The following is a 57,671-nucleotide window of genomic DNA, read 5'->3' as shown; positions in this document are numbered from 1 at the left end:
GTCACCGACGTCGAGCCGTTCTTGCGCGCCCTGGTGCGGGAGCTGGCTGATATCGAGGGGGAGACCACCTCATGATCAAGCCGCACGTTTTGATGTGCCAGCCCGATTTCTACGGCATCGAATATGAAATCAATGCCTGGATGCATCGCGAACGCCCGGCGGATCTGGCCGTTGCGCGTGAGCAGTGGTTGCATCTGAAACGCTTGATCGAAGAATCTGACGCCGTCGTAGAAACAATGCCGGCCGTCGCTGGCCTGCCGGATTTAGTCTTCACCGCCAACGCGGCCATCGTTCATCGCGACTTGGCGATCGTGTCGCACTTCCGCCATCGCGAGCGACAAGGCGAGGAGGCACAGGACGAGCGGTGGCTGGCGGCGCGTGGCTTCCGAGTCGAGCACCTGCCCAACGATTTTTACTTCGAGGGAGCGGGGGACGCGCTGTTTTGCGGCGATACGTTATTTGCCGGCTATCGGCTGCGTAGCGAGCATCGCGCGCTCGAATGGGTCGGCCAGCGGTTGGGCTGCCGCGTCATCCCTATGGAACTGGTCGATCCCTATTACTATCACCTCGATACGTGTTTCTGCCCGCTCGCCTCGGGGGTCGCCGTCTATTATCCGGCTGCTTTCGACCAGTATGCCGCGGCGGTGCTGCGTGAACTTGTTCCGGAGCTGATTCCGGTCAGCCGGGGCGAGGCGCAACGTTTCGCCTGCAACGCCGTCGTCGTGGGGCGCACGGTGATCACGAACACGGGCTGCCCGGAAATGCACCACGCATTATCCGAGCGCGGATTCACCCCGCGCGAAACGCCGCTCGACGAATTCGTGAAGGCCGGCGGCAGCGCGAAATGCCTGACGTTACGGCTCGACGGCGAAGATGCCGCCAGTTGGCGCAGCATCTCGACGCCGACCGCGGCATGAGGCGATTCGTTGCGCCCTGCGGCGGAGGGCGAAGTGACAATTAGCTTTACTCGCGGCTGCTCCCGCAATGCAAAGGCGGCCGGGACGGCCGCCCCCCGTCGAACCCCTCTTCAAGAGTGAGAGGGGTGGGCGCCGGTTCGCCGACGTTCGCTCTGCCTTAACTAGACGTCGGTATCGAAGACTCGCACTTGGCGCCAGGTGGGCTTGTTGGCTTCGATGAACTTAATGTGCCGCTCGTGAACCTGATAGGCATCGTGAGCCGCACGATCGGCGAAAATGACGTGCAAACCGACGTCGAACATCCGGTCATTCACGGGCCTGTCGAGATCGGCCACCGTCCCACAGCCGAAATACGTGACGCCCTTGTGGTCGGTCAGGTATTTGCGGCACTCTGCCAGCAAATGTTCGATATTGGCGGGCGTGGGATCCTTGAGCATGAAATAGACGTTGTGTACGAGCAAAGCAGTGTTCTCCTGCCGAGGGGTTTAAGTGATTGAATTCGTTCTGCTGTTTATTTCGCGGTTTGCGAAGGAAGGTCCTTGAGGCCAATCGGATGCCCATCCAGTTGCCAGGCAGGATCGATTGTCACGCCCAAATGCGTTAGCGCCGTGACCGGAACATCGACGAGATAAGTGTCTTGGTTGAGCGGCCCTCGCTTCGCATCGGGTCCGCTGACGATGACGAAGCTGTTGCGAATCTCGGGGACATTATGTCCGCCGCCGTGGCCGGTTCCTTTGCCGCCGTGATCGGCCGTGACCAGGACGAGCCAATCCTCTTTGTCGAAGGTCTTCCGTCCCTTCATCGCATCGACGACCTGACCGACATACTTGTCAGCATTCTCGATCGCTTGGATGTACTGCGGAACCGTAGGATGAAACCCGTACTGATGACCGGTCTCGTCGACCTGACCAATGTACAAGAACAGCACTGTGGGATCGGCTTCGGAGAGAATCTTGACGGCCGATTTGGTGGCCATCTCGTCGGCGCGGATATAGTCCTTGCCGACCGGCGGATAAAGCTGACGAATGTCCGCCGCACTGACGATATGCGTCTGAATCGGAATCCAACTGACGATCGATACCGTGTACGCGTCGGGCTGCTTTTCTTTAAGATGCGCGAAGAAGTGCGGGTACTGTTCGTAATGCTTAACCTTGAAGTCGTTATCCATCACGCCATGCTTGTCGGCCCACACTCCGGTCAGAATGCTCGACCAGCCAGGGCCGCTGATCGTATCGTTGCCGGTGAAGCGGTCGCCCAGAATCTGGCAATCGGGATCGTAGCATCCTTCGGCCATCAGGCGGTCCAGGTTGGGCGCGTTGGCAGCCTCGATCGAATCGAATCGGCAACCATCGATGCCGATGAACAGCAGTTTTTTAACCTTTGCCTCGTCAGCCGCGGCGAAGCTCGCGAGCGCCATCACGACGACGAAACAGGCGAACACGCTGGATCGAAGTGGTGACGGACGCATTTCAGACGTTCCTTGAGGGCAGGCGGGCGGGAGAGAGGTCTGGCCGAAATCGGCCGGTCGAAACCAGCGATTCGTGACCCTCCGCACGATAAATGGGGCCGAGAGCGAAATCAAGGTGCGCAGTTGCTGACGCGCACGGATGCCGAAACTGTCGCCTCTACCGGCTGAACAGCGGTTACGCGCCCGGGCCCGTTGAGTCTTCCATTCCCTCGATATACCGCCGCAGCCGTTCGACCTCGTCTTCGACGTGCCGGAGCCGGAGCATGATTTCGACGCGCTTGAGCAACTCGAGCTTATTGACCGGCTTGCTGAGAAAATCGTCGGTCCCGGCGTTGACGGCCCGTTCGATATCGCCGAGTTCGTTCAGCGCGGTCACCATGAGGATCATGATTCCCTTGGTTTCTGGATTCCCCTTGAGCTGCTTGCATACCTCGAAGCCACTCAGCTTGGGCATCATAATGTCGAGCAAGATCAGATCCGGCTTGAACGAGGCCACTTTCTCCAGCGTATCGCGGCCGTCGACCGCGATGGCCAGGTCGCAGTTCAGGCCGGCCAGATAGACCTCGAGCAGCTCGACGTTCGTGGCGTTATCGTCGGCGACCAGGATGCGGCTTTTTCGCGGTGCGGACATCGGACTGGGTTTCCCTTTCCCTGCGGAGCGAATGCGGCCAACGAGAGAACGTCTGCCACGACGATGCGATTATAGCGATGCGGGGCGGACCGCGAGAATGGCCCCGATGCGCACACCGGTGAAGAAGCTGAAGCGGCACCACGTGAAGGGCACCGTCAACGGCCCATGATCGTATTCGAATTCAACGAATACGCATCATACCTTGGCGCGATTTCGACAATCGCGCTGACCTGGTATGCGTGCAGCGCATGTCGCATTGTCCGCAGCAATACGGGACCCTAGGCCAGCAGGCCGGGGACCACTTCGGCTTTGACCAGTTCCCGCGGCTGATTGAGATGGTTGTAGACGATCGTCGCCGGATCGATGCCGACCGAGTGATAGATCGTCGCCAACAGCTCGCCCGGATGAACGGGGTTTTCCAAGGGGCCGCTGCCGGTACCGTCGCTCTTGCCGTGGACGTAACCGCGCTTGATGCCGGCTCCGGCCATGCAGGCCGTGTAGCAGTACGGCCAGTGGTCGCGGCCGTCGTCGCTATTGGTATTGCCCGAAGTGCTGACGCCGCGTTTGGGGCTGCGGCCGAACTCGCCGATGGCCAGCACCAGCGTGTCGTTCAGCATGCCGCGTTCATCCAGATCGGCGATCAGCGCCGACAGGCCACCATCGAGCATGGGGGCGCACTGGTTCTTCATTCGGCCCGAGAGTCCGACGTGTACGTCAAACGAATGGTTGTCGCTGTTGGCCACCTTCGGCCAGTTGACCTCGACGACACGCGTGCCGGCCTCGACCAGGCGGCGGGCCAGGAGCAGGCTCTGGCCGAACGTGTTGTTGCCGTATTGCTCGCGGGTCGCCGCGGTTTCACGGCTCAGATCGAAGGCATCTCGCGCACGACCCGAGATCACCAGGCTCAGCGCCTTGTCGTAATATTCGTCCAGATCGTAACGAGCCGTGGCCCGCTCGATGGCCGGCATGCCGCCAGCGATCACGTCGCGCAGCTTAGCACGTCGCTCTAAACGAGCCGACGAGACTTCCGGCCGCAATTGCAGATCGTCGACCTTAATGCGCGACATCTTGGCCATGTCCATGTCGTCGCCGGTCGGATACAGATAATACGGATCGTAGGCGCGGCCCAGGAATCCTGCGGTGCCGGCCTTGCCCACGACGTTGCTCTCCTGCAGCGGTCGCGGCATCATCACGAACGGCAGCATCGGCACCGTGGTCGGCTTGAGCCGGACGATGTTCGAGCCGAAGTTCGGAAAATCTTTCGGGCTCGGCGGCTCTAACTGCCCCGAAGCACTGACGCGATCGGTCGTATAGCCGGTCAGCATCTGATAGATCGCGGCCGTGTGATTGAACAACCCGTTCGGCGTGTAACTCACCGAGCGGATCAATGTCAGCTTGTCCGTGATCTGCGCCAGCTTGGGCATCAGCTCCGTAACTTGCAGCCCGGGCGTCTTGGTATCGATGGGGTTGAAAACGCTTCTGACGTTATCGGGAACGTTCGGCTTGGGATCCCACAGGTCGAGATGGCTTGGCCCACCCTGCAAGAAGATCATGATGACGCTTTTGGCTTTGCCCCAACCCAGTCCACCAGCAGTGGCCGATGCTTCAGCGGCTGTGGCGCTCTGACGGCGGAACACGTCGGCCAGCGAAAGGCCAAGCATGGCCGATCCGCCAACGCGCAGCAGCTCGCGACGATTAACTCCGTCGCAGGTATCCTTGCCAGCCATTCCGGGGATTACGAGCATCGCCGACTCCTCCCGATCGAATAGTTCAGGTGTGCGGGCACGAGACGCGCTTGGGGTGGGCGGTGGCCCGCAGGCCAACCGCGCGCGAGGTCACAGGCATGAACAGGCAGTATAGCGCCCCGCGAAATGCAGTGTCAACTACGAGAAACCAGGAAACCTAGGCGGCCACAAGACTTACGCCGTATTTACCAGGATTCGATCGGCAGCGCGTGCTCGGTTACGAAAGCCTCGAGCTCCGGGCGGGTAAAAACACTCTCGGTGGCGCTGATCGAGCGGACGCAACTGGCTCCCAACGCACTGGCCCAGGCCAGGCAGCCACGCACATCGCAGCCGGCCAATAGCGCCGCGATGTAACCGGCGTCGAAGGCGTCGCCGGCGCCGGTCCCGCCGACGTAAGTGACCGGATAGGTTCCGGCATGCAGCCGTTCGGACTCCGAAACCAAAACGGTCCCTTCGCCGCCGCAGGTGATTACGACCGTACGGGCGCCGGCTTCCTGAAAACGTTGCGCCTGGGCGCGCGGATCCTTCAGACCCGTGATCGCGGCGGCTTCGTCGGTATTAGGAAGGAAAACGTCGGTCTCCTTCAGTACCGGCGCCAGTTGCGCCCAATGGTCCCCCGGCCCGGGAAGCACGATATCGAGAACCGTCGTCACGCCCCACCGCCTGGCCTGTCGGAAGACTTCGGCCAGTTCCTCGGGCAGGAGCGCCGGCATCAGCAGGTAACCACCGACGTAAAGGATTTTCGAAGCCCGCACCTTTTCGAGAGGGATATCCGCGGCGGTGAATCGCGCATTGGCCCCCAGGGTATGAACGAAGCGTCGGTCTTGCCCCTGTACGTTAACGATCAACGTTCCGGACGTCCCTACCCCGGTGAGCTGGCGAAGACAGTTCGTCTCGACGCCGGCAGCCGTCAGGGTTTCGCTGATGAATTGACCGAACACGTCATGGCCGACCGAGCCAACGACGGCCACTTTGACGCCGACGCGGGCCAGATCGACGGCCGCGTTCGACGCACAACCGCCGATCGAAAGAGTCAGCCCATCGGTCAGCACCAGTTCGCCCGCCGCGGGGGCATGATCGATCGGTGCGCAGCCGTGATCGGCCACTAAGATGCCTACGCTCAAGCAATCAATGCTCATCTCGAATCCGCAAATGGCAAGAGACAGAATTCGGCTTTCGGCTGCCCGCTCTCGATTCGAAAGCGGTGGCGCCGATCTTAAAGAAGAGCCCGCCGGCTGTCGATTGGCCGGCCGTGGTGAACAAAAAAACCTTGGCCCGGATGATGTGAATCACCCGAGCCAAGGCCGTCCTTCTGGCTTGGCGATAGCCAGAATTTGCATAGGAACTGCCGGATTGGGGCCAAGGGTGCCCCACCAAGCCGGCAGCTATCAAATGAAGATGTAGCCTTCTTCGTTGTGCTGCGTGATGTCGAGCCCTTGTTGCTCTTCATCGCGCGAGACACGCAGACCCATGGTCAGGTCGAGAACCTTCAAGAGCACGACGGTCACGACAATGGCCAAGGCCCAGGTTCCCAGGACCGAGATGACCTGGGCTTTTAGGATCGGACCACCTTCGAGCAGGCCCAGCGGCTTGTGGGTGCCGGCGACGTCCTGCGCGGCCCGGGTGGCAAAGACACCGGTCAGGATGGCGCCCAAAGTTCCGCCGACACCGTGGACGCCGAAAACGTCCAAGGAATCGTCATAGCCGATCTTTTGCTTGAGCACAGTGCTCGCATAGGAACAGACCACGCCGGCAATCGCGCCCATAGTCAAGGCCGCCATGGGCGTCACATAGCCCGAGGCCGGCGTAATGCAGACGAGGCCAGCGACGGCACCCGAGGCGGCGCCCAATAGCGTCGGTTTGCCGTGTCGCAACCAGTCCATGAAGGTCCAGGCCAGGCATGCAGCCGCGGCCGAGAAATGGGTGGTGCAGAAGGCGCTGGCGGCAATGCCGTCGGCAGCCAACGCACTACCGGCGTTGAATCCAAACCACCCTACCCACAGCAGGGCTGCGCCGATCAACGTGTAGGTCAGGTTGTGCGGCGGCATCGGTTCGGTCGGATACCCTACGCGCTTGCCGAGGACGATACAGGCCGCGAGCGCCGAAATACCCGAGCTGATGTGCACGACCGTGCCACCGGCAAAGTCCAGTGCACCGCCGGCAATGGCATGCTCGGAATTGTACGCAAAATATCCACCGCCCCAGACCCAATGACAGAGCGGGCAATAGACCAGGAAATCCCACAATACGACGAAGACCACGAGCGTGCTGAATTTCATACGCTCGGCAATGGCACCCACGATCAGGCCCGGGGTGATGATGAAGAACATCCCCTGGAACAGCATGTGCGTCAGGTAGGGAATCGTCAGCATCGGGAACATGGGGGTCGACTGCCCCGTGCTGTCGTTCCATACGCCGCTAACCCCGTTCATGAAGAACATTTTGGTGTCGCCGATCAGTGGGTTCGTTCCGCTGAAGCAGAGCGAATAACAGAACAGCGCCCACAGCACCGTGTTCATCCCCATCAGGAAGAAGCATTGCATGAACACGTTGACAACGTTCTTTTTGCGGACCAAACCGCCGTAGAACATCGCCAGGCCCGGCGCGGTCATCATCAGCACCAGGGCCGACGAGACGAGAATCCAGGCATTGTCCGCTTTGTCGAGCGCAGGCTGCACGGGAGTTTCCCCGGCGGCTTCGGCCTCGACCTCTTTCTCCTTGGCGATCTCGGCCGCCTCCTGGGCCGACGCATACTTCGTGAACTCGCCAAGCAGTAGCGCTGCCAACACGGCAGCACAGCCAAAAACCAACAGTCGTTTCATAATCCAGCCTCGCTAGAAGGACGTTTTGCCCGGAACAGCAAAGCGAATCGATCGGGTGTCCAGGCTGCACCACGCGATCGCTATTTCCAAACGCACTCGAACCCTGCCGTCGCCATCCGTGCGACGCTCTGCGCCATCAGATCGCCGCACGATCGGCAGTTTGCGGACTATCCCCTTGGTGGGATGCCCGCGAAGCTCAGAAACTGAGCAATAGGAAACACACGTCGGGCGCGGACGAGGCGCTACCGCTCGTGAAAGTTCCCGTGAATCCGCCTTCGATTCGCGGTCTCCTGCCCGAACCGTGAATCTTCGACGTCGCCGAAAAGCACACGCCATGCCAAAGGTATTTTGGGTAATCTGCCGTGTTCAGAAGGTGTTAGGGCATTGCGGGTTACGAAGCATCCATGCTGGCACGTCCTACTTCGGCTGCCCTCGAGGATGCGAGTGCTCGCAGCAGTTCGTGCCCAGACCTGAGGCAACAGGCGCCGCGCCGTGCATCACCATTAGGCCGTCCGGCGAAAGACGGTGTTTGGCGGTCGAATCCGCAGCCGGAACTGGCGTTGACCCGGTTGTGATCGTTCGCTACCGTCTCGCCCCTGGGGGCGTCCGCCTTTCCGGCAGGACGCATCGGGCGAAGGGACTCGTGTAGCCCGGAGGGACCCGACATGAGCAGGATGCTCTGGTCCGTATTTGGCGTCGCCGCCGTGGCGACGTTTCTTGCCGCTCCCCAGCTTTCGGCCGAGCCACCGGCAACTTCTGCCGGCGCATCTTCGGCATCTGCCACGACCGATACGCCTCGCGTCGCGCGGCTGGTGCGCGAGCTGGGGGCCGATGCCTTTGCCGTGCGAACCCAGGCCAGCGAAGAACTCGCCAAGCTCGGCGCCACAGCTCGGGCCGAGATCGTGGCCGCGACTCACAGTGACGATCCCGAGGTCCGCCTGCGTGCCAAGGACCTGTTGCGGGCGATCACGGTTAGCGACCTGTGGTCCGCCGGGCGCTTCAACTGCCCCGAGCCCCCGACCGCGGCCGCCGACATCCTGAAACTGCTTTCCGACCAAACCGGCAATCACGTGCTGATTGGCGATCAGTTCGGCACATTCACTGACGGCGTCGTTCGGCTCGATTTTGCCGCGGCCGATTACTGGCAAGTCCTCGACGAAGTTTGCCGCCAGACCTCGAACCACTGCCGCGCGCATTACGACAGTCGCCGGCCAGGGGTCGTTGTCGTGGCCGGCGCGCCGGGTCGCCAGCCGCTGGCCTACGCCGGTCCGGTGCGCGGCCGGATCACCAGCGCCCGTCGCGCCTTCACCGAAGAGGTGAGCTACGAGGACATTCGCTCGGAGAAGACGCACACCTTCCAACTGAATCTGGAAATGACCTGGGAAGATCGCTTCAAGCTTGTCGCGTATCGGGCCCAGGCCGACGTGTGCGAAGCCACGACCGAGGCCGGACTGCGCCTGACCGCGGCGCAACCGAGCAGCAGCGGCTGGAACGTCGCCGGCGCCGGCACGCGGCAACTGACGATGAACCTGCGACTGAATCCGCCGCCGGCCACGGCCCACGAGCTCGACACGCTGCGGCTGACCTGGGGTTTGATCGCCGTCGGCGACATGGTGAACCTGGACGTCGATAACCTGTCCTCGCGCGAGCCGCGCTTTCAGGACGACGTCGAGCTGGTCGTCGACAGTTATCAGCCAGCCACGGGCGGCCGCTTCGACCTGGTCGTCACGGTGCGCCGCGATCTGAACCTGCCCGAGCCGCAGGAGATTCTTTTCCAAGAGCACGAACTGGAACTATTGGACGCGGCCGGCCAGCCGTTGCGCAAGCTCGGTCAGACCGGCACACTGGCCGACCACGGCGCGATGTTGAAAGCGTCATTCCAGGCCGATGCGGAGAATCAGACGCCGCAAAAACTGCGCTTCACCTATCCACGTCTGCGCAGCCAGCGCGACCTGGAAATCGTCTTCCGCCACGTGCCACTACCGACCGGCCGGCCGGAGTGAGCGCCGGCTTCTGCACTTCCCCACGATTCTCCTGTGCTTCGGTGTGGTCGGTGGCTAAGCCTCTTCGTTTCGTAGCCAGCCCCGAGAGCGCCGCGTTCACCTCAGGGGGCGTAGGAATTTCGAGTTTTTCGAGCGCGCTTTCGTGAACGGATTTCACCCGGCGGACGGCCTATAACACCAGCCGATGTAAGACTTTGCGCGGCGGCGATTTTTTCAATTAGTGGAATTAATCAACCTGAAAAAAGGGGGGTTGCGCGCACATCATATTGGGCAATATGCAAGTGCGGGAATGGGCCTTTGCGCGAGACGAGATGCAAGCCCGAGCGAATCAACGAATGAGCGCCGCCGCGAGATTACGCGTCGAGAGAGCGGCGGAGCTTTAGCGCGGCCAGACGCAGCAGCGCAATCTGCAACCGATGTTCGAACTTCCGGCGCTCGGGTCCGACCTTGAGACGACCGCGGAAGATGTCGCGCAGCCGCTCGACGTGGCGGCGATGCCTACGCGGCGCGAGAATGTGCATCTTCTTCAGCCGCATCCCCTCGGCGATGCGCTCGGTGCGACGCACTCGTTTGCGAAACGCTGCATCCCGTTCGAGCGCCTTCGAGATGGCGCTGGGGACGCAACCAATCATCTTGGCCGCGCGACTGCGCGTCAGCCCGGCGTCGATCAGGTCGCAAAACACTTCCTGCTTATATGCGGTCAGCTTCAGCGGTCGCCCTCGACCACGCCGCGCCGCTGTCGGTTTTCCCGTCGCAGGCGTTTGCTTCGTGAGTGACGGCGCGGCAGTGTCACGTTGCTGGTCAGGCAGGGCCTGATCGTGCATTTTCGACCGAGGCCCACCCAGATCCAAGGAGGAAGCGTCTTGCTCGTCGTCCTGCGTCGCGTCAGCAGCAGGCGGTTCGTCGATGCTGCAGCCACTCGCGCGGGTTTTGCCACTGCGAGAATCACCGCCGTGCGATTCTTTGGCACGCGCTTGTTCAGCCTCGGCTTCTTGCCGCTTGAGGATCACAACAAACTGTTTGAGTTGAGCGATGACCGCCCGTTTCTGCGCCGGAGTTCCTGAGCGGGCTTTTTTGCCGAGTTTGCGCAGCAGAGCATTGAATCGCTTTTCGCCGAGCGAGATAGCCTGTGCTGTGACGCGGCGCGGACTGGCGAGCGCCGTGCTGCTCGTTCGCGTGCGACCGAGCGGCACTAGTTTCTGTCGCGCGCCAGAGGACAGCACGACTTTTTTAGGCTTGCGACGCGGCGGCGCTGCTGTTGTTGACGGGCGGCGAACTGCCGCGGCCTTCTTTGGCGTGCCGCGCTGCACGGAGCCCTTCTGCGTATCGCGCCGAACCGTGCTCTTTGGGTTCTTCGGCGCGCGGCTACGTTCGACGGCGTTCTCTTTCGTGCGGACCTGCCGCGTCCCTGCTTGTTTCGCGGCGCCGCGCGGCGTAACGCTGCGTGCCTTCTTACTTTGCCCTGCTGCGACGTTGTTCTGCGCTGCCGAGGCCTTCTTTGTGCGACTTGGCGGCGCGGTTTTCTTCGTCGTGCCGGCCGGCGGCGCCGCTTTCTTTCGCGTGCTCGGCGGTGCCGTACGTTTTTTGGCGCCGTGCGGCGGGGGGTTCTTTGTGTGTTTTTTTGTGCCGAACGGCACAGTGTTCTTTTTCGTGCCCGGCGGCACGGTGTCTTTTTTCGTGCCGAACCGCACGGCGCCTTTCTTCGTGCCCGCCGGCATGGCGCTTTCCTTCTTGCTAGGCCGCCGGGGTTTTATTGTGGGACGTGTTCGCACGGCCCCCTTTTTCGTGCCGGCTTCCTGCGCCGCGCGCGGCGAACTGTTGCCGAGGCGCCCCATGCTCCCTCGCACCGTCGAGCTAGTGACCAAAATGCGCAGCGGCAGCGACCAAATGCACGTCGAACGAGCCAAAACACGTCCGACAGCCCCGCACCAGCGGCCGAAGCGCAAACGGCCAGAACCTACGATTCCCTATTCCCGGCGCGCATTCTACCGAACCGAGTGGCCTGATTTCGAGGCAAATTCTCTCACGTCGTTGGGATAGTCGAGGCGGGGAAGCGTTTTCCATGTGGGGGGTGCCTGATGAGCATGATTTCGTCTAACGAACTAAAAAGGATTGCATTGTGTTCTTAAATTTGGAATATTTATGTCAATGGATTTAATGTCGTAGCCGGGGACGACGCGGACTAGCCAATCCTCTGGAGGGCACATCGATGTCAGAACTGTTCCCGTTTGCTGTCGAGCATCTACTTTCTGAGGCGGAAGCAAAAAAGGTAACTGAACCACATTGGGGAGACCTATCGAGCGTTTGGGTTTCTGCGATTACCGAATGGCACTCGTTCTCTGAGGAACATCGGGCACGGTTGTCCTCGACCCCGTTCGTACCGCCGATCGTCGTTTTTGGGTTCGCGCAATCATTCGCGCGAGAGAAGTTCTCGAATCGTGATGACGATGGAATCATCCTTTGCGAAGGGCTCGGCGTCTTCGCGTTCTACATCGAACGCAAAGTTTTGATACGCTTCAACGCGCTCGCGCGCGATCACATAGTGCGCCAAGGTTATCAGTCAAGCGACCGAAAGGAGTTGTACTTTCGGCAGGAGCCGATCGACGGCCTGAATAACGACGCAACACGCTTGACTGCTGGGTATTTGATGAATGAAGCGAAGACGGACCTTGCCTCAGTTGCAATTTCTTGCCAAGTTGGCGAAAACCTCGTCTATACGTTTCCGATCGACGGTAGCAATGATTCTTTGTTACCGCTTCCAACACCACAGACATCACCCTCACCAGCAAGTGCAGCGAAGCCGCTTCGCAAACGAAAGCCACGATAAATGCCAAGCCGCTTCAACCCAGAAATGCTCGTCATAGCGCGTGGAGCACGAGGGTTGTCGCAATCGGACGTTGCCTCGGGCATGAAATGGTCCCAAGGAAAGGCGTCGAAGGTCGAGCATGGGTTGATTGATCTTTCGCAAGGCGAGGTGACCCGACTTTCTGACTTGTTACGTTTTCCAGCGGACCTGTTTTACCAGTACGACGCCATTCGTGGTTTTGGGACTTGCTGCCTCTATCACCGCAAGCGAACGACGACACCGATCCGCGCGTTGAATCAGTTGCATGACTCAATCAACGTTTGGCGAATTCAGATTCGTCGGCTTCTTGCAGGTGTGAGTTTGCCGAATGAGGTGAACTTCCCGTGCATGGACATCGACGAATTTAAGGAACCAGAGGTCGTAGCGCAAATGCTACGTGCGGCGTGGGCGCTTCCGCGAGGACCGATAAAAAACCTTGCCAATATTGTCGAGGCGGCGGGCGGAATTATTTTCGACGTGAACTTGAATACGCCGAAAATTGACGCCGTAAGTCAACGTGCCGTAGGAATGCCGCCAATCTTCTTTCTCGACCCGACAAAGCCGGCTGACCGCTGTCGGTTCACCCTTGCGCACGAGATTGGACACATTGTGATGCATCGGACTCCCAGCCCCAACGCTGAGGCCGAAGCAGACAGATTTGCCGCGGAATTCCTGATGCCTGCGCGCGATATTGAACGCGATCTCAGGAACCTAACCATTCCAAAGGCTGCGACATTGAAGCTTCAATGGCGAGTCGCGATGCAAGCGGTCATCCGGCGAGCACGTGACCTTGGAGCGATTTCGAACAGCGCGTACCAGTCGCTGTGCGTCCGCATTAGTCAGCTCGGTTACCGCAAAAACGAGCCGAACCCCATCCAGCCAGAATTTCCCACGGCACTTCGCCAACTCATCAATGTGTATCTCGATTCCCGAGGCTACTCCGTCGCCGAATTAAGCGAGACCATGCTTTGCCGCGAGGATGAATTTCGAGAGTTGTATTTGCACGATGGCCCAATCAATCAGCTCCGGGTCATTAAGTAAGAGGTTCGCAGTGTCGAAGTCCGCCGCTGTAAACGTTCGCCACCCGTCGGGCATTCCAGATTTTTACGGCTCCGACGTGGTGGAGGTTCTTCGAAAGCCATGTCGACATGAACGATGTGGGTTCGACTACTCGGCGATTCCTCGACGGCGTCGCAAGCTTTAAGACCGTCGAACGCGTGTATCTGCTTGAACCTAGTTGAAGGTGAAATTCCCTGCACGTTACTGCTCTATCGCGAATAGAAGACACCAAAGGTTATTGCCTCTCTTACTTAATCTGACGTGCCTGCTGAACTACATTTAGCTATCCTCCGGGAGGTACGAACCACAACTTCGCGAGAACTTCGAACGTGGCAAAGCGCAATCCAGAAACGACTGCGAGAAATCGCATTATTGAATCAATGAAACTGGAACTGCGCGCTCTGCTGCCAAAAGTCCTGAAAGACACTGGCTATAAGGACGAGGCGTCCCTCAACGCAACGATCGGCAGCAAGCACGATGATTTCTTTGATCTAAAGCACGATGTGATCCCCAGTAGCGAGCAATTTGTGACGCACTGGCTTAAAGGTTTTAACGTACGTGCTAGATTCCGTTCCAGTTGCAGTGTAATGAATACGCACCTCAAGAAGTCGATCGCATTCAAGAAGTATCTTCTGATATTCCTAAGACGCTCGTATCTCAAGCACTATGGCGAACTGGCAAGGCTTCGGCCTCACGTTAGCGAAGCTATTCTGTGGATTGGCCAAGAAAACGCAAGCTATGGCATAGCGATTACTCCCCGATTCACCGATGGGGAGTGGGAAAACGACAAAAGTGAAATCCGTGCATTCAAGTACGGCTACTGGACGATCGGACACGTCATGTCCACCGGGTTAGTAATTCCAGGCAAGGACAAGACGCTGCACTTCGCCGACATCGACCAATACCTGATCTTCTTCACCGATACGCTCGTACGAAATTCGGGCTCCGGGCATGAGTACGAAATCGCTGAACTTTACGCACAATTCGTTAAACGACAGGTTGACCCGTATGCCGTTCCGCTCCTGATTCCAGAATACCGATACGGTGGCCTGAAGAAAAAGCATCGGTACCGGCTGGACTTCCTCATCATCAATCCCTACACACTCGACAAGTTCGGCTTTGAGCTTTCCCCGTGGTCAACGCACGGGTACTTGCGTAAGACCAAGAGTTTGACTCAGGCGCAGATTAACGATATGGCGAAGAATAATTTTGAGAACGAGATGGAGAGACATCGTGAATTCTTTCAAAAGAAACATATCTATACCGTCATTTATACGGATCGAAATCTGAGGAATAAGAAAAGGCTTTTCGAGACGGCGTTCGTCCCCCTACTGCAACCCGAGAGGCCAAAAGACTATCTTTCCTTTAAGGCGATGGAGGAGTACTTCCACTAAAGACATCGCACGCCTGAGCGTTCTACGCCATGTCGCCACTTGCGTGGCTACGGCGGTACATTCGCGCGCTATTGTGTCCGTGGGCTCGCGCCGCACGGCTACATTCTTTCGCCCCTGCCGGGGCTTGTTGCTTGATGGACCACGTCTCGAGCACTTTTTGCTTTGCTTGCGTTATTCTCGCGCGGATTGCTGAGTGCTTGGCCCCCTCATCCTGACCTCTCCCCCGCGGGGGAGAGGGGTATTCGATGCGGCTTGCTCGTGCGGCGGAGAGGGTTTAAGCGGGACCGTTCTTTCTCCTGACCGGGCGTTGTTCGGTACGGCTTTCATCTCTGTGGCGGCGAAGGCTCTGCTGCGCTTGTTCTTTTGCGGTGGCCACGGAGCGGCTTTGCTTTAAGAGGTCGCCGCGGCCCTTGGGTTATCGCCGGGTGAGTCGTTCGCGCAGTTCTTTGTCGTGGGTGTAGTCGGCGGGTTGTAGGCCGCGGTGGTTTTTGATCGTCGGGTCGGCGCCGTGGCGCAGCAGGATGTCGACGATCTGTTGGGCTGCGGTTTGCTTGCCGGCGGTGCTGGGGGCGCCGCTGGTGGTTACGGCGCGATGCAAGGGCGTTGAGCCTGTGCGGCGGCAGGCCTGGTTCACCGCGGCGCCGTGCGCGAGCAGCGTCTCGACCGCGGCAGCGTTGCGGAACCGTACCGCGTGATGCAAGGCCGTGACGCCGTTTTTGTCGGTGGCATTGACGTCGGCGCCCGCCTTCAGCAGTGCTTCGATCTCATGACATTGAACGACCGCATCGGGATCGCGTCGCGAGCAAACGGCCGAGAGCGGTGTGATGGTCATGGCATGCCCACAATGGTCGGAGTTCATTTAAGTCGTCGACGAGAACAAGGCGGACGATTATTCCAGAATTGTAAGCATTTTCGATTCTTGCATCCTAAAGTGGTCGGCAGTTGCCCGCGTTTGACCCTCTTGCAATTCCGGTTTATCGTGAATTGTTCGATGGCGACGTATCGCCCACGCGATGTACTCCCCATTTCTCAGAGCACGCTACTGAAAGCTGATTCTTCACCGGTTGCGAAGCAAGATCCTCTCGGGGGATTCGTGGTTTTCGCAAACCGTCTCGTGACAGCCCGACGCCGATCCCGCTGATGTCGGAATCGCGCCATCGGCGGCGACGTTACCCGCGATCCAGATTCCAGCCGGCACGCAGTCGCTGCTATTCGTGCCGGTCGTCCCTGACGGCCGGATTTCTGGATTGCGGCTGCTGCGGCACACCTCGATATCGATCCTTGCTAACACTCTCAAGACGAAGCTAATGAATACCTGTAAAGCGATCCGTTTCGTGCTCTTAACGCTCCTTTCGTTCGGTATGTGCCCTGCTGTTCGCGCCGCTAATTTCTATACGATCGGCAATGCGACGGGACCGGAATTCAGTGTGAGCGGCGTCTCGCTGGACGGATCAACCGTCATCGGAGACCAACTCTTTACCGGGCAGGCTTATCGCTGGACCGCGGCGGGCGGGGCCACGCTGATCGGCGCGGGTTCCGCTGACGGTGTCTCGGGCGATGGCTCGGTGATCGTCGGTAAGGCAAACAATCTTCCCGTCCTGTGGACCCAGGCCACGGGATTTCAACCTCTGAGCAACACGCCAGGGGGCGCCTGGGATATTTCGGCGGACGGCAAGACGGTCGTCGGATATTTTGATCTCGCGCCGCAGAACCCGGACCACGACTACGAACCCTTTCGCTGGACATCTACCGGCGGCTTTACAAGTCTCGTCCCGCCCGACCCCAACAGCAACCTGATGGCTACGCACGTGTCGGGGGATGGTTCGGTGATTTTGGGTTCGCCGCTGTATGCGGGCGTACCGAGCTTCCGCTGGACGGAAAGCACAGGCGCCGTCAACCTGGGATCATTCGCTGGTGGACCAATGACGCCGACGAACGTCAGCGCCGACGGCAACGTGATCGTCGGCAGCATCGACACGCAATACGGGCAGGCATTTCGCCTCACTTCGAGCGGTCCAAGTCTGCTGGGCAAAATGCCCGGACAGACTGGCGGTAGCGTCGCGTATGCGACTTCGGCCGACGGGTCAGTCATTGTTGGTTCTGCGGGCGGACCGACCGGCGGCGCCGACGCATTCATCTGGAACGCCGCCGACGGAACGCGCGAGCTACGCAGCGTTCTGATCAACGACTACGGATTGGGCGCGCAACTGGCCAACGTCTATCTTATTGACGCTGTCGGGATTTCGGGCAATGGCGAGGTGATTGCCGGGAACGCATTCATCGGAGGACAGCGGGTGGGCTACGTCGTTGTCCTGCCTGAACCGGCCACGTGGACTATGGCCGCGGCCGCGCTGGTTGTGATCATGTTGTTGGCCCACAAGCGTCGCACGCTTTTTCTGGGGCGGCCGATCGAGAGCACAGAAACGCCGGAGCGGTAAAGTAAAGTCGCGAGTGGAACGGCATCGGTAATAGGCCGACGACGCTCGTGAATCGGTGATGAGTGCGCTTGCCGTGTCGGTCATGTTGGCCCCCTGACGCTGCCCTCTCCTCCGCGGGGAGAGAGGCGTTATTCGAGGCAGCTCATTCTCGCGACCAACGTACGCGTTCCCTGAGCAGACGAAGCCGTTAGGGAACGTGCGCCGTGCGCGACAACTGCTCGGCCGATTATTGCCGCGTCGACGCGCCGTCGCCGGCGGCCTGATCCTCGGGCTGGGGTAAACGGATCAGCGACATCTGATGAGGCTCGCCTGTGGCGTTTTGCACGAGGATCGGCGTGATGTCTTTGGTGAGATTCGAAAGCCCCGCTTCATACACGGGAGTCTGATCGTCGCCGATCGTCCAAGCGGTCCGTTGCGTTTTCTTGTCGACCGAGCCCGTGATGGTTTCCATCTGGTCCGTGCGCACGTTGTGGTAGTTGCCCCGGACGATGCCCTGCGGATTGACGGCCAGCTGGAAAATATCGTCCGATGTCGTCGCGTCCCCTTCGACCACGGCGAACACACCCAGTGGCAACCACTTGCTGTCCGCGGCGGGTTGGGCCGACTGTCCGGCACCAGCGATCTCGCTTGACTGTTGCTCGTATTCCTGGGGTGTAGCCACGGCATCGCCGTTGACATAAATGGCATTCGGCTGGGCGACAACGTTGCCACCGTAGTCATAGGCGACCGGCATCGCGGCGAGCCCGAGTCCGCGGGCTAGTCCGGTGTAGCCCGGGTGTGTGTACAGTGACGCCGATACGACATTCGTCGGCTGCCAGGCATTGGCATATCCGGCGAAACCGGCGGCGGTGTACGGCGCGTATCCAACGGCGCCGGCGCGGAAAGCCTCGCCTTGCGCATCGAATGCTCCGGCCCGTTCGTAATAGGTGCCGGTTCTTCCTGCCGCATAGCCACCGGCGGCGCCGACCCCACCAGCGCCCACACCTGGACGCAAGCCAACTCCCGCGGCTCCCGCGCCGGCACCGGGGCGAAGCCCGATTCCACTTGCAGGTCCGCCCGCGCCTCCCGCGATGCCGCCGGCTCCCGCGCCGGGACGAACCCCGACACCGCCCGCTCCGGCTCCTGGCCTTCCCGCGCCAGCGAAGCCTGCGCTACCGGGCCGATCCGCTCCACTTGCCCCTGCGCCGGGCCGCGCAGCGCCCGCATCTGCTGCGGCGCCGGTCCGTCCGGATCCGCCGCCCGCGCCGGGACGTCCACTGCCCGCGCCTGCTCCCGCGCCGGGCCGTCCGGCGCCTCCACCTTCTGCACCGGGGCGACCAGCGCCACCCGCTCCGCCGCGGCCGCCCGCTCCAGCACCACCGCCGAATCCACCTCCCCCTGCGCCGCCACCAGCTTTTCCCGATGACAGGCCGCCACCGAATCCGCCCCCTCCGTGCTGTGCGCCCCCTGCATGTCCGCCACCGCCACCGCCGCCGCCGCGTTGACCACCGCCACCACCCATTCCGCCGGCGCCGCCACGTCCTCCGCCACCAGCACCGCCTCGTCCGCCGCCTCCGCCACCGCCGCGGGCCATCGCCGGCGTGTCATTCACCGTGAACGAGAGGGCGATCAACCATAGGACGACATACTTTCGATACATGGTGACCCTTCCCGAGTGAGTTTACGAACGTGAACGAAGCGCGGCGGCAGAAACAATTCTCTTGCTACGGTTTGACGCGTGTGACTTTCACCGGCGCTAGATCCGGCACCTCAAGATCATCGAGCGTGCGATCCACGGATTGCCAGGTGAATGTATCGTCGTTGATGCGACGCAAGACATTCGTCTCGGTTAGTGTCCTGCCATCGGGCAAGGTTCCAACGACGTCGAGTACCCAATTGTCGCCGTCGTGCTCCCAGTCGGCTTCGCCCACACCACCGTTGGCCTCGAAGGTCCAGGAATGCACTTCGGCGATTTCGGGATCGACACCGATCATCTGAATGCCAGCGAAGGCGAGCGTCTTTTCCTGAATGGAAAATCGTCCTTGGATGAACTTCTTGTTTCCTTCCCAGGTGTACGTCGTGCGAATCTCGGCTCCTTCGCCGTTCAGCGATTTCCATTCGGCGACGAGCCAGCCTAGATCGTCGATCGTCGCACCAACGAGGTTTGTTTCGCGCAGTTGGGCAATGTGCCATGCTCCTCCCTCGCGCACAAAAAGGGCGCTGTACTGGGCGCTCTTGGCTGGCTCGGCGGGACCACGACGAACGGCAACCTTGCCCTCGGCAACCGCCACATCGGCGGAGAGAAATCGCATTGACTCTCGATGCACTTCCGCTTTGGCATCCGGGGCCTTGGCAAAGAATTCGGCAAAGCTGGCCTCGATCGCCTCGCGGCCATGAACGTTGACGCCGGCATCGTTTTCGTACTCGCCGTCCGCTGTCCAGTTCGCAGCAAACGCTTTGGCGTCACCCGCTTCAAACGCTTTGGTAAACGACTCGAACAACGATTGCAGGGCCCTAAGGTCCTCACTCCGCGGTTCCGGCGCGGCAGGCGTAGGCTTCGCGGGAGCACCGGGCTTTGCTTTGACTTGCGCGTGGGCTGTCGACAGCAATGGCCCGCGTTGGGTCGAGGCGAAGGTTATCGCAACGATCAACAACGTAAACAGCGCGATCCCGTACGCATTCGCTGACCGCATGATATTTCAACCCTGCAGGTGAGATGATTTGATTTGTTCGCGACTTTCATCGAGCGAATGCTGCAACTCTAGTGGTCGGGATACGCGAATGCAATCGTCCTGATCGTGCAAAGCGTCCAATTCGACGACACTTGCACCGCGGACTATAGTTGACCCGCGGCTGAACGGGTTGCGGCGTGTGGTCCGCGCGGGCGTTTGTAGCATCGAGGGATGATGGAGAAAACGCGATGAAACTGCATTGGGCTGATAAATTCGCGGTTGCATTGTCATTAGTTCTCAGCTTGAGTTTTGTCTGCCCATCGGCAGCTGCGCAGGACGGCAAAAAGCCCGAGATCATCCACGACGCCGAGTATTACATCCTTGATGCACAACACGCAGAGAGATGGAGCGCGGAGGACAAGGAACTCGATGCCAAGCTGGCGGCGCTGCGAAAGAAGTTCGGTAGACCGCCCAATATCATTCACGTTATGTGGGACGATACAGCGGTGGGCGAGGTTGGCATTCCCGCCATTCAGAAAGTGCGTGGCTGGGAGACGCCGAACATCAATCGCCTCGCTGCCGAGGGCGCCAACTTCATGAGGATGTACACCGAGCCGTCGTGTACGCCCAGCCGCGCGGCGTGCATGACCGGCCGTCACCCGGTGCGCAATGGCAAATACAACGTGGGTTTTCCCTACGAATACGGAGGCTTGGCCGCCTCGGAGGTCACAACAGCGGAGGTACTCTCGAAAGCGGGGTACGCCACGGCATTCTACGGCAAGTGGCACCTTGGAGACATCGAACAGAGTTACTGCACGAAGCAAGGTTTCGATGAGGCGCTCTGGATGCCTTACAACCAGGCGACGAGTGTGTTTAGCCCGGAGGGGCAGGCAGCAGCGCTATCGCCGGCTGTTATGTTTCCCGAGATGTACCCCAAAGACCCGTACGATCTAGATTCGGGATGGCGCCCGACCGGATATGTCTTTGCCCTAGAGGGAGCGAAGGGGGGACCTGTTCGCGAGTTTGGAAAAGCGCCGCATCACGATGACTATTTAAAGCTTGAAGGCGAGTTTGAAAAACGAACATTGGCGTTTATCCAGAAGAATGCAGCTGCGAAGAAGCCATTTTTTGTCGCTTGGTGGCCTGCCCTAGGTTCGTTCCTGCCCTCGCCCAAGAAGATGACGGCTAACGGCGGAGCGGTGGCGGAGTTACTTGCCCCGCTCGACGTGCGGATTGGCACGTTGATGAGTGAACTGAAAAAACTCGGCATCGCCGAAAACACTCTAATTGTTTTAATGGCCGACAACGGCCCGATGACTCACAACGGTCCCTCTGGAATGATTGAGACCCTCTATCGTGGCGGCAAAGGAGATTTCCTCGAAGGGGGCGTGCGCGTGCCGGCGATGGCCTGGTGGCCGGGCGTGATCGCGCCTGGACAGATCGTCGGCGACATTATTCACGAGACGGACCTGTTCACCACCTTCGCTCATCTCGGAGGCGCGACCGAGAATATTCCCACAGACCGGATCATCGACGGCGTGGACCAGACCGCGCTTCTGCTGAAAGGTGACACATTCAGCCGGCGCGACTATGTCTATATCTACGCCGGCCCTACGCTGGCGGCGACCGTGAAGGGCCGGTACAAGCGCCACTGGATCAGTGACCATCCCGGCTTGACCGGGGCTCCTTTCTACGACCTGTATACCGACCCGCGCGAGATGACCGGCAAGTTGGTGCCGATGCTCCCCGCCTTGGGAATGTTCAACATGATGAAGGCGCGTCACGAGCTGTGGATGGAGAAGTATCCGAATACCGAGGAAGCTCGCGATTGGCCGCTGACCAACGTCGAAAATGCTCGCCCAGAAACCAAGGTCGCCGGCCGGTCCCGAGTGGACGCCGCAAAGCTTCCACTTGATCCGCGGGAGTTTATCAAGGCCCTGAAAGGATGGGAGGGCGCCGAGTTCGATCAAGCTGAGTGAAACTGCCGACGTTCGTGGACTGGGACCCAATAAATCCGACGCCAGGTCGACGATTCGGTCTTTGTGGAGTTCACGTGCGCGACCCGCTATGATGCTGCGGTGTTGAATTCCCTAACCCTCCGTAAGGATTCGAAGATGACAGTGGCGATTCGGCAGTGCATCTTGACGCTGATTCTCATGGCATGCTGCTGCGTAGCGCGGGCAGCCGACACCTATACGGTCGATCCCGTGCATTCCTCGATCTCGTTCATGATCTTGCACGCTGGCATCAGCAATATTCACGGGCGGTTCAACGATTTCTCGGGAAAGATCACGATCGACAAAGCCGATCCGGCCAAGTCATCGTTTGCGCTGTCGATTCCGATCGACAGCATTGATACCAACAACGAGAAACGTGACGAGCACTTGCGGGCCCCCGACTATTTCAATGCCAAACAGTTTCCGACCATGTCGTTTCAGAGCACGAAGGTCAAAGCGGTCGAAGGAGGCTATGAAGTCTCGGGAGATTTGACCATGCATGGCGTGACCAAGCCCCTCTCGTTCAAGCTCAAGGGAGCCGACAAGGTCGTCGAATTTCCTAAGGGGACGCAGCGGATCGGTATGGTCTCGTCGTTCTCGGTCTTGCGCAGCGACTTTGGTATGCCTGTCGATCCGAAGGCACTGGGCGATGAGGTTACGATCATCCTCGGCATCGAAGCCGCGAAATAAGGTGCTGTGTCGTGGGCTTCCCGCGGCGCGACTTGGTACGTGCGCCTTAACGGCTCTCCATTGTTGCAGACGCGGCCCATGTTTGACGTCACGGTGCTGGCAAAGGCGGTCCTCGTCGGCGCAGTAGTCGCGGCCACGGTCATGCGTTTAGTCGCCTGGCTGTTGCGGCGCGGCAGTGTATACATGCCGCAGCGCGACGGTATATACATGTCGCGTAGCGATAGTGCTCGCTGGAGCTGGGCGATTGGCGCGGGGGTCTTGGCCGCCAGCGGGGCAACCGACCAGTGGCCCCATTGGCCGGCCCTCGAAGACCGTGCGCGGTTTCTCACGCTGCTGGTGCCACTGACAATCCTGGTCGAGACGTTGGCCGTGGTTGTCAGTTCGACGCGCATGGCGTGGCTCATGCGCATTGCTCTGGCAGCGATCGTGGCGCCGATCCTATTGCACAACACGGTCTACCTGGCCGTTTTGCAGGGTCGCACTTCTGCGGAATGGACTCCGTTGGAAGCGACCATGATTTTGTGCGGGCTGGCGGCGATGCTGATCCTGATATGGGTGGCTCTTAGCATGCTCGAAGCGCGAACGTCGACGCTGACCGTTTATGGCGTGTTGATTCTCGATGCGTTCGCGACGGCGATCACCGTCATGCTGTCCGGATACTTCTTAGGGGGACTCTTGGGACTGGGCCTGGCCGGAGCGATGACAGGTGCGGCACTTTCCGCGTATGTCAACGCACCGCGATCGCTGACTCGCGGCAGCTTGGGAATCGCTGTGATCGGAAACTTTTCGATAGTGCTGATCGGGCGTTTTTTCGGCACACTGTCGACCGCGCTGGCCGTATGTCTGCTGGTCGCTCCGCTTTTCGCATGGATGGTTGAATTGCCTCGGCTGAACGCCTTTGCGCCGGGCTGGCGTGCCGTGCAGCGACTCGCCTGTGTCGGCATTCCGTTGATCGTGGCGGTCGTTATCGCAGGTCGGCAATTTGTCGTGGCTTCCGCGGCTCATTCCAGACCGTCCAAGCCCAATGCCGTGCGCGACGTCGCGAAGTAACGGCCGTCGCCAGGGTGCCGTGACGCGCGGCGTGGTGGATGTCGTCGATCGGGGGTGGTCCACGCCACGACGAGGGCATTTTATCCTGGTCCGCCGGCGATTCGCGGCATTTCGCGGTAATCCGCGTGGCGTCTGCCGCGATTAGTTGTATAGAGCAGACGGTCGGCTGACTCACAGCGAAGGGGACGGATGGAAAAGCGGCCCAACTGGCGAGAGATTGTCGAGAAGCACCAGGAGCAGGTGCTGCGGATCGCGGTGCGCATTTTGGGCTCGCTGCACGATGCCGAAGACGTAGCGCAGGACGTGTTCGTCGAGGCGTACCAGTTGCATCGCCGCGGCGGCGTCGATGGTTGGACCGGCTTGTTGGTGCGGATGGCGACGTTGCGAGCCATCGATCGGCTGCGGCGGGCGCGTAGCGCGCGAGCCCTATGTGACGACGATCGGGCGACAGACGAGGGGCCATTCGAAGAGGCCGTGGCCCGCGAGCTGGCCGAGCGACTGCGCGGCGCAGTGACACAGTTGCCCGACCAGCAGGCGGCGGTGTTCACGCTGGCGGCGTTCGAGCAACTGTCGCGCGGCGAAATTGCCGCCAGCCTGCAGATCTCGCCGCAGGCCGTGTCAACGGCGTTGTACAAAGCGCGGCAGCAATTGATGAGCGAATTGAACGTCTTGGACCAGGGAGAGCGATCATGAACACAACGTACCAGCCAGCCGAATTCGAACCGTTCGAATCGCCGCTTGCCGAAGCGGTCGAGCGTATCCGCTACACGCTGCCCCCCAGCGAGGCTGTGCAGCGCGTGGGGCGCCGGGCGATTGGCTTAGAGATCGCAGCGCCGGCGCGCGCGCCGCAGCGGTATCGACGTTTGTCCGCGTACCTGGCGGGCGGGTTGGCTGCCGCGGCGGTTGCCGCGCTCGTACTGACGATGAACTCGCATGACGCCTGGGCTCAAACGGCGAAAAAACTGCGCGGCAAGGCGTGGGTCCACATCACGCTCAAGCTACCCGACGGCGTGCCGACGCCCGACGAGGGACTGCCGCAGATGTGGTTCTCGGCCCAAGCACGCCGCGCGGCGAACAAATTCGGCAAGCGCGCGCGCTGGATTGATCTGGCGCAGCAGGAAAGCTGGAGCTACGATCCGCAGGAAGACGCTCTGCAGGTGGCCAACACGCGCGACTCGCAGACCAGCGAGCTGGGATTCATTGAGCTGCTTTTAACGCTGGTCATGGCCGGCGAGACGGACGAGGCACCGCCGACGACGAAGCACGAGATCCTGGATCGCGAGCGCCGCGCAGTGAACGAAGGAGGACGACGGTGGCACGAGTTTTCCTTTAAGTGCCGCGACCCGCAACGTAACGGGGAATGGCATGTTACGTTTCGCGTTAATCCGCAGACCGGGCTCCCTTTCGAAATGGTGAGCACGGAGAAAATGGCCGCCAACGATCCGGCGCCCGAGCGAACGTTCACGCTCGATTATCCCGAGAGTGGGCCGACGGACATTTTCGCACTGGGCGTGCCGCGGAGCGCGAAGCTCGTGGACAAGCGCCGCAAACCGGCCGGCAACGAAGGGATGCTCAAGGAATTGCTGGCGACCTACGCGCGAGCCCGGGCGCTGCCCATCGAACCTTATACGTGCATGACGCTGCACACCACGGCCGATGACCGGGACGTGCACTTCGCCTTTCGCGTGGAAATGAGCCACGAAGGTCCGCAGGTCAGGACGTACGATCTCGACCAGTTGATCGCGCTGCGCCAGCGGGTGTGGTCGAAAGAATTGAAAGTGCCGGCGGATGCCGAAATGTGGTGGCAGGAACAGATTCTGAAAATGCCGTTGACCGAAGGGGCCCACGCCCACGCGGTGCCGCACCAGGTCGGCTTTCCGACGATAACCGGCCATGCGTGGGAAGGAGTCGTGCCTGAGTTTGATAATCCCGACGTGGTGGTGACGCTGGAAGACGAGCCCAAGATGGGTCCCGCCGGGACAAAGCTGGTGCGCGTGCGACTGGAAACGGCCGTCGGATTCAACGACGCCGCGTATTGGATCGCGCCGGATCGAGGACACATGATCCTGCGCCAGGACCTGCGCTTCAAAAAGGAACGCGAACCATTTGACGTGCAAGTGTGGACCATCGACGAAACGGCCCAATCACCGCGCGGGCGCTGGTATGCAACGCGGGCGCGTGTCGGGCGGGTGACGGAAATTGGGGACGAGCTAGCGGAAAAAGGGGGCGAGATTACGACAAGCCGGTATCGGTACCTGGTCGATTTCGAGTGACTGCTCAGTGGGCGAGCTGCAAAAGTGATTGAATTAATCGTGCGGCGCGCTTGGCTAAACGTGACCGGGGCGATCTGCGGAGCAACTTTTGGGAGTGTGTCGACTCTCGCTCGCTTGCGAGGTTTATGTATCGATACCGTCGTGGCGGCTGCGCACGTGTGGCTTATCGAGGGGAAATGTTTGGGCCAACGACGCGCGGCTTCAACACCGAAAGTCTGGCCACATCGTGTAGAGACGCACCACTTCATCATCCCGCACCAGCATCACGATCGAGCCAGATGGAAGAAGATGATCCCAGCCTCGTAGAGTTTTGAGCTTTACCTTGCCTGCGGATTCGTGAAAGCGCCAGTACACGCCCCCTTGGCTGGTGAATTCATCCACGGTGGGGTCAGCCCGGAAAATCCGCACGCAGTGCGAACGGGCACCTACTATGGTTCGATTCCCTTCTTCGTCTAGCGCCGACGTGATGACCAGGTCGCGACTGAACTCGTCGGGCGAGGGATGTAGGCCGTGGCCGCTCGGCGCTTCGCGTTTTATCAATCCTGAACAGCGCTGCGAACTTTTGTCCGTCGCTGTCCGAAGTGGGCCAGTACGCCAAGTAGCCCGATGATGCACAGGGCCAGGGTCGTCGGTTCAGGAACGGGGGTCAGTAGCAGGGCGTGTTCCTGGCCTGTCGCGTCGGGGCCGTAGCCGACGATTTGTCCGAGGTTGTTGATGCCGAGCGCGGCCTCGATCCAAAAACTCGGAGCCGGACCGACCAAAGTATTCAAGTCGAACATCTGGCCGGTGGTGTAAATGAACGCATGCCATACGAGATCGGCATCGCGAGAATTGCCCACGATGTCGCCGTTGTCGTTGATCGCGTACGCGTGGCCAAACGATTCGCCGGGAAGAATGCCCAGATCTTGTATGGGGCCATTGCCGCTATAGAGAAACGCATGGTTGTCATTGCCGTTGATGGCGGCGAAGCCCACGACTTGCCCGTGATTGTTGATGTCTTCGGCGCCGCTATAGGGTCCCCCGAGCGTGCCGAGATCCTGCAGCGGGCCGCTGCCGTTGTAAAGAAAGGCGTGGCGTTCGCCATCGCTCAAGTAGGACATGCCGACGATTTGCCCACTGTTATTGATACCGGTGGCATTGCTGTAGGTGCCGCCGAGTGTGCCGAGAAGTTGTGCCGGGCCGGCGCCGGAATAACTGTAGGCTTGGACGTCCAGGACACTCGAGTTCGTGAAGACAGCGCCCACGATTTCGCCGCTGTCGTTAATGGCTTCGGCGGAACTCTGGAACTGCGGGTTTAGTCCATTGAGGGGGATGGGCGTTCCGTCCGCCGCGAAGGCCGCGGCCCGATCGTTGAAGTCGCCAACAGCCTGTCCGCTGTTATTGATTGCGTAACCTCGAGAGGCCGTCGGCGTGGAGAGCTTTTGCATGGGGCCCTGACCTTCGTAGAGAAAGGCCTGCGTGGCGCCTGAACTGAGATACGTTGTGCCCACGATTTGCCCGTTATCGTTGATAGCATCGGCGTCAGCCGAGGTGGTGCCAGGGAGCAAGCCCAAGTCCGTAACGCTGTACGATGTGTCGGCCGACGCGATCGCGGTAGGGAGCATTGCATAACCACCCAGGCAACAGACGATAACCGCCATTCTGAACTTCATGAGCAAGTCCCTTGAGGTGCGCGACGGTATGCCCGGTCGCGATGTCGTTCTAATGAGCTAGTAAACGGATTTCACAATGCTTAGCACATTGAGTCAGCATTATGGTTACCGTCTGTGGGGGTGGCAATCCGCAAACGACAGGTAGCAAACAAAAGGAAGCTGACGGATTATCGAGATTCTGCTGTAGCGCGGCGCTCGCCCCCTCACCCTGACCTCTCCCCCGCGGGGGGAGAGGGGTATTCAGGCGGCACTTCGTGTGGGGGCGAGGGCTTATTCGAGACAGCATTCTCTTCCGGAGCACTTAGTTGTTGGTGTCTTGGTACGGCCGTTAAAATCCGCCGACTGTGATGGCGAGGTTGCTTGGGTTGCGTAACAATATGTGCGTTCCGTGTCGGATGCGTGCGGTGCGACGCTTCGAGGCCCTTTGGCCGTTTACGCCGCTGCGCTTCGGCCGTTGCCGGCCGCATGCTTTTCGTCTCATCTGAAGTTAATCCGTCCTCACGCGATCGGTATTCTTACGCCATGCGACCCCTTCGCTATTCCATCAACGTTACGCTCGACGGGTGTTGCGATCATCGGACCATCGTGCCGGACGAGGAATTGCATCGTCATGCGACGGAAAACCTGCGGCGTGCCGATGCGCTGGTGTTCGGCCGTGTGATCTATGAAATGATGGAGACCGCGTTCCGGCCGCCGGTGCAAAGCGATGCATGGCCTGATTCGATAAAGCCCTTCGCCCAGGCGATCGACGCGGCACAGAAGTATGTCGTGTCGAGTACACTGGACCGGGTTGATTGGAACGCGGAACTCGTGCGTGGGGATCTGGCACAGGCGATTGAGCAACTCAAACGTCAGCCGGGCAAGGGATTGTTCACCGGCGGCGTAAAGCTTCCGCGGACGCTCGCCGAATTAGGATTGATCGACGAGTACGAGTTCGTCGTGCATCCGGTCGTGGTGGGGCACGGCCCAACGTTGTTCGCTGGGATATCGCGGCGCGTCGACCTGAAGCTTATCGGCCGGCACGAGTTTGCCTCGGGGGCGGTGGCGATGCGGTACGAGCCGAGACGTTAGCTGTTTTCGATGTCGGCCCGCGGCTCGTCGCTAGATCGGATTGCCTGGCAGGGCCTTGAATAGTTCCGGCACTTCGCGCTCGTAGTTTTTCCAGCGGGCCAACGATCGCTTATAGATCGGTTGCCGAACCTGGGTGCTGCTGGCCGTGCGGACCTGCCGTTGCGTGCGATAGAACTCCAGGCAGGCTGGTTCCCAATCGAGACCGCAGGCCGCGACCAGCCTGCGCGAGACGTGCTCCTGGTTTGATACCATTTCTTCGTAGTCGACCTCGTGAATCGACACCGGCAACACGGCTTGCCAATGATCCATCATGCGGAGGTATTGCCGAAAGCGCCCGGCAATGTGTCCAAAATCATTGGACCAGCGAATATCGAAGAAATTAGTCATCCAGCATGATAGGGCCACGTCCGCGAGAGTGCGGCGGCAATGGATGAACGTAGCCCGAGGAAACATCGCGGCCAGTAAACCAAGGTGCAAATAATTGTCGGGCATCTTATCGACGATTCGCTGCGCGTGGTCACCGGCGATCGCCTGCAACCTTTCTAAATGCTGGCTCGCGAGAAGTTGCAGGGTGGGAGCATCGAGCCGAGTTGTGTTGTTCTGAGCTAGGCCGTTCAGAGTTGTGCCTTGCTGCGGCGTGTTGCGGCGAGCGAGCGCGGCCGGGATGCCCGCGAATGTTTGATGGGCCAGCTGCAGCTCGCCGGCGCCGTACACTTGCGAATGGCTGGCCAGCACTTGCTCGACCAAGGTCGTGCCCGAGCGCGGCAGGCCGAAGATGAACACCGGCTGTCGGCTGTCGAGCCCCGCGCCTGCGATGCGTTCGAAGAACTCGCGATCGAACGTCTGGATCAAGAAGTCGACCAATTGTTCGTGCGTCTTCGGATCGTAAGCACGATAACCGGGCTGGCTTTGTAACTGCAGGGTGTTGGCCTGTCGCAAGAATCCCGCCGCGCGGGCGTATTCACCCTGCGCGTCCAGAACCTGCGCGAGGGCGAAAGATAATTCCGCCCGCGGGTCGGGACTTAACTCCGGCTCTGCGATTCGTTCTTCGAGTGCCACGCGATCCGACTCGGACAGCTTGCCGCGAAGCAGATTCGCCAAACAGCCGTGGGGCTGGGCGAGAGACGGTTGAATTTGTAGCGCTGTGCGGAACGCTGCTTCTGCCTCGGCGAATTCCCCCAGTTGCTCGTGCAAGCTGCCGAGACCGAGCTGCGCTTCGGCGAAGTCGGGCCGAAGTTGCAAGATCTGCCGAAAGCAGTCCGCGGCTTCCCGGTGCTTGCCCTGATCACGGAGAACACAACCCAGATTATTTCGTACCTCGACAAAATCGGGATTGAGCTCGATCACGCGGCGGAAGCATGCGACCGCTCCGTCGAGTTCGCGCTGTTCCTGCAAGGCATTGCCGAGGTTATTGAGCGCGTCGAGAAAGTCGGCGTTGATTTCGAGCGCTCGTCGATAACAGGCGATGGCGTCGCTGATCTTCCCCTGTTCTTTCCAGGTATTGCCGAGGTTGTTGTACGCCGCGATAAAGTCCGGCCGGAGCGCGATTGCCGTGCGGTAGCAGGCGACAGCCAGGTCGTGCTTGCCCTGGCTGTTGAGGGCAATGCCCAGGTTGTAGTACGCTTCGACGTAGTTGGTTTTCGCGGCGATCGCGCGGCGGTAGCTGGCCACGGCTTCGTCCGGTTCCTGCCGAGCCAGCAGAGCGGTGCCCAGGTTATTGTGTGCCTCGGCGTAGTCGTGTCTTGCCTCGAGTGCGCGGCGATAGCAAGCGATCGCTTCGTCGAGCCGGCCTTGAAGCTGCCAGGCGTTGCCAAGATTGTTGTGGGCCTCGGCATAGTTGCGGTGTATCGCGAGTGCCCGATGGTATGACTCCACGGCTTCGGCGATCTTTCCCTGGTCCCTGAGGGCGTTCCCCAGGTTGCAGTGGGCCTCGGGGAAATCGGGGTTCAGCGTGAGTGCTCGTCGGAAGCAGGCGACTGCTTCATCACGCCTGGCTTGGGCCTGGTACGCGTTTCCGAGATTGACGTGAAAGACGCTGGCCGTTTCGCGCAATTCGATGGCGCGGCGGATGTAGTCGATCGCTACGTCGTGCTGCCCCGCCTCGTGCGCCATCACTCCCAAGAGATGCAGCGCGTCGGGTTGCTGGGGATCGACTGCCAGAATCTGGCGGTACATTTGCTCGGCAGCCTGGCGTCGGCCCGCCTGATGGTGCTGCAAAGCAATCGTCAGTTGTTCGAAAATCGTGGCCATGAGGTTCGGGCGACTGCTGGGGTGCAGTTACGAAAGCGATCGCGGAGCACGTCGCATCACCCCCACCTGGCCCGAACCAGTTGTTGCGGCAGGAGTGACTTGGAAAACGCGGCGTGCGGATCTTCCGGATCGCGATACGAACCAATTGTACGCCACGATTCGCAGAAGGCGATCCCCGGCAAATTTCCGGTTTTGCGAGCTGGCCTAAGCTCAAGTCCCACGTCGAGGCTTTGCAACACTTGGAATAGCCGGCAGATTATTATTTCTCGGCGAAATTCATGAACCGCGCAACGGGCTCGCGACACTCTAATTTAGAAACCATGACAGATCGAGCGTGCCAGGTATTGACTGAGTTGCTCGTCCTCCGCGCCCAGGGAGGCCAAGGCGATGCAATGCCCCAGTTGGTTCGCATCTGGCATGTCCGGCTCGTTCGGCACGCGAAGAGGCTGACTGGCAGGGACGATGTGGCGAACGACGTAATGCAAGAAGCTTGGCTAAGCATTTCTCGTGGGCTGAACGGCTTAGATGATCCGGCTCGTTTTGGCCCGTGGGCCTATCGAATCGTGACTCGCTGTAGTGGCCTCTGGATTCGAAAACAGCAACGCCGACGACAAGTCGAAGCGAATTGGGCCCACTCGCAGCCAACGGAATCCCCCGCATTAGAATCCTCGGGCAAGGCTGACGTGGTTGATACCGTGCGCACCGCGCTTCGACAACTGCCCGCCGAACAACTGGCCATCTTGGAACTGCGCTACGTTGAAGGCTTCGGCATCGATCAGATTGCCGTTGCGCTGGGCATTGCGCCGGGCACGGTGAAATCTCGGTTGTTTCATGCGCGACAAGTATTACGCGAGCACATTTTAAAGGTGTCCCAATGAACACACATGAGGACCAGATCATCGCGGCATTGAGCAAACTCGACGCCGAGTGCGATCGGTCGGAAACGTTGAGCAGCGTGCTAGCTGACATGACCCGCGCTCAATCATTCTATTTGCGGGTGTTCCCAGCAATAATTATTGTGGCGTTCTTGACGCTGGCCATCGTCGCGGTCGTGCGGTTCTTCTCCGTTGATGATGTGCGGTCGTGGATCGCCTACGCTACGCTATTTATCGCGTCGCTGATGGTGGTCGCTCTCATTAAGTTGTGGCTTTACCTGGTTTGGGTTCGCAATTCCGTGATGCGAGAGATCAAAAGGGCTGAGTTGCGGAACCTTGTTGCCGCATCTGCCCAAAAGTAAAACCTCTATCGCACCGTCGGTTGCTAGCGGGAGAGCAACTGGTCGACGACCCGGCTTTGACGTTGATTGGTACAGAAGGTATTCCCACACAAAATTTTTGACGCGGCTTAAGTACTCACGCAAAGTCATCGGTGGATGATCAATTGACGTGCAATGCACGTCGAAAGCCCCAATAACCGATTGGCCCGTTGCATGAACCGGTTATCAAGCATGTGGTACTGGCACGCGATCGTGTTTCTGGCCGTCGGTTGTGTCAGCACCGAAGGCCGTGCTGTCGAGGTCATTGATTTTGTCGATGTCTATGGCCTGCGCACGCTTTCGCGCGAGGCGGTGCTGGCTGCGGCCGGTGTTAAGCCGGGGGACAATGTTCCCGTGGCGAGCGAGGAGATCGTTCGTAAACTCGAGGCGCTGCCCGGCGTCGCGCGTGCGGCGGTGGCGGTCATCCACGCGCCGGCTATGCCCTCCAGTGGCAAAACGATCGTGGTCGTTTATCTCGGGGTGGACGAATCGCCGGAGCCACGCGCGACGTACAAGCCAGCCCCCCGGGGCGAATTCGTGCTTCCCGATGCGTTGGTCGCAACCTACGAGGATTTCGAGCGTTCGTTGGCAGCGTCCATGAATCGGGGCGACTATGGGGAAGACGACTCCAACGGTTACGCACTGGTGGGGGACGAGGCGTCTCGCACCATTCAAAAGCAGTTCGTACCGCTCGCCGAACAGCATTTCGACCAGTTGATAAAAGTGTTGCAAAACGCCGAGAGCGAACGTCAGCGGGCGATCGCCGCGTGGGTAATCGGATATGCCAGTGACAAGCGTCGAGTGGCCGCTGAACTGACGGGCGCCGTCCGCGATTCTGAGAAAACGGTGCGCAACAACGCCATGCGTGGCCTGGCAATCATCATCGGATTTGCTCAGCATCATCCCGAACTCAAACTCGATGTGTCCTGCGACACCTTTATCGACATGCTCGATTCGGTGAAATGGACCGATCGAAATAAGGCCATGGCGGTGCTCAACGCGCTGATCGAAACGGATATGAACACGCTTGCCGAACTGCGCGAACGAGCGTTGCCTGGGCTTGCCGAGATGGCCCGCTGGCATTACGAGGGGCATGCGACGCAAGCATTCTTTATTCTTGCCAAAGTTGCCGGCTTGAACGAGGAACAGATGGTCGAGGCGTGGCGCGCCGGGAAGAGGGACGAGGTAATCGCCCGCGCCCTCGCTCGAACGGATGTACAGCGATAGCCGCAGCATGAATTTGCTGTGACGCGGCGGTCTACTAAATCGCGCGACCTACGGCGCAACGAGAAAGCCCCGAGGGGCGGATGCGAGTCCAGCCCTCGGGGCATTTTCGTTCATTCTTTGTTTAGTGTCGTGCAGCCTGCGGCCCTTGCTAGATCGTGTCGAGCACGGCCGTGTTGTTCGATTCGTCCATCTCGGCCACCGCGTCGAGCGGGTCGATCATCACGACCAGCTTGTTGAACGATTGTCCGGCCGCGTTCGGCTTCGTGGCGGCCGCCGGCAGACGCAGGATGACTTCTTGAGATTCGCCAGGACCGAGCGCCGGAATTTCGATCGCACCGTGCGGAGCGTCGTGGGCCAGGCTGCCATCGACCGATGCGGCGACCATCACCGCAAAGCTGCCGGCTGGCCGGGTTCCCTGGTTGCGGAAGCGGACCGCGTAGGCAGGACCCGCAACTGGTGTTGCCTCGGCAGTCATTTTCAGATCCTCCAGCACCAGGTCGACGCTGCCTGAATTCGCGCTGACCGAGTTCGGCAAAACCACGGTCGGTGGGACTAGCTGATCGGTCGATTTCGGATTCATAACCGGCGCGGGCGTCGGCGTGTACGAAGCCAGCGTCGCCTGTGGATTGTAGTTGTTGCTCGAATAGCCGCCGCCCGACGATTTGCGGCTGCGGCGGCCACCCCGGTCGCGGGCTGACGCGGTCTCGGCCACGCACACGCCCACCAGCAGGGCCATCAAAGCGAAACGCAGGCTCTTCGTTAGTAATGACATGGCAGGCCGATTCTTTCTCGTGATTGGGTTGGGTGCTGTTGCCAGCGGAGGAAGCCGCTCGGGCTCTACCAGCAATAGGCGTAAGCGGGCCGGAATTGTTACGGGCCTTTTTCGAACTTCTCGAAAAGGCCCGCCTGCCCCGTGAAAACGCGGCCCGATTGGCTGCCGGCGCGACGGCTTGACGAGGTCTAGACCGCTCGACGCCGTCGCATCAGGACGGCGATAGGCAATCCCAGGCAGCCGAGAAAGAGCAGCATGGCTGTAGAAGGCTCGGGAATGGTATAGGCGAACAACGTTGACGGACCGCTGCCGCCGTAGTTCGGGTCGCCGGTCGAGTTCTCGGTCGCGCCGTACAATGTCGAACCGACCACGGTCAACTGGGTCGACGGGTAGACGCCACCTGTCCCGGTGAAGGAGTGCAGCACCTGGTAGTTAGACCCGTCAGGTTGGATCGAAAATAGCGCTCCCAAGCCGTTGCTCCCGCCTGTGCTTTGGACTCCATAAAACGTAGATCCAACGAGGGTCAGTCCTGCTGCCAGAGGACCGCCGTCGCTCAGAACCGAGGGGGGGCCAGAGGCGAAAGTATGAAGCACACGAAAGTTCGCACCGTTCAGATCGATGGCGAACATTTCGCTGTTCGAGGTCAGAGTGGTAACTCCATACAGCGATGATCCGATCACGGTCAGATGCGGATCGGGTATCTCGTCGAACAGGCTGCCACCGGTTCCGTTGAATGTGTGCAACGTTTGAAAGTTGGATCCATCCAAGTTCATGGAGAACAAGTTTGATGCTGTACCACCAAAGCCTAAGGCTCCCCGGGTGACGCCGTAGAGCGTGGATCCGACTTGGGTGAAGATGCCCGAGGGTTGATATCCGTCGCCGTTGAAACCAGTAAAGATGTGAAGGTTCTGGAGATCGGAGCCGTCCAGGTTCATCGAGAATATCGCGCTATAATCGCCGCCACCGAGATCTCCCATCGACCCACCACCATATAGTTTCGATCCTATCAGGCTTAGTCCGTCCACGTCTGGAAGTTGGACGGGAAGGTTTTGCGCGTTGGTGCCATCCTTGTTGATGGAGTAAGCCGCCGGGGCATAGCTGGTCCCGTAGAGCGTTTGCCCTGCCTGGACGAGGGGCGAAAAAGGCCACTCCCCACCGGGAGTAAGTGATTGGAAGTTATGCAAGACCTGAAAGTGTGAGCCATCCAGGTTCATGGAATACAACGTGCCTTCGTTGTAGGTTCCCCCTTGACCGGTCGTACCGTAGAGCGTTGATCCATCGACCAACAACTCGTTGGGATTGATATTTCCAGGCTCAGCGAAGGTGTGTAGCAGGGCGAAGCTGTCCGCCGTCGCCGAGCGTGCGACGATCAAGAAAAGCAACGCACAAAGAGTTGCACTATGTTGCTGTGTTGCCCGGCTCATTAGCGGCTCCTGCAATCATCGGGATCTTTTGAAAACGACCACGGTCGGTGCCGTCCCCCGTTTGCGTACGTGGTAGGGCATCTCGACCATCTTCTATTCGCTTGAACCCAATGCCTCCTGACAACCGTCAGATGGTCGAGCCCTTTTGGGCGCGATTCAGCATTGCGGTACTGCGCTACCAATTTGGTCAACGTAAAAGCGCAAAAAAAACCGCTGGGCACAACCGTTTTGTGCCCAGCGGTGAGATTGCAACGTCGAACTTTACGCTTCGGTTAGGCGACCCGGCGCCGACGCAGAGCCATCAGCAAGCCGAAAGCGCCCATCAAGGCCAGGGCCACGGTCGACGGTTCCGGAACCACATACAACGCCTGACCATCGCTCGACAGAGCGACGCCAGACGCCGAGAAGCTGCCGAGTTGAATAGTCGGCAGCAATGTCGACGAGGTGGGAATCAGCGTAGCGTACACCGTACCACCGGCAATCGAGCCGAGGCTTACAGCGCCACCGCCCCCGAAGGCCGGATTGTTGGTGAACCCGCGCTGCAAAAGCTGTTGCAGCGCACCGTCGATGCCCATCTCCGGATTGGCGAACGAATTGCCAGTCAGGTTGATGTACAACAACGCATCGTAGCCGGCGAACGCCGTTCCCAGGACCGAAGCACTGGTACGGAACAGAGCGCCCGCGGCGCTGGACAGCGCCATGCCGTTGACGTCAGTCGTCGGCAGGCTGCCGTACAAGCCCGCGGCGGTGAGGTTCGTCACGCCGTAGATTTCCGCACCAATCGTGGGCAGGTTCGGAATGAACGGCGTCGCTGGCGTACCACCAACAAATGGGTTGGCATCGGTCGAGCCGGCTTGCGTGAGAGTGCTCGCAGCGCCAGTGACTGTGCCACTGGAGATCGCCGCATTCGTGCCGAGCAGGTAACGTCCACCGCCACCAGCATTGCCGCCAGTGCCGCCTGAGACGTCCAAGGCCGAACCAGCGAGGTCGGTGGTCGTGCCTTGAATGAGCACGGTGCCGCCGGCGCCACCGCCGCCAGTTCCACCGGTGCCGCCCGTCGCACCCGACGCTCCAGCGCCGCCGGTACCGCCAGCGCCGCCAGCGCCGCCGGTGCCGCCACCCTGCGCGTTACCGGTTCCGCCGGTGCCGCCGCCACTGCCGCCGGCGCCTGCCGCACCTGCCGTGCCACCAGCGCCCGAGGCGCCATTTGCACCTGTTGCACTGACCGAGCCGCCGATCGTGACGACACCGTTCGCGATGATGCCTACGGCGCCGCCGCCGGATCCTCCGGCGCCGCCATTGCCGCCGGTTCCCCCGGTGCCGCCCGTGCCGCCGGTACCGCCTTCACCACCACCGCCGCCACCACCACCGGAGTGTCCGAATAAGGTGCCGTTGTGCCCGGCGCCACCACCGCCGCCGCCACCGCTGGCGCCGCCGCCACCGCCACCGCCGCCACTACCACCGGCGCCCGATCCGCCAGCGCTGCCGCCGGCGAGCACGAATCCAGTTCCGGTGTTTGATCCACCACCACCAGCGCCACCCGAGGGGCCCGTGGCTGGGGTATTTCCCCCACTGCCCGTTCCACCGGGGCCAGAGGTACCGCCGTTATTCGATCCCGCAGTTCCCGCCGTACCGCCGGTACCACCGGTGCCGCCAGTTCCCGCGCCACCTACTGCACCCGCGGCGCCTGCGCCGCTGGCATTGTTCAGGCCGAGCGTACCGTTGGTTCCCGCAGACCCGCTGATTCCTGCTCCGCCGGTGCCGCCTACGTTTCCTACGGCTCCGGTCGATGCTTTGCCAGCCGTGGTCGATGTCGTATTGCCGCCACCACCACCGCCACCACCAGCTGCAGGTTGCGATCCATTGCCGCCATTACCGCCTGGGCTATTGCCTGCGGTGCCGCCGCCGCCGGTCGGTCCGTTGGCGCCAGCGCCGGCGGTTGAGCCAGGAGCATTAGTGCCCGCGTTGGTTCCACCCGCGCCGGCCGAGCCCGAGTTTCCGCCCGATCCTCCCGAGCCGCCGCCGGTCCCTGCCGCTCCGCCCGTGGTACCGGACGGCAAGTTGACGACGGCGCCCGTTGCAATGTTCACGTTGTTGCCGACGATCAACTCAACTCCATTGCTGCCAATCGTGGTCAGCGTGTCGGTTGAAAGCAGATCGAGATCGCCATAGACGGTGAAGTCGGCGACGCCGCCAGTCGTTCCCGTGTACGAAACCGTGACACCGTTGATGGTCGAGGTGGCCGATCCATTGATCAGGCCATTGGTGGTGTCGAGAGTAATAGTCGCAGCATGCGACCACTGCGGCAGACCGAAGGAAAGCATGCTGCTGCATGCCGCTGCCGTGCCCAATCGGGCAAGGAAACATCTTAAACTCCGCCTCATTAGCAGCTCCTCAAGGTGTGATGCGTCATGCCCTCTTGTAAGCCCCGTAGGCAAACGGGGGGTCGCTCGGCGCCTCCCATCGGCCCATAGCGTTACAGGCTAGGTACAATTCGCGCGAAGGTCAACCGTTAAGATCACCATAAGTTGTACGTTGCAAACGAGATGTGGTCGCAAAGCGACCAACTTGGGCAGAAGCGAGGCGAGGTCGGCAGCGAACGCTTAAGCCACAGCGCAAATGGGGGGACTCGCAAGTGACCGAGTAAATTCGTCCCCCCCGCGACGCCCGGCGGAAGCGTTTGCGCGGATCGACGACTATTCGGTCGCCATACCGTAGCGCCGGGCTTCGGTCTTCCACTCGGGCTCTTCCAGGAGTTCGACGGGAGGGCCTTCGAGCGCTTGGGCAACCTCGGCATCGGTCAGGCGATAGACGAGGATCGAATAGCCGATCTCGTCGTCGGGCTCGCGCTGCCGCAGAAAGCTGGCCAGACGCATGAACCGCGCCGATTCATACACCTTGAACATGTCCTGCCATTCTTTGTCGAGCGCGAAGAACTGGATCTTCCGCAGCCCTTCGGGCGTCGTCGACAGAGACCGGTACTGCTCAACGTTGTTGCCGAGGTTTTTCAACCGCGCTTCGTACTCCTCGTTCCACTTGCCTGGCAGCAGGTTGTAGACGCCTGGCAGCAGCGAGGCACTGATCAGATACGTGCCGCCGGTGAGTGGTTCGGGCACATGCGGCTGCCATTTGATGGGGTATGACGGCAGCGGCTGCGCATCGATGCCGTAAAACGCCGGCGGCGCCGCGCCGTACCAGGCGAAATACAGGCGATGCGGATCGCGAGTGTCGTCCGGATGGGCATCGAGCCAGGCCTTGGCCTGTTTCAAGTCCTGGTTCCAATCGAGCGAGCTATCGATGAGATGCCGGTAACCATTCCACGGCCCGCCGGCAAGCAGGTTGAAATATGCCAGATAGTTGGGCCATATCCACACACTGTCGATAACAATGACCAGCATGGCCGTGGCGAGCCCGCACCGCACCAGCATGTTCGATCGAACTGGCAGTTGCGTGTCAGGCGAGCGCGAGCGATCGAGAACTGTCGACTCGGCAGCGCGGCCGACGATCGCAGGCGGACGAATCCACCACGCGGCGGCTCCGGCGACGATGAACAGTGCCGGATAGGTCGGGAGCAGATGGCGATGCCCAATGTTCAAATGCGTGGTTAGCGCGAATGCCCAATAGACGACAAATAGCACGGCCAGAGGCACAACTCCGTACAGCCGACCATTCTCGCTGATGGAACGGCTCTCTTGATCGGTTTTCTCCGCTGCCGGTGCTTGAATCGAGCGCCGTGAAAATCGCCAGGCGGCCGCCGCGGCGAAAGCCAAGATCACGAAAAACGCCAAGGGGGTTTTGTACGCGAAGCAATACGGAAAGTAGCTCATCCATCCGTACAGACGATACTCGCCGTTCAGGAAGGCGCTGCGCGCTTCGGAATAATGCATGACGTGCGAGAAGCCAAATAGATACGCCTCAGGCAGCAGGCGCTGCTCGCGCATCAGGTCGATGCATTGATCGAACGTTTGAGATTTGGTTCGGACCCCTGGCCAGTCGACGGGAACCTCGGCCGGTCCCAGTGCCGGATTCAACATCTCATAGCGAAAGCCGTAAGAGGCCCAGATCGAGCACGCCACGCCCAGCATCAACGCGGCGCCGATACCGGCAAAGATCGCCACGTTTCCGATGCGGCTATACAGCTCGCGCGTGGTTCGGCCGAAGCGGATCTCGGTGGGGGCGCGATGGAAGAGACGCAGACCGACCATCAAAACTCCGATCGGTACGATCATCGGCGCCGCGAATTTCGACAGGAACAAGCCGGATAGCGTGAACCACGTGGCGAGCAGCGTTTGTGGGGAGACCCGATGCAGAAGCCTCCACATCGCCGCGACAGAAGCCGTGAAAAAGAGCGCGCTCGCCATATCCGACGTGATCAGAAAGCCGTGCGTGAGCATCGTGGGCGAGAAGGCGAACAGTGCCAGGCTCAAGAGGCCGGCGAGCGGTCCGAACAAGCGCCGTGACCATATATAGACGAGCAGCCCCAGGGCGACGCCCAAGATCGACGTCATTGCGCGGCCGTACAGCAGCATCCGGTCGACATCATTGCCGCATTCGTAGAAGAACTGTTCGGCGAATTCCCACTGCTGAAGATTGAGCCATGTGGAACTATCGGTCGACGGCAACTGAAAGCCCGACAGCCACACCGGCAGCCCACATAGTCGTTGTGGCCAGTTGCCATTCTCGGGCTGGATGCGGTAATCGTTTCGGCTCCAATAGCTGACGCCGCCGGTGAGATGAACCCCCTCGTCCCCGGTTTGCGACTTGCGCGTGGAAGCGCTCAGGCCCAGTACCACATAACAGGCGAGCAGGGCAGCAATGCACAGTAGCGTTGCCATCCCGCCAAGCTTGTCCGGCACGCGTTCGGAATCTTCGTCGCTGACAAGCTTCATCGGCGTGCGTATTGGCATCCGTGCATTAGGACGAGTTTTGGCCATCGCCGGTCACTTCCACATGGCGAATCGCCGGATGGGTCAAACTGCCAGCCACCGCGACGATTATCCGCCAGGGCCAGCGAATGAACGAGTCAGCAGACGGCCGAAGGCTTGCGGCTCCGACAATTCTGAGACGACCTGCGCCCCGCAGTGGGATTTTACGATTCCATTGCCGCAAAGCCGCATGCGGCGCACGCCAGCTTAATCAGGAGCTCGTGCAGCCGCAAATGCCGAACGCGGTGTGCGGGGATGTCGTTCGATTAGAGAGTGGATAACAGCGGACACGGTGCTCGCTAGTCGATGCCGTCGTAATACTCGACCTCGATCGCGATGATCGCGCGCATCTGCGGAAACAGCAGTTTTCCGTACTCCGATGATTGATGTGCTTGAAACGCCTCTTCATCACGGTAGCGTTCCGTCACGACGTACGTTCGGGCTGATTGGCGCGACCGGTACAGGTCGTAGTAAACATTCCCTGGCTCATGCTTGGCCATCTCCGCCTTGAGCGTGCGAAATAGCTCCAGAAATCTCTCCTCCTGGCCTTCGTTGACCACCACATGCTTCACTCCGCCGATCATTCCCTGCATCCTTATTTAAATGTCATGAAACAAATCATGTCTGGAAAGTCCGTGCTGAAGGCGGCTAAGCTGGGGGGAGGCACTCCGCGACACCAGAGGCTGGGAGTCGCCTCAGGTCGGTCACCTAACTGAAGGAAGGAGTTAATGGTGGCGCACATCAGTAAGCTAAAGACCGGCACGGTCATTTTACTGGTCTCCTGCGCAATGGCGAGCCTGACAACGGTCTGCGCCGCGCCGCCCCAGGAACCAGCCGGGGCTGACGGCGGCGTCCAGGGCAAGGACCGCCTCTGCATGCCGGCCGGCGCCCTGATGTATGTGAACTTCTACTCGACAGCCCCCGACGTCGACCGAATATTCCTCTACAACTACGCCACCGTCAACATCCTGCCCGAAATCTCGCGAGTGCGCGGTATCGATTCCGCCGCGATGCTCGGGGATGCCATTCGGATTCGCCTGAATCCCGACCGCATGCGAGCTAACAACCTGTCGCCGGAGGACATCATCAATGTTCTCAGGACGAGTAGCGGCATCGGCCAGAAAACGCGGTACACGGAAAAGAACTTGCTGACCCACATCGGTGGGCCCTACAGCAAGCCGGAACAGTATGAAGAAGTCGTTTTGATAGCGAACCCCGACGGGTTAATCCTGCGGCTCAAGGACGTATGCACTGTCGAGGCGGGCGCCCAGAGCTGCATTGATGCGGACTTCAACGGCCATCCCTCGGTTGCCATTGTCCTCCGGCAGGTCCCCGGTGTTAGCGCGGATGAGGTTATCGGGGCCGTCCAGCGAAAGCTTGAAGAGATCAAGAAAGCCGCATCCCCTTCCGGCGTTGGGTTTGACGTCATTCCGTTCGACACGCCGGACATGATCTATGCGGTTATCGAGCCATCGGTCGACGCGACGCTTACGTTCACAAGCGCCAAGTGCCACGAGTTGGCGGCCATCGCCGAAGGCATTGTCGGCATCACTTCGGTCTGGTCGCTGGCAGGTTATGACGCCCGAACTGATAGGCGCGACTCGAATTCAGGCACCTGCTTCATCAGATTGCAGGACCAGTCGGGTCGCAAGCTGACCTCGCGCCAGATCATCGAGGCGCTCGAGGAAAAATACGAGCCGATGAACGCTCACATCGAGTTATTTGAGCCCCCCGCGGTTTCGGTTTTCGTCGCTGCCAAGAGGCCGACAGTACGCGTCCTGGACCGGACGAACGCGAACAAGTTGAATGCGAACAGCACGAACTCCAATGACCGGCGGCTCGCCAGCGCGTCCGAGCCGTCGATCGATGATTTGTTGAACCGCGACGAACTGAAGGGACTCTTCACGTTTCTTGCCCGGACCTACCCGCGGCATGAATTGACTGTCAATGGCGACGTGGCCCGACAGAGAGGCGTGTCGATCGCCAGTGCGCTGCTGAACCTGCCCTTGGCCGTTGGAGTTGACGACCAGGGCAAGCCGAAGTTCTGGAGGATCGCCGAGGATTTGCAAAACCTGCAGGTCACGAACGATCGCGGCGAAATGGTACCGTACACGTCGCTCATTGAACTCAAAGAGAAGGCGGGCGTTGAATGAAATCGGCCGCTCGGTGTCGTCACAACTCAATTTCAGTGAGCACGTTTCCAGTCTGAGGCGTGGGCCATCCGTTCTCATTTACTTATGTCTAGGTGACTCGGCTTTTGTTGCAAAGTACGAAAGGCCTAAATATACTTTGCACCGCAGGGGCGCAAATGAGTTCACCGACACAGGTGTTCTCGTACGGAAAGCTTGTCCTGCATTTTATTTCGCGCCACAGTTATCTGGTCATGCAAGGGCTGCACTATGCGTGGCGGTGGTCTAGCCAATCTTCTGTCGCGATATCTGATCGCCAAGCGTAAGCGCGCGCTGTCGCACTGTGTGACGAGCGGCGGCAATGCATTTCGCGATCTGCGCTGCGAACATCTTGAGAGTCGGCGATTGCTTACAGTCGATGGCATGCAAGTTTTGCCGTCCGCTTCGGCCGCGATGGCTGGCGAGAGCACCGCTAGCGACGTAGATTCCGCGGTAAACGTTCGGACCGTGTACTCGCTGGGCACAACTTCGGGCGACGCTACAGAGCCGCAACGTGCTCCATTAGTTGCATTTGGCGCAAAACTTTACGGGATGACTGATGCGGGAGGGATTAATAATGCAGGTGCCCTCTTTTCGGTCAATGACGATGGATCGGATTTTCAAACCCTGCACTTGTTCGGCCCGGCCAACGGTCCTAATGGTTCAAACCCCGGTCTCACGAGTGGACTCACGATCATTGGCTCGACGTTATTCGGTACGACCGAGAACGGCGGATCGAGTTCCAACGACGGAACTTTGTTCGCCATCGCCCTTGATGGCTCGAATTACCGAGTGTTGCACAGTTTCGTAGGAGGCGCCAGCGATGGTGCTATACCCGACGCCTCGCCCGTCTTGATCGGCTCGGTGCTCTACGGAACGACAAGCGCTGGCGGTGCCTCCGGCGACGGAACTGTTTATTCCATCAATCCGGACGGCTCGAACTTTCAGATCGTGCATTCGTTCCTGGGCGGGCCGGCGGATGGCGCCAATCCCTACACCGAGATCGTGCAGGTGGGGTCGTTGCTCTATGGCACGACGGCCGCGGGAGGTGCTAATGGTTGGGGCGCTGCCTTTTCGATGGCGCTCGACGGATCAAACTATCAGGTCCTGCATTCATTCACTACAGGCGGCTTTTATGGTCCTGGTAGCCAACTATTTCCTGTCGGATCGACGTTGTACGGTATTGCCGTGTTCGGCGGCACGAATTCCGACGGCTACATCTACTCCATGAGTGACGACGGGTCAGACTATCAGGTTCTGCATAACTTCACTGGCACTGCAGGCGACGGCGTCAATCCTGCGTCGAACTTGACCCTAATTGGCTCTACGTTTTATGGAACTACTCTTTACGGCGGCATCAACAGCGGTGGCACGATCTATTCGATCAACGCCGATGGCTCGAACTACCAGGTGCTTCACTCGCTGACGACGCTCGATGGCCAATATCTCTATGGCAGCCTGACCGTCGTTGGTTCGACTTTGTACGGACTGGCAGCGGGGGGTGGAACGTTCGGCGGCGGAACGTTGTTTTCACTTGGTACGGATGGCTCGAATTTTGAAGTCGAATACAACTTGTCGGGTGCTATGAGCGGCAACTCGGCCGACGGATCGACGCCTCGCGCAGCTCTCGTCGCCGACGGCTCGACACTCTTTGGGACCACATCGAACGGTATAAACGGAAACGGCGCGACTGTGTTTGCCGTCGCCGATGACGGCACGAGTTTTCGCGTCTTACACGTTTTTTCTTCCAGTCAGGGATCGGAGCCGGTCGGCACTCTGATCTTGGTCGGTCAGACCCTTTACGGCGAAGCGGCTGGATCTTTCAGCGGCTCCAACGGACTTGTTTTTTCCGTCAACACGGACGGTTCGAATTTTCAGATCCTGCATTGGTTCACAGGTGGGTCTCAAGGCCAATTTGGCGCTTCTGGATTGATACTGGTGGGCTCGACTTTATACGGTACCGCCGGTGGCGGCGGAAACATGGCCAATGTGGTGTTTTCGTTGAATTTAGACGGCTCCGGCTACAAAACGCTGCACCAGTTTCCTACCAGTTTTTCACTCGTTCCGAGTGGCTCGATCACGGCCGAACTGACGCTCGTCGGATCGACCATCGTCGGCACCACCAATAGCGGCGGTGCCAACGGCGACGGCGAGATTTTCTCGATGAATCTGGATGGGTCCGATTTTCATGTCTTACATGCATTTGCTGGAGGCGCTGCCGACGGAATTTCTGCGATGGGTGGCGTGACGCTGGTCGGAGACACGCTTGTGGGATCGACGACCAGCGGCGGAACGGACAATGACGGTACCATTTACTCGCTAGGCATCGATGGTTCGAATTACCACGTGCTACATTCGTTCACGGGCGGTCCCGATGATGGAAGCAATCCGCAAGGGCGTTTGCTACTCATCGGAGCGACTCTGTACGGAACGGCTGCGGGCGGCGGAAGTTCGGGTAAAGGCATCGCCTACTCTTTCGAAGTCAACGGCGCAACTTTTCAGGTCTTGTACAGCTTCAACTCTGCTGCAAATCCCAACGCCTCTTTAACACTCTCGGGTTCAACCCTTTATGGGACTACCGCTAGCGGTGGCGCCGTTGGACATGGCACGGTTTTTGCGCTAACAGGCGCGATCCCGCCTGGACCGCAAGTCACGGATTTGCTGGTCGACGGTACGTCCTGGACGCCAGACGCCCTGAACGCGCTTGCTGTCGCGGGCCTCGGCAACGGCGAGGGTTATGAAATCCCGGTCGGGTCCACAGCGCAGCTCGAGGATTTGCCGTGGGACAACCTGAACCAGGTCCGTATTGTTTTCAACGAGGACGTCAATGTCGCGGAGGCGAGCCTGATCGTCAGCGGGCTGTCGGGCACTCCGCTCGTATTCAGTGCTTTCGCCTACGATCATACATCTCATACCGCGACCTGGACCTTCGCGAGTCCGATCAGCGCGGATCGAATCAAGCTTGCGCTCGCTTCGACCGGTCCGAACGCCGTAACCGATGTGTCGGGCAATCTGCTCGACGGCGATTGGACGACGGGCGCGAGCAGCTATCCGTCCGGCGATGGCTACGAGGGAGGCGATTTTAATTTCGCGTTCAACGTTTTGCCGGGCGACGCCAACGGAGATGGCACCGTCAATGTTCAGGATCTTGCCGCAATCTCCTCAGGCTGGCTGACTGCTGGTCGCGCGGGGGACATCAATGCGGATGGCGTCATCAACGGCCAGGATCTCGCTCTACTATCGTCCAATTGGCTAGCAACATTGCCAGTCGGGGAGAGTTCGTCTGGCGCGAGCGTCGCAGTTGCCGATTCCACCTCTCGGGCTGCCGCTTCGTCGAGCACCGGCCAGAGTACGACTGTTGCTGAAACTACGAATTCCACAACCTTCGTCAATTCTCTGCCGGCCACAGATAGCAGCGTCACGGTTGCTGCCAAACTGCCGGGCACAATTACTGGCAACGGACATGTGACGGTCATTCCGTGGAACTTTGTCGGTCCACTGAGACCGGAGTACAGGGCACCTCTCACGGGACAAGCCGACCCTTCACTTAACGCCGTTGTGATTGATCGCGTGTTGTCACAGGCGGTAGGCGATATGAATAACAGATTCGGCGCGCGAGCCTCATCAAGGACTATGTCGCTCGTCGAATCGCGCTTTGCCGTGAGCTTGAACGACACAGAGCGCAATGCGATTGATGGGAAGACCGTCGGCGAGCGATGGAGTTCGTCTATCGACGACGACCTGCTGGTGACGTTGGCCACTGGCTGACGACGACGAGCGCCGGATTAGTAGATCTGAGTTCCGGATTGTTATCTGGCACGTATTAGCCGAACTGCTCGGCAAGGGCGACAATGATGCCCTCTGGGCCGCGAATGTAGGCTAGCCGATACGCGTTCTCGTACTGCATTTCGCCAATCAGCTCGGCGCCCTGGGCGCGCAGGCGTGCGACGATACCGTCGATGTCATCGACGGCGAACATGATTCGACGGATGCCCAGCGCGTTTACCGGCGCGTCTACGGGCCCGAATCGGATCGCATCAGGCGTGTGGAACTTGTCCAGCTCAATGCCTTGCCCGTCGGGAGTGCGCAGCATCGCGATCGTGGCGCGGACGTCTTTGAGTCCGATCAGTTGTCCCACCAATGGTCCTGCGACGGTCGTCTCGCCCTCGAGTGTGAGCCCGAGTTCGATGAAGAACGCCTTAGTGGCTTCGAGATCGTCGACAACGATGAGGACGTTGTCCATCCGTTTAAGTGTCATGCGGTTCCTTAGCTTCACGGACTTGTCGCACGACCGGCTGTCTTGCCCGGCGTACTGATCGCGTCGAGGTGCTTATCGCGGCGAAATGGCTTGGCTCGTTTGTGCATCCTTATTGCCCCGGATCTTGCGGAAACGGAATGGTTATTGTGCGTTGCGGGCTTCACCATCCTCGATCTTCGAGTAAAGTCGAAGATCGGCTTGACGGGCCGATGCCACGGCCATATATTCTAGTTAACTCGAAGGTCTGGCCTGCGCGTTCATGCTTTCCCTGGAGCCTTGGTTGATGACGCGTCCTCCTTCGGAATTTCCTACGGAGCTCGAGCTCCAGTTCCTCAAGATCCTCTGGAACAAATCTCCGGAGCCGGTGCGCGAGATTCGCGAGGCACTGGCGAAATCGGGTCGCGATATCGCCCACACGTCGGTGATCACCACGCTGAATACGATGGTGAAGAAGCGGTTCCTCACGCGCCGCAAAGAGGGGAAATCGTTTCTGTTCGCACCGCGCATCACGCGCGAGGAGGTGTCCCAGTCGATGTTGGGGGATGTCGTCAACCGTGTCTTCGACGGGTCGGCCAAGGCCGTGTTGATGGGACTGTTCGAGCAGTCCGATATGAAACCGGATGAGCTCAAAGAGCTGCGCAAGCTCATCAACCAGCGGATGCGGGAGAGTCAAAAATGAATTTCATCTTGACGAGCATTTTCAACCAAGCCGCATGTCTGCGTTTGACGGAGACGCTGCTCCATTTTCTTTGGGAAGGTTTGCTGATTGGCGGATCGACAGCCTGCGTTGTCTGGTTGTGCCGCAATGGCAGTGCTCGTCTTCGCTACGGGGTGCATGCCGTGGGTCTCGCGCTAATGGCGATTAGCGTCCCGGTCACGTTTTTGCTGATCAATGGGGAAACGCTTACCGCATTGCGCCCTACGGCTCTGACGGCGACGATGGACGTTGAGAACAGCCACTCGATCGCGTCGCGAAGTTCGATCGAACCGAGCCGAGGCGTAGGGATGCCGGTTGCCGTCGCGGCGCGCGACAATTTCGACACGGAATCGGCGCCGGCAGTGCCCGCGGTCGCCGTGGATTCGCGCGTTTCAGTTGCTGAAGGTGCGAGTGTCGCTGGGAACGAAATCGAACCGGTCAGCCTGCCTGCCAGGCTTTCGTCATCTCTCGAATCGTGGCTGCTGCGAGGATCGCCGTACGCGGTCTGCACCTATCTGTCGGGTGTTCTGTTCATGTTAGGGCGTCTGGGGCTTGGCCTGTGGGGAGTGCGCCGGTTGCGTCGGTCCGCCAGACCGGTCCTGTCGGGTCGACTTGCCGATCAGATCCGGGAGCAAGCCGCACGGATCGGCCTGAAGGTCGTGCCCGTCGTGGCGTTTTGCGGACGGATCACGATTCCCTTCGTGACAGGGATTCTCCGGCCTGTGATCCTGCTCCCGGACTGGCTCGAGGCGGAGCTTGAACCTGAGCAATTGCTGGTCATCGTGGCCCACGAAATGGCTCATATTCGTCGGCTGGATCTGTTGGTAAATCTGCTGCAGCGGCTGGTCGAAGCGGCCTTGTTCTTTCACCCTGCGGTCTGGTACGTGAGCCGTCAGCTCAGTTCGGAGCGAGAGAATTGCTGCGATGACGCCGTAGTTCGGGCGGGCATCGAGAAAGTGAACTATGCCGACATCCTGCTTCGGGTTGCCGAACTGTGTGCAGCGGCATGCGGCGCGAACCGTCCGGCGCCGAACGCATCGCTTGCCGTCGGCGGGAATAATAGCAGTCAACTCAAACGTCGTATTGTGCGTTTACTCCTTGGCGAGGAACGGGTCCGATCGCGCTCGGGCGATTCCTTGGCGCTGATCCTGCTCGTGGCGTTGATTCTGGGAACGATCGCGGCCACGCAGAGCCATGTTGTTGCCGGCGCCTTCGAGACTCTCGCCCAAACGGCATCCGATTCCGCGCCCGTCGCTGGCCAATCGCTTCCCGTGGCGCCGCAGACGATCGCTTCACAGGCCGCTGCCATTACGGCGCCCTCGTCTGCGGAGTCCGAGATTACTGTGCGCGGCGTGGTGCTGAAGCCGGACGGCACGCCGGCCGTGGGGGCAGTCGTCCGCGCAGCGGGGATGGCGGACTGGTCGTCGTGGGAGTTGGCCGTCGCGAAGGACTTGATCTCGCCACTGTCCGAAGCGATCGCAGATTCGCAGGGCATGTTCACGATCCGCTTTCCGCGTCATCCCTTCGGCGACGTGAGCGGGTTCGATGAACACTGGCGCGACATCTATAAGAAGACGCAAATCGGCGCATCGCTCACCGGTTTCGGGCCTGCCTGGGTGATGTACGGCGGCATTGATGCGTCGCAGCCCTTGAAGCTGCGATTGGTGGAAGACCTTCCGCTCCGCGGTCGAGTGATCGATCTCGAAGGCCACCCGATCGCGGGAACCTCGGTCAAAGTGAGCGCAGCGCGGGCTGCAAACGGTGACGATCTGTCCGAGTGGTTCGCCGGGGTCAAGGCGGGAGAGGATATTTGGACCGCCCAGCGAAGGATTCCTCAATCCGCTGAGCCGCGCGTGATCGGCACTCCCACCGCGGTGACGACCGACGTGGAGGGGCGATTCGAAATCCACGGCCTTGGGCGCGAGCGGGTTGTCACGCTGACATTTGTCGGCGAGCAAATCGCCTATCGCGAAGCCCAGGCGGCGACGCGCGACATGGAGACGCTGCGGCAAAATAGCGGCTTCGAGGAGCAAACCGACACGAAGGACTCGGTATTCGGCGCCACGATCACGTTCAACGCCGAGCCTGCCCGCGCGGTCGAAGGGATCGTAAAGGATGCGCAGACGGGCGAGCTGCTTCCGGGCGTCTCGGTCGAAAGCAGGATGCTCACTAGCTATCCGTATGGGAAATATGGAGTGCTGAAAGCGACGACGGACGATAAGGGACGCTTTCGATTGATCGGGATGCCGAAAGGGGCCAAGAATCAGCTCCGGTTCGCCCCCGGCGAGCAGCTACCCTATTTCGAGCGCGATGTTGATGTTCCCGACCCTGATGGTCTCGGGCCGGTCCCCATGGAAGTCGAACTGCATCGCGGAATTTGGATCACCGGACGAGTTACCGATCGTGCCACTGGCGCACCCGTTCCTACAGTTCGAATGTTCTATTTGCCCTATCTTGCGAACGAATATGCGCAGAGAACGCCCGAATTCCACTCCAACGGCTTCGTCGACGGCGACGCCCGTGCGACGCGATTTCAATCGAAAGCAGACGGAACGTATCGCATCGTGGGTTTACCAGGACGGGCGATCGTCGGTGCGGAGAGCATCCTCAAATCCTATCGGCATGGCGTGGGTTATGCCGACGTCACCGGCCCCAAGCACCAGGAGGGGGTCTGGGGCGGTCGGTTCGACACGTACCATAACCCTATGAAGCCCGGCCTCGAGTGGCCCAACATGATGAAGGAGATCAATCCGCCCGCCGACACGGGGCCGGTAACGGTCGACTTTGCGTTGGACCCGGGGCAGTCGGTGCGGATCCATGTCCAGGATCCTGAGGGGAAGCCGATCGCCGGTTTGGATGTCCACGGCATATCGCGCGATCGTGTTGATAAGACGGAGGACGCGGAATTGACGGTGACCAATCTTGGTCCTGATGAGGAACGCCCGATTCTTCTCAGGCATGTGGAGAGACACATCGGTCGAGTTGTACGAATTGGTCCCGCCGACATTGCGGCGGGCGAGATCACCGTGCAACTCCAGCCCGAGGGTTATGTCGTCGGACGCTTGCTCGACGAAGACGGCGAACCTTTTTCCGGCGCGGCGGTTGAAGCATCGGGCGTCCCCTTTGCTTATGCGACCCGCCTTGACACCGTGGGCGCCGACGCAGAGGGACGTTTCCGCGCCGTATTGATTCCCGGTTGTCCCTATTCTCTGAAAGCCGTTCCGCATCGTCGCGGCATACTCTATGTCTCGTTCGAAAGCGACCTGGCCATCGAACCAGGCGAGACCAAAGACCTGGGAACATTGCAGTTCGACAAGAAGGGCAAACCGATCAAGACGAATTGACGAAGCCGGCGGGCGCCACGGATGGTTCGTGACGACAGTTGGAGCGCGCCTGGTCGTCCTCTTCTTCATTCGCCTTGCGCGTTGAACTGCTTGGCGCTGGCCTGGACGATTGACCAGGCGGCGGACTGGGCTTGTGAAATGTCGCAGTCGTTTGAGGTGACGGCCACGGCCATGTGTTTATCGGGAATGAAGGTGGCAAGCGCGTACCACATCGTGTTCGAGCCATTGTGCCAATACGTGGTGTACGGCAGGTCGTCGGTCGGTTTCTTCATCACCCAACCGTAGCCATAGTTTTCCAGGTTCGGCGCATGCAGCCGGCGATAGGTCTCGGTCGACAGGAGGTTTCCGGTCCCTAGTTCGCCACGCAGATGTTCCGTGGCATACGTGCCAAGATCACCGAGCGTCATGTGAACCGTGCCGGCAGGGCCGATGATAGGCGTTATGTCCGAGTTGTCGCTGACGCTTGTTTTGCGATCGCGCGTTCTGAGGTGACCGCGGGGTTGAGGAAGCGTGTCGTCCGGGCTTTTGGGCGGGCCGAATCCGGCGCTCTCGAGCGCGAGCGGCTCGAAGACTTCGCGCCGGACGAGATCTTCCCAACTCACGCCGGTTGCCATTTCGGCCATCGCAGCCGCGATCGTATACCCGACGTTCGAGTAGGCATACTTCTGTCCCGGTGGACTGACCGGTTTTTGTGCGATCACATTCATCACCGCTTCGTGGCGCTTCTTAGTGCATTCGGGACCGATCGCCGGTCGTACCAGCAGCACCCACATCGGGAAGTTCGCCGGTGCCCCGGCGGTGTGTGTCAGCAGTTGCGCGAGTGTGGCACGCTTCCAGTCGTCGTGAACCGCGGCGTTGGGAAAGCGCGCGCCGATCGTGTCGGACCATTGCATCTTGCCCGACTCGACCAACCGCGCGATCATCGTGGCGGTGACCGACTTGGTGACCGAACCGATATGCCAGCGATCGCCCAGCTCGACGGACACACCGCTACCCAGCTTGCGCTCGCCGTCGACGGCGGTCGCCACGACCTGGCCGTCGACCATGACGACGGCCCCCAGGCCCACGAGCTTGTTTTGCTGGCGGAGATCGGCGACCAGTCGCGCAAGCCACTCGCCTGATGGTCCGTTGCACCGGTTGGTTTGTGCTTCGCTGGATGCTTCGGCCGGTTCATCTGCCGCGGCCGTGGGAGACTCGCTAAGCCCGGCGAGCGGATTTGATATGGATTCTTCACCGCCCGGGAGCCGCTGCGAGTACACGACTCGGGCGAGCGATGCCAATATGAATATGAAGAAGACCGCCTGACGCGCCGGCCGCTTGATCGCGCCGCATACCCTGCGAGCCGAGCGCCCGATGTGCCTCATAGCTCTGGTCCTTGATCCGTCGGTGGTTGTTCAGAGATCGCCCAATTATCGGCAGTTTCTTGGGACGAGATTGCCAATAATGCCCGGTTCGTTTACGGCTGAAGCACTGCATGCACTCGGCGAAAGTCCTCTTATCTTTGTGTCACTCGCTCCGAGGCAAACGTGAGAACACCTCTCCCATTTCAAAATCGATGTAACGACTCAGGAATACCGACTTTTTGTCGTTGAAGGTTACCTTGCAGAGGCATAAGAAAGGACCGTATGCAGCAGTCCGAACCCCGATTTGGTTCCTGCCAATACGAGTGCCCGTGAATACTTTATCACCCCAATGCTTTCCAAAATAGAATTCTGCCTTTTCGACGCTGGCGATGTCTCCATTCTTATGCTCCATAAGATACGCAAACACATCAAACCGCTGGCCCCGTTCGTCGGAAGGGCGCAATGTATGCACGAGCACAATATTTCTCGCCTGTTCGTAGCATCGTATACGCTCGTTACGGAATACTGGTGCTGCTCGTCGCGCTTGGGGCGTGGGCGGACTATTGGATGGAGCTTCGCTTTCCGGCGATGAGCGTTGGGTTGCGCGATCAGGTCTTGCGTACCCTAAGTCCATTCCGGGAAGGCCTGATGCGCGAATCGCCGTATCTACCCTTCTCTTGTCGAGCGTGCGCGGAGGGAACTCCAACAAGAAATCAATTACGAATGTTGCCGCTGCCGTACACGCGAAATGACGAAACCCGTCGTCCTTCTCATGATCTCCAAAGTCGGATACAGCCTTAACAACGATGCTCCGCAGGTCCGCAAACTCTGCGACCCATCCAATTGCTGCGGCCTCCATTTCGACACCAATAACTTTGCGCGATGATGCGATCAAACTTGCAAACAGTTCAGGGTCCTGTCGCACAGTCTTGCCGGTCGCAATTGGACCCAAATGCACTTGAATTGGATTGGGTTGTGGTAATACATCAACGCCACATGTCGCTGATTCCTCATCGATCCAGGTTCTGCCGCGCTCTGTCAACGAGAAACTGCCGGAATCGAGGCTAACCAACGGTTCAGCGTCATTTCGGAGTGCCTTTACTACGTTGCACCATCCTTTGCAATGCGAATGGCGCTGAGCATGCTGATCAGGTGCGGCGGCTTCAGGGTGCCGTTCTTTTTCCCGAAGTGCGTTTAGGAACCAGCGTTTTTGTGAATCCAGTGAAAATGGAGGGCGCTCGTGAGAGTCGCTCCATCTTTCTCCGAAGGACGGCACTCGAAGCGCCCACGCTCGATGCAAGTTGTACGTCTCGATGTCTTGAAACATCTCCTCCTGGCGCTTTCCATTCGTAACTCTCGACACTCGTTTTCCGTGATCGTAACTGTAGACACGATTGGCGACGATGATGTCACCAAGGTTCACATCGCCGCGCCTCCCCGCGCAGATTCCACACATCGCCAACGCGAGCGGCCGAGGGCTCAGCGACTCAATTAGCCCAAACGCACGCGTAGCGGCTGCTGTCTCACCCATGCTGCTGCAATGTGCAGCTGCAACGGTTAGTTCTCTTCCGTTAGATTCGAAGTGTCGCCGATAATATGGCAACCCACGCGAATCCTCCCTTTGTTGCCAAGGGGCTCCTTCCTTGGCCTTAATATGCAAGAGTGCCTTAAGTTCGTCGTACAGGGCCGTGATTATCACCACGTCTATCGATGGATCGTCTGGCGTCACCGTTCGCCCCCTCACGTTTGTGCATTCACGGTTAAAAGTAATGCGATGCCATAGTATAGTTGCCAAGCCATGACACGTGACTCCAGCAATTGTCTCGTTAGCTGGTTTATTCAGGGGGGCCAGATACGCCCAGGTTTAGATGGTCATCTCAGCAGTCCAACAAAAGTTCCAAAGAGGTAGTTTGATAAGAAACCGGCGGCTGTCGTCCGCCACATCAGTGTTAGTATTCTGTTTCGACGTACCGTGCCGAAACACGCAATAACTTGGTGTCGACACTCTTTTATCGCCAACCCGCCGCGAAACGACGCCCGGGCTACGGTTGCCCTCCCGCCCACGCGGGCGCGGGGGACTCGAACGTGACTCGCTCCTTCGTTACCGGATGCACGAACGAAATGCGCAGGGCGTGCAGGCAGAGCGGTAGGTCGGTGACGCTATGCGTCTGGGTCTCTCCGAGCTTGTGGTTGGGCAGATACGCTTGCTCGCCGCGGATGGGCAGGCCCAGATGTTGCAGATGCACGCGAATTTGATTCGTCCGGCCTGTAATCGGGCGGGCCTCGACGAGTGACGTGCCATCGCCGAATTCTTCGAGCATGCGAAACTCGGTGCGCGCGGCCAGGCCCTGCTCGTCGACGGCACGACCGCCCAGTTCTGTGGTATCGATGCCGATCGGCGCGTCGCAATCGAACAACGCTTCCGAAGGTCGCCCTTCGATCCGAGCCAGGTAGTGCTTCTCGACTTCACCGGCCGCGAATTGCGTTTGCAACTGACTCGCGAAATGCCGCGTACGGGCGAAGACCACCAGGCCTGTCGTGTTCGCATCAAGCCGATGCACGGGTCGCAGCTTTTGCGGCGAGTAGACCTGGTTCAAAATCGACTGCAGCGAGTTGCGATTGAACCGGCCTGAGGGATGCAGCGGCAGCGGGGCCGGCTTGTTGACGACGACGATCGCCGCGTCCTCGTGCAGTAGGCGAATCGCTGGGTTCACAGCCGGCTCGATGTTAGCAGGCGTACGATGCAAATATACTTCGCCGGACCGCACACGATGGTCCGCGGCGACTGCCTGACCTTTGGCATTCAGAATCAACCGCCGGTCAAAACGCTCTTGCCAGTATTCGCGCGCAAGATGACGAAAGATTACGCCCAGCGCGTCGAGCAAGGACAGACCGTCGTGTTTCGCCGAGATCTTCAGCGGCCGATCATTGTCGTGCGGCACGGAGCCAGGCAGTGGCGTGGTGGCCTGCCGAATGGCTGACTCGCGTTCCGCGAGCGTCCGGGCCATCTGCTGGGCATCGGTCAGAAAGCAATAGGGGCATGACTGCTCGGGCACATAGCGCGGGTCTTGTTGGTCGGCAACCGACAGCGGCGACAGACAGTGGAAGCAAAGCGTGTTTTCGGTCGTCGCGAGATTCGGATCGAGGCCGACGCGCTGATCGAACACGAAGCACTCGCCGTCGTAGTGTTCGCTGCCGCAGTCGTCAAAGTATTTCAGAATTCCGCCGTCGAGCTGGAACACCTGCTCGAAGCCGATACCTTCGAGGTAAGGCCCTGCCTTTTCGCAGCGAATTCCGCCTGTGCAGAACATAACTACGGGGCGCTGCTTCAAATCGGCGGGCAGAGTCTGGGCTGCGGCCGGGAAATTGCGAAAGTGATCGATCCCCAATGTCAGGGCGTTTTTGAAAGTGCCAAGTTTGACTTCGTAATCGTTCCGCGTATCGAGCAGCGTGATCGGGCGGCCCTCGTCGAGCCAACCCTTTAGTTCCTGCGGAGTGACTTTCGGCGATGTTTGCAAGCTTGGTGCGATGCCGGGAACGCCAAAGGCGATGATCTCGCGCTTGATGCGCACCAGCATGCGATTGAAGGGCTGTCGACGGCTGACGCTGACTTTCGGCTGCAGCCCTTCCAGTCCCGGAATGGCTTGCAATTCTTGCAGCAGCGAGTCGATTTCTGTACGACCGCCGGCGACGAACAGATTGATCCCCTCGGGACTGAGCAGAATTGTGCCGCGCAATTTCCAGAGCTTGCACTGGGCCCGCAAACGCTCTCGCAACGCCTGCAGATCGGTGAGAGGAAAGAACTTGTAGGCGGCAATATTAGTGACGTCGGACATTTTCTAAGGATACGCGGTCGCGAACCCGGCGCCGATCCGGGGTCCGACGAGTGACGTTGGCTGCATGCCGAAGAGGATGCGCGCTGCCGGCAGATTTAGCGGCGGTCACGTTTTTGGCCATTAGGCGGCGAATGCTCGGCGGCAGTCGCACGTTGAAATGTTGGACCGGGGAACGTTACAGCCGTTCGATTGGACGCTCAGGACACGCCCTCTGATACGCCCTCCTGAGCGCACCCGATGTGGCGACTTCAACGATTGGCCGGACGCGCTCGTGTGCCCAAATGGTTGCCATGCCCGACGACAGGACTAATGTCCCGCATTCAGGATGGCCCCCCAACGGTTCCAATCCAGTCGCCCTGCTGTTGAAAAACTGATCCATCGGGGCATCAGGATTCAGCTTACGTGCGTAATGCGCTTCGCTTTCTGATGACGACGTGCGTCACCTTATCCGATGACGCATGCTCCGACACTTCGTAGCCGAGTCGTGGAAGGTCAACGTCGTTGAATAGCGGTTCTCCGCAACCGAGCAGGACCGGCACTACGACGAAGTGCATTTCATCGATGAGCCGAGCACGTAAGTACTGTTGGATTGTGGAGACACCTCCACCAAGGATGACATCGCAACCGTGGGCTGCCTCGATTGCGCGGGCGAGTGCCGCTTCGATTCCCTCGGTGACGAAATGGAAGTCCGTGCCGCCCTGCATTGGCAATGACTGTCGCGGGTGATGCGTCAGAACATACACTGGCGCGTGAAAGGGCGGATTCTCGCCCCACCAACCCTTCCACGATTCATCTGGCCACACTCCGCGCACCGGACCGAACATGTTGCGGCCAAGGACCCATGCGCCGACGTTCACGGTGCAGCGTGCGGCAAAATCGTTATCGATACCTTGACCGGCGCCTTCCTGGCCGTTCATTCGCGCGAAGGTCTGTGTCGAAAAGAACCATTGATGCAGGGCCATGCCGCCTTTGCCCAACGGATTTTCATGGTCCTGGCTTGGACCGGCCGCATAACCATCGAGCGAGACGGCAAAGTTATGAACCCGTAGTTTCTGCACGTCCAACCTCCAAACCTCCGTGGTACATTGTTGATACTCGGTGCGCGTAGACGAGCCAGATCGTACACTAATCCCGTTCCTTGGTCACTGTGTAGTTTTACCGGACGGGCGACGAGGTGCGAGTCGCAAATCCTTGTCTCTCTCTGGCTTATTGCGACTCTTTCGACGCCGCAAACGCGAACACCAAGAGTCGGCGATCAACAGTACGTGCAAGCCGGCGATAACCCACCGGAACCTTCCAATGAAAACCGGTGACCGAACGCGCATGAGATATAACCGAAAGTTGTGGATGAGTTGAGTTGAAAAAGGCGGCGTACTTGGGTTTGAATTTGGTTGATTACGGACCCAATTCCCCAGGAGTACGCCACCATGCCCGAGAGTATCAATTCGACGTTGTCCTTGCCAGTC

General features: G+C 59.8%; 43 protein-coding genes (1 of these 43 running past the window's edge). 20 read left to right on the top strand and 23 right to left on the bottom strand.

Annotated elements, in window-relative coordinates; translation table 11 throughout:
- On the top strand, positions 1–75 hold the 3' portion of the coding sequence (locus VGN12_18090; protein HEY4311365.1) for a TIGR00300 family protein. It extends 1,200 nt beyond the left edge of the window; 75 of the gene's 1,275 nt are visible here — the last part of the coding sequence; the start codon falls outside the window, past its left edge; it ends in the stop codon at positions 73–75.
- Positions 72–917 carry an arginine deiminase-related protein gene (locus VGN12_18085; protein ID HEY4311364.1) on the top strand — a complete coding sequence of 282 codons (846 nt, stop codon included), beginning with the start codon at positions 72–74 and terminating at the stop codon, positions 915–917. Before VGN12_18090 ends, VGN12_18085 begins: the two co-directional genes overlap by 4 nt.
- A 161-nt stretch (positions 918–1,078) precedes the next feature.
- On the opposite strand, the gene VGN12_18080 is transcribed toward VGN12_18085, so the two are convergent.
- The 6 genes from VGN12_18080 to VGN12_18055 form a co-directional block, all read right to left on the bottom strand.
- Entirely contained in the window at positions 1,079–1,378 is a 300-nt protein-coding gene (locus VGN12_18080; GenBank protein ID HEY4311363.1) for a Dabb family protein, read from the bottom strand.
- Between the two features lie 50 nt (positions 1,379–1,428).
- Entirely contained in the window at positions 1,429–2,385 is a 957-nt protein-coding gene (locus VGN12_18075) for an alkaline phosphatase family protein (GenBank protein ID HEY4311362.1), read from the bottom strand.
- Positions 2,386–2,560: 175 nt separating this feature from the next.
- On the bottom strand, positions 2,561–3,016 hold the full coding sequence (locus VGN12_18070; GenBank protein HEY4311361.1) for a response regulator: 456 nt from the start codon (positions 3,014–3,016) through the stop codon (positions 2,561–2,563).
- 278 nt (positions 3,017–3,294) lie between these two features.
- Positions 3,295–4,761 (bottom strand): DUF1501 domain-containing protein, encoded by a 1,467-nt coding sequence (locus VGN12_18065; protein HEY4311360.1) that lies wholly within the window; start codon positions 4,759–4,761, stop codon positions 3,295–3,297.
- Between the two features lie 185 nt (positions 4,762–4,946).
- Positions 4,947–5,900 (bottom strand): carbohydrate kinase family protein, encoded by a 954-nt coding sequence (locus VGN12_18060; GenBank protein HEY4311359.1) that lies wholly within the window; start codon positions 5,898–5,900, stop codon positions 4,947–4,949.
- A 249-nt stretch (positions 5,901–6,149) separates the two neighbouring features.
- Positions 6,150–7,583: an ammonium transporter gene (locus tag VGN12_18055; GenBank protein ID HEY4311358.1), complete on the bottom strand. Its 1,434-nt coding sequence runs from the start codon at positions 7,581–7,583 to the stop codon at positions 6,150–6,152.
- A 665-nt stretch (positions 7,584–8,248) separates the two neighbouring features.
- On the opposite strand from VGN12_18055, the gene VGN12_18050 reads away from it, so the two are divergent.
- Positions 8,249–9,586, top strand: a complete 1,338-nt coding sequence (locus tag VGN12_18050) for a hypothetical protein (protein HEY4311357.1) — start codon at positions 8,249–8,251, stop codon at positions 9,584–9,586.
- Between the two features lie 353 nt (positions 9,587–9,939).
- On the opposite strand, the gene VGN12_18045 is transcribed toward VGN12_18050, so the two are convergent.
- Positions 9,940–11,304 (bottom strand): hypothetical protein, encoded by a 1,365-nt coding sequence (locus tag VGN12_18045; protein HEY4311356.1) that lies wholly within the window; start codon positions 11,302–11,304, stop codon positions 9,940–9,942.
- A 491-nt stretch (positions 11,305–11,795) separates the two neighbouring features.
- Between VGN12_18045 and VGN12_18040 the strand changes: the two genes are divergently transcribed.
- From VGN12_18040 to VGN12_18030, 3 genes are all read left to right on the top strand, one after another.
- Positions 11,796–12,413 (top strand): hypothetical protein, encoded by a 618-nt coding sequence (locus tag VGN12_18040; protein ID HEY4311355.1) that lies wholly within the window; start codon positions 11,796–11,798, stop codon positions 12,411–12,413.
- Positions 12,414–13,472: an XRE family transcriptional regulator gene (locus tag VGN12_18035; protein ID HEY4311354.1), complete on the top strand. Its 1,059-nt coding sequence runs from the start codon at positions 12,414–12,416 to the stop codon at positions 13,470–13,472.
- 347 nt (positions 13,473–13,819) lie between these two features.
- Positions 13,820–14,884, top strand: a complete 1,065-nt coding sequence (locus VGN12_18030; GenBank protein ID HEY4311353.1) for a hypothetical protein — start codon at positions 13,820–13,822, stop codon at positions 14,882–14,884.
- Between the two features lie 415 nt (positions 14,885–15,299).
- Here the strand turns inward: VGN12_18030 and VGN12_18025 are convergent, their stop codons facing one another.
- Positions 15,300–15,743, bottom strand: coding sequence for an ankyrin repeat domain-containing protein (locus VGN12_18025; protein HEY4311352.1), 444 nt, complete (start codon positions 15,741–15,743; stop codon positions 15,300–15,302).
- Positions 15,744–16,191: 448 nt separating this feature from the next.
- Here VGN12_18025 and VGN12_18020 point away from each other — a divergent pair, with 448 nt between their 5' ends.
- Positions 16,192–17,322 (top strand): hypothetical protein, encoded by a 1,131-nt coding sequence (locus VGN12_18020; GenBank protein HEY4311351.1) that lies wholly within the window; start codon positions 16,192–16,194, stop codon positions 17,320–17,322.
- A gap of 226 nt (positions 17,323–17,548) precedes the next feature.
- Here VGN12_18020 and VGN12_18015 read toward each other — a convergent pair whose 3' ends face one another.
- Complete coding sequence (locus VGN12_18015; protein ID HEY4311350.1) at positions 17,549–18,961, bottom strand: hypothetical protein; 1,413 nt, start codon at positions 18,959–18,961, stop codon at positions 17,549–17,551.
- Between the two features lie 64 nt (positions 18,962–19,025).
- Positions 19,026–19,994 (bottom strand): SgcJ/EcaC family oxidoreductase, encoded by a 969-nt coding sequence (locus VGN12_18010; GenBank protein ID HEY4311349.1) that lies wholly within the window; start codon positions 19,992–19,994, stop codon positions 19,026–19,028.
- Between the two features lie 227 nt (positions 19,995–20,221).
- Between VGN12_18010 and VGN12_18005 the strand changes: the two genes are divergently transcribed.
- The 5 genes from VGN12_18005 to VGN12_17985 all read left to right on the top strand — a co-directional run bounded on the left by VGN12_18005 (position 20,222) and on the right by VGN12_17985 (position 25,983).
- Positions 20,222–21,952: a sulfatase-like hydrolase/transferase gene (locus VGN12_18005; GenBank protein HEY4311348.1), complete on the top strand. Its 1,731-nt coding sequence runs from the start codon at positions 20,222–20,224 to the stop codon at positions 21,950–21,952.
- Positions 21,953–22,087: 135 nt separating this feature from the next.
- Positions 22,088–22,660, top strand: coding sequence for a YceI family protein (locus VGN12_18000; protein HEY4311347.1), 573 nt, complete (start codon positions 22,088–22,090; stop codon positions 22,658–22,660).
- 78 nt (positions 22,661–22,738) lie between these two features.
- Positions 22,739–23,710: a hypothetical protein gene (locus VGN12_17995; GenBank protein ID HEY4311346.1), complete on the top strand. Its 972-nt coding sequence runs from the start codon at positions 22,739–22,741 to the stop codon at positions 23,708–23,710.
- Between the two features lie 189 nt (positions 23,711–23,899).
- Entirely contained in the window at positions 23,900–24,403 is a 504-nt protein-coding gene (locus VGN12_17990) for a sigma-70 family RNA polymerase sigma factor (protein ID HEY4311345.1), read from the top strand.
- Entirely contained in the window at positions 24,400–25,983 is a 1,584-nt protein-coding gene (locus VGN12_17985) for a hypothetical protein (protein ID HEY4311344.1), read from the top strand. Before VGN12_17990 ends, VGN12_17985 begins: the two co-directional genes overlap by 4 nt.
- Before the next feature lie 201 nt (positions 25,984–26,184).
- On the opposite strand, the gene VGN12_17980 is transcribed toward VGN12_17985, so the two are convergent.
- Together VGN12_17980 and VGN12_17975 are read right to left on the bottom strand one after the other, a co-directional pair.
- Positions 26,185–26,523 (bottom strand): hypothetical protein, encoded by a 339-nt coding sequence (locus VGN12_17980; protein ID HEY4311343.1) that lies wholly within the window; start codon positions 26,521–26,523, stop codon positions 26,185–26,187.
- Positions 26,520–27,635, bottom strand: coding sequence for a PEP-CTERM sorting domain-containing protein (locus VGN12_17975; GenBank protein HEY4311342.1), 1,116 nt, complete (start codon positions 27,633–27,635; stop codon positions 26,520–26,522). Before VGN12_17975 ends, VGN12_17980 begins: the two co-directional genes overlap by 4 nt.
- A gap of 522 nt (positions 27,636–28,157) precedes the next feature.
- Here VGN12_17975 and VGN12_17970 point away from each other — a divergent pair.
- Positions 28,158–28,706, top strand: a complete 549-nt coding sequence (locus VGN12_17970) for a dihydrofolate reductase family protein (protein ID HEY4311341.1) — start codon at positions 28,158–28,160, stop codon at positions 28,704–28,706.
- 30 nt (positions 28,707–28,736) lie between these two features.
- On the opposite strand, the gene VGN12_17965 is transcribed toward VGN12_17970, so the two are convergent.
- A complete protein-coding gene (locus VGN12_17965; protein HEY4311340.1) occupies positions 28,737–30,956 on the bottom strand; it encodes a tetratricopeptide repeat protein in 2,220 nt (739 codons plus the stop codon).
- A gap of 392 nt (positions 30,957–31,348) precedes the next feature.
- On the opposite strand from VGN12_17965, the gene VGN12_17960 reads away from it, so the two are divergent.
- From VGN12_17960 to VGN12_17950, 3 genes are all read left to right on the top strand, one after another.
- Positions 31,349–31,834 (top strand): sigma-70 family RNA polymerase sigma factor, encoded by a 486-nt coding sequence (locus VGN12_17960; GenBank protein ID HEY4311339.1) that lies wholly within the window; start codon positions 31,349–31,351, stop codon positions 31,832–31,834.
- Positions 31,831–32,193, top strand: coding sequence for a DUF6768 family protein (locus VGN12_17955; protein HEY4311338.1), 363 nt, complete (start codon positions 31,831–31,833; stop codon positions 32,191–32,193). Before VGN12_17960 ends, VGN12_17955 begins: the two co-directional genes overlap by 4 nt.
- Positions 32,194–32,385: 192 nt before the next feature.
- Positions 32,386–33,438: a hypothetical protein gene (locus tag VGN12_17950; GenBank protein HEY4311337.1), complete on the top strand. Its 1,053-nt coding sequence runs from the start codon at positions 32,386–32,388 to the stop codon at positions 33,436–33,438.
- Positions 33,439–33,586: 148 nt separating this feature from the next.
- Here VGN12_17950 and VGN12_17945 read toward each other — a convergent pair whose 3' ends face one another.
- The 5 genes from VGN12_17945 to VGN12_17925 all read right to left on the bottom strand — a co-directional run bounded on the left by VGN12_17945 (position 33,587) and on the right by VGN12_17925 (position 41,143).
- Positions 33,587–34,210, bottom strand: a complete 624-nt coding sequence (locus VGN12_17945) for a CARDB domain-containing protein (GenBank protein ID HEY4311336.1) — start codon at positions 34,208–34,210, stop codon at positions 33,587–33,589.
- A gap of 188 nt (positions 34,211–34,398) precedes the next feature.
- Complete coding sequence (locus tag VGN12_17940) at positions 34,399–35,634, bottom strand: choice-of-anchor tandem repeat GloVer-containing protein (GenBank protein ID HEY4311335.1); 1,236 nt, start codon at positions 35,632–35,634, stop codon at positions 34,399–34,401.
- Positions 35,635–35,906: 272 nt separating this feature from the next.
- A complete protein-coding gene (locus VGN12_17935; GenBank protein ID HEY4311334.1) occupies positions 35,907–37,958 on the bottom strand; it encodes a PEP-CTERM sorting domain-containing protein in 2,052 nt (683 codons plus the stop codon).
- A 372-nt stretch (positions 37,959–38,330) separates the two neighbouring features.
- Positions 38,331–40,568, bottom strand: a complete 2,238-nt coding sequence (locus VGN12_17930; protein ID HEY4311333.1) for a hypothetical protein — start codon at positions 40,566–40,568, stop codon at positions 38,331–38,333.
- Between the two features lie 290 nt (positions 40,569–40,858).
- Positions 40,859–41,143 (bottom strand): antibiotic biosynthesis monooxygenase family protein, encoded by a 285-nt coding sequence (locus tag VGN12_17925; protein HEY4311332.1) that lies wholly within the window; start codon positions 41,141–41,143, stop codon positions 40,859–40,861.
- Between the two features lie 144 nt (positions 41,144–41,287).
- Here VGN12_17925 and VGN12_17920 point away from each other — a divergent pair, with 144 nt between their 5' ends.
- Both VGN12_17920 and VGN12_17915 read left to right on the top strand, forming a co-directional pair.
- Positions 41,288–42,712: an efflux RND transporter permease subunit gene (locus VGN12_17920; protein HEY4311331.1), complete on the top strand. Its 1,425-nt coding sequence runs from the start codon at positions 41,288–41,290 to the stop codon at positions 42,710–42,712.
- Between the two features lie 246 nt (positions 42,713–42,958).
- Entirely contained in the window at positions 42,959–46,495 is a 3,537-nt protein-coding gene (locus VGN12_17915) for a choice-of-anchor tandem repeat GloVer-containing protein (GenBank protein ID HEY4311330.1), read from the top strand.
- 55 nt (positions 46,496–46,550) lie between these two features.
- Here VGN12_17915 and VGN12_17910 read toward each other — a convergent pair whose 3' ends face one another.
- On the bottom strand, positions 46,551–46,985 hold the full coding sequence (locus VGN12_17910) for a VOC family protein (protein ID HEY4311329.1): 435 nt from the start codon (positions 46,983–46,985) through the stop codon (positions 46,551–46,553).
- 283 nt (positions 46,986–47,268) lie between these two features.
- Between VGN12_17910 and VGN12_17905 the strand changes: the two genes are divergently transcribed.
- Positions 47,269–47,664, top strand: coding sequence for a BlaI/MecI/CopY family transcriptional regulator (locus VGN12_17905; GenBank protein ID HEY4311328.1), 396 nt, complete (start codon positions 47,269–47,271; stop codon positions 47,662–47,664).
- Positions 47,661–51,026: a M56 family metallopeptidase gene (locus VGN12_17900; GenBank protein ID HEY4311327.1), complete on the top strand. Its 3,366-nt coding sequence runs from the start codon at positions 47,661–47,663 to the stop codon at positions 51,024–51,026. Before VGN12_17905 ends, VGN12_17900 begins: the two co-directional genes overlap by 4 nt.
- 65 nt (positions 51,027–51,091) lie before the next feature.
- Here the strand turns inward: VGN12_17900 and VGN12_17895 are convergent, their stop codons facing one another.
- The 4 genes from VGN12_17895 to VGN12_17880 form a co-directional block, all read right to left on the bottom strand.
- Positions 51,092–52,390: a serine hydrolase domain-containing protein gene (locus VGN12_17895; protein ID HEY4311326.1), complete on the bottom strand. Its 1,299-nt coding sequence runs from the start codon at positions 52,388–52,390 to the stop codon at positions 51,092–51,094.
- A 142-nt stretch (positions 52,391–52,532) separates the two neighbouring features.
- Positions 52,533–53,792 (bottom strand): pYEATS domain-containing protein, encoded by a 1,260-nt coding sequence (locus VGN12_17890; GenBank protein ID HEY4311325.1) that lies wholly within the window; start codon positions 53,790–53,792, stop codon positions 52,533–52,535.
- 619 nt (positions 53,793–54,411) lie between these two features.
- The gene (locus tag VGN12_17885) at positions 54,412–56,205 is read right to left on the bottom strand and encodes a sulfurtransferase (protein ID HEY4311324.1); all 1,794 of its coding nucleotides are present in this window, start codon (positions 56,203–56,205) and stop codon (positions 54,412–54,414) included.
- A gap of 398 nt (positions 56,206–56,603) precedes the next feature.
- Positions 56,604–57,263, bottom strand: a complete 660-nt coding sequence (locus VGN12_17880; protein HEY4311323.1) for a dihydrofolate reductase family protein — start codon at positions 57,261–57,263, stop codon at positions 56,604–56,606.
- Positions 57,264–57,671 lie beyond the last annotated feature (408 nt).

Source organism: Pirellulales bacterium (assembly GCA_036499395.1).
In the GTDB taxonomy this organism is placed as follows: Bacteria; Planctomycetota; Planctomycetia; order Pirellulales; family JACPPG01; genus JACPPG01.
This window is presented reverse-complemented; position numbering and strand designations above follow the sequence as displayed.

Coding starts and splice junctions, on each gene's coding strand:
- VGN12_18085 (HEY4311364.1), top strand. CDS start 72: ATGATCAAGCCGCACGTTTTGATGTGCCAGCCCGATTTCTACGGCATC.
- VGN12_18075 (HEY4311362.1), bottom strand. CDS start 2,385: ATGCGTCCGTCACCACTTCGATCCAGCGTGTTCGCCTGTTTCGTCGTC.
- VGN12_18070 (HEY4311361.1), bottom strand. CDS start 3,016: ATGTCCGCACCGCGAAAAAGCCGCATCCTGGTCGCCGACGATAACGCC.
- VGN12_18065 (HEY4311360.1), bottom strand. CDS start 4,761: ATGCTCGTAATCCCCGGAATGGCTGGCAAGGATACCTGCGACGGAGTT.
- VGN12_18060 (HEY4311359.1), bottom strand. CDS start 5,900: ATGAGCATTGATTGCTTGAGCGTAGGCATCTTAGTGGCCGATCACGGC.
- VGN12_18055 (HEY4311358.1), bottom strand. CDS start 7,583: ATGAAACGACTGTTGGTTTTTGGCTGTGCTGCCGTGTTGGCAGCGCTA.
- VGN12_18050 (HEY4311357.1), top strand. CDS start 8,249: ATGAGCAGGATGCTCTGGTCCGTATTTGGCGTCGCCGCCGTGGCGACG.
- VGN12_18045 (HEY4311356.1), bottom strand. CDS start 11,304: ATGCCGGCGGGCACGAAGAAAGGCGCCGTGCGGTTCGGCACGAAAAAA.
- VGN12_18040 (HEY4311355.1), top strand. CDS start 11,796: ATGTCAGAACTGTTCCCGTTTGCTGTCGAGCATCTACTTTCTGAGGCG.
- VGN12_18035 (HEY4311354.1), top strand. CDS start 12,414: ATGCCAAGCCGCTTCAACCCAGAAATGCTCGTCATAGCGCGTGGAGCA.
- VGN12_18025 (HEY4311352.1), bottom strand. CDS start 15,743: ATGAACTCCGACCATTGTGGGCATGCCATGACCATCACACCGCTCTCG.
- VGN12_18020 (HEY4311351.1), top strand. CDS start 16,192: ATGAATACCTGTAAAGCGATCCGTTTCGTGCTCTTAACGCTCCTTTCG.
- VGN12_18015 (HEY4311350.1), bottom strand. CDS start 18,961: ATGTATCGAAAGTATGTCGTCCTATGGTTGATCGCCCTCTCGTTCACG.
- VGN12_18010 (HEY4311349.1), bottom strand. CDS start 19,994: ATGCGGTCAGCGAATGCGTACGGGATCGCGCTGTTTACGTTGTTGATC.
- VGN12_18005 (HEY4311348.1), top strand. CDS start 20,222: ATGAAACTGCATTGGGCTGATAAATTCGCGGTTGCATTGTCATTAGTT.
- VGN12_18000 (HEY4311347.1), top strand. CDS start 22,088: ATGACAGTGGCGATTCGGCAGTGCATCTTGACGCTGATTCTCATGGCA.
- VGN12_17995 (HEY4311346.1), top strand. CDS start 22,739: ATGTTTGACGTCACGGTGCTGGCAAAGGCGGTCCTCGTCGGCGCAGTA.
- VGN12_17990 (HEY4311345.1), top strand. CDS start 23,900: ATGGAAAAGCGGCCCAACTGGCGAGAGATTGTCGAGAAGCACCAGGAG.
- VGN12_17985 (HEY4311344.1), top strand. CDS start 24,400: ATGAACACAACGTACCAGCCAGCCGAATTCGAACCGTTCGAATCGCCG.
- VGN12_17975 (HEY4311342.1), bottom strand. CDS start 27,635: ATGAAGTTCAGAATGGCGGTTATCGTCTGTTGCCTGGGTGGTTATGCA.
- VGN12_17970 (HEY4311341.1), top strand. CDS start 28,158: ATGCGACCCCTTCGCTATTCCATCAACGTTACGCTCGACGGGTGTTGC.
- VGN12_17965 (HEY4311340.1), bottom strand. CDS start 30,956: ATGGCCACGATTTTCGAACAACTGACGATTGCTTTGCAGCACCATCAG.
- VGN12_17960 (HEY4311339.1), top strand. CDS start 31,349: ATGCCCCAGTTGGTTCGCATCTGGCATGTCCGGCTCGTTCGGCACGCG.
- VGN12_17955 (HEY4311338.1), top strand. CDS start 31,831: ATGAACACACATGAGGACCAGATCATCGCGGCATTGAGCAAACTCGAC.
- VGN12_17950 (HEY4311337.1), top strand. CDS start 32,386: ATGAACCGGTTATCAAGCATGTGGTACTGGCACGCGATCGTGTTTCTG.
- VGN12_17945 (HEY4311336.1), bottom strand. CDS start 34,210: ATGTCATTACTAACGAAGAGCCTGCGTTTCGCTTTGATGGCCCTGCTG.
- VGN12_17940 (HEY4311335.1), bottom strand. CDS start 35,634: ATGAGCCGGGCAACACAGCAACATAGTGCAACTCTTTGTGCGTTGCTT.
- VGN12_17935 (HEY4311334.1), bottom strand. CDS start 37,958: ATGCTTTCCTTCGGTCTGCCGCAGTGGTCGCATGCTGCGACTATTACT.
- VGN12_17930 (HEY4311333.1), bottom strand. CDS start 40,568: ATGGCCAAAACTCGTCCTAATGCACGGATGCCAATACGCACGCCGATG.
- VGN12_17925 (HEY4311332.1), bottom strand. CDS start 41,143: ATGATCGGCGGAGTGAAGCATGTGGTGGTCAACGAAGGCCAGGAGGAG.
- VGN12_17920 (HEY4311331.1), top strand. CDS start 41,288: ATGGTGGCGCACATCAGTAAGCTAAAGACCGGCACGGTCATTTTACTG.
- VGN12_17915 (HEY4311330.1), top strand. CDS start 42,959: ATGCGTGGCGGTGGTCTAGCCAATCTTCTGTCGCGATATCTGATCGCC.
- VGN12_17910 (HEY4311329.1), bottom strand. CDS start 46,985: ATGACACTTAAACGGATGGACAACGTCCTCATCGTTGTCGACGATCTC.
- VGN12_17905 (HEY4311328.1), top strand. CDS start 47,269: ATGACGCGTCCTCCTTCGGAATTTCCTACGGAGCTCGAGCTCCAGTTC.
- VGN12_17900 (HEY4311327.1), top strand. CDS start 47,661: ATGAATTTCATCTTGACGAGCATTTTCAACCAAGCCGCATGTCTGCGT.
- VGN12_17895 (HEY4311326.1), bottom strand. CDS start 52,390: ATGAGGCACATCGGGCGCTCGGCTCGCAGGGTATGCGGCGCGATCAAG.
- VGN12_17885 (HEY4311324.1), bottom strand. CDS start 56,205: ATGTCCGACGTCACTAATATTGCCGCCTACAAGTTCTTTCCTCTCACC.